Origin of the sequence: Pseudahrensia aquimaris (genome assembly GCF_042676045.1) — a bacterium.
Taxonomy (GTDB): domain Bacteria; phylum Pseudomonadota; class Alphaproteobacteria; order Rhizobiales; family Rhizobiaceae; genus Pseudahrensia; species Pseudahrensia aquimaris.
In genome coordinates, this window is the sequence record NZ_JBHTJV010000003.1 from 515980 (window position 1) to 571501 (window position 55522).

The window sequence follows — 55522 nt, forward strand, 5'->3', positions numbered from 1 at the left end:
TAGACATGAGGATCAGAGAAAATCTGCAGACCCGGCTCTTGCAATTCCATGCGCATCACAACGGACAAGAAGCCGCCGTAAATACCCGAGAAAATTGCGAAAATCAGATAAAGCGTGCCGATGTCCTTGTGGTTGGTCGAATAAAACCAGCGCTTAAAAAAGGACGGCTTGTGCTCGCCGTGATCGTCATGTGTTGCTGCATAGGCCATATGCCGTTTGCTCCCGTTTCGTCTTTGTCAGACTGTTATGCTTAGTCGTTGGACTGCGCTTTGTTGTCCGCGACTTTGATTTTGTCGTTCTGCAATTCGATGCTTGCTTTCAACTCTTGGTTGGCTGCGCCCACATCTTCCGCAGCTCTGGCGAGCCACGCATCATATTGTTCCTGCGATACGACCCGCACACCGATTGGCATGAATGCATGATATTTACCGCAGAGCTCTGAGCACTGGCCGTAGTAGATGCCCTCGCGCAGTGGCTGAAAAAATGTTTCGTTCAAGCGGCCCGGATAGCCGTCCATCTTTTTGCCAAATGCTGGCATTGCCCAGTTGTGAATCACATCGCCCGCCGTCACCAAAACGCGGACTACCTTGCCGACAGGCACCACCACTTCGTTATCCACTGCAAGCAGGTTTGGATAAACCTTAAGATCGGTCTTGCCGAGGTCCGTACGTTCTTTCAGCGCGGCCTCTTTCGAACCGGCAATTTCTTCAGAACCGATTGGGCGGGAATCAAACGACACTTCCTGCTCGCCCTGATATTCATAGTTCCAATACCACTGATATCCGGTCGCCTTGATCGTGATCGATGGCTCTTCGGGTGGATTAAACTGTGATTCAAGCAGCTTGAACGAAGGGATAGCCAGAATAAGCAACACAAGGATCGGGCCAACGGTCCAGATCACTTCGATCGTCGTGTTGTGCGTCACCTTGCTGGGCGTCGGATTTGCTTTAGCGCTGAACTTGACGACCACATACGCGAGCAAGCCCATCACAAACAATGTGATTGGGACGATGACGTAGAGCGTCAACCAGCTGAATGATAGAATATCTTCCATGCCCGACGAGCCTGGCGTTTGATGCCAGATCTGCCAATCAGTTGGCTGCGCTGCTTGTGCAGCCGTTGCCACGAAGGTTGAGAAGAGTGCGGTGGCTCCGAAAAGACGACCGAGTTTAGCCGTTGGATTATGCATCCAATAGTACTCCAGATTTAGCTCCCATGACAGAACGCCGATCGCGGCTGTCATCTTGGAGGCATAACAATCATATCGTTTCGCTTGTCGCAAGACTTTGGAGTGCAATTCCGGTGCGGCAAATTCCTTTTTTGGTCTAATTTTCGCGCCTTTTCACAGGCGATGGGTTGCGTGTGTAAGTTTTGAACTAAAACAGGCATGAGAATCGCCGCAAGGGGCTATGATTAACGGTTTATGAAGCAGCCTGTTGCACTATCGCGTTTCGTTTGGCGACAGCTTAGGTGACATAGTGGTGCCACAAACTTCGCCAAAGCACTTTGACAACAAAGGCTGCGGTTCCGCTCGATGCTACGAAGCGGCACAGTGGTGCCAAGAAACAAACGATTCGGACTAACAATGCGCGTCTTTCAACCGCTCCCTGCCCTTGCGGCCTTTATTTCCAAATCCTTGGCCGCTCTCGCAATCACGCTGTTTGCGGCTTTTGCAGCGCAGGCCCAAAGCGGCAATGTGCAATCGAAGCACGGCGCTTGGTCTGTGATTTGTGACGTTCCTGCTGGCGCTTCCAGCGAGCAGTGTGCCTTGATGCAGAACATTGTAGCGGAAGACCGCAAGGAAGTTGGCCTGTCGGTGGTCGTTTTGAAAACCGCAGACAATCAAGCCCGAATTCTGCGCGTATTGGCACCGCTGGGCGTGATTTTGCCAAATGGTTTGGGCCTGAACATTGATGGTAAAGACTTGGGGCGCGCTTATTTCGTGCGATGCCTGAAGGACGGTTGCTATGCAGAGGTCATTTTAAAAGAGGAATTGATTTCGGCCTTCCAGAACGGTCAGTCGGCAACCTTCATTATTTTTGAAACACCGGAAGAAGGCATCGGCATTCCCGTTGATCTCACTGGATTCAAGGAAGGCTTTGCAAAGCTTCCCTAAGCGGCTTTATTGGGGGGAGCGCAATCAGCCCCCCGTGAGCCCATGACCGAAAACCCCCTATCGCAATTCGACTGCAGCCAAGAAAAGCTAATCTCCCTCGTAGGCAACGCTCTGAGCGGGGTGGATGATGGCGAATTGTTCGTCGAGTATTCCGAATCGGAGAGCCTGCTTTTTGACAACGGCAAGCTGAAAACCGGTTCCTACGATACGCGGCAGGGCTTTGGCCTGCGCGCGGTGAGCGGGGAGACTGCTGGCTATGCCCATGCGGGGGACTTATCAGAAGCCGCATTAAAGCGTGCTGCCGATACAGTTCGCACTGTTACACATGGCCATGGTGGCACGTATGCGGATGCGCCGCTGCGCACCAACAAGACGCTCTATCCTTCGACCAATCCCCTTGCCGAGCCGGGTTTTGAGGCCAAGGTCAAGCTGCTTGAGAAAATCGACGCCTATCTGCGCGATGCCGACGATGCCGTGCGCCAAGTCAGCGTATCGCTGGCGGGTTCGTGGCAAGCGGTCAACATTTTGCGCGCCGACGGTCACGTGGCAAAAGACGTGCGCCCGCTGGTGCGGCTCAATGTTTCCGTTGTCGTGGGCAAAGGTGATAGGCAGGAAACAGGATCGCACGGACTGGGCGGTCGGCATATGTTCGCCGATATTCTCGACGAGGGCACTTGGAAGAATTGCGCCGATGAGGCGCTGCGCCAAGCCAAGGTCAATCTGGAAGCAATCCCCGCCCCTGCCGGAACTTTTGATGTGGTGCTCGGGGCTGGTTGGCCCGGCGTCATGCTTCACGAAGCCGTCGGCCACGGTCTTGAGGGAGATTTCAACAGGAAGGGCACGTCCGCTTTTGCCGGTCTGATGGGCGAGCAAGTGGCGGCCAAAGGCGTGACGGTCGTTGACGATGGAACGATTGGCGGGCGGCGCGGGTCGCTGACCATTGATGACGAAGGCACGCCCACGCAATACACCACGCTGATCGAAGACGGTGTTTTGGTTGGCTATATGCAAGACCGCCAAAACGCACGGCTTATGGGCATGGCAGATACCGGCAATGGCCGTCGCCAGAGCTATTCGCACATTCCAATGCCGCGCATGACCAACACTTACATGTTAGGCGGCGATAAAGAGCCGGATGAAATCATCGCGTCGGTGAAAGATGGTATCTATGCGGTTTCCTTCGGCGGTGGGCAGGTGGACATTACATCGGGCAAATATGTGTTTGGCTGCACGGAGGCTTACCGCATCGAGAACGGCAAAATTGGCGCTCCGCTGAAGGGTGCCATGATGATCGGCAACGGCCCGGCGGATATGAAGCGTGTTTCCATGCTCGGTAACGATATGGCGCTTGATACGGGCGTTGGCATGTGCGGGAAACAGGGCCAAGGCGTGCCGGTTGGCGTCGGCCAGCCAACCACACGCATCGACGGCATTACGATTGGCGGCACCGAAGCCTGAGCGCAGAGCAGAAGAGGAACAGATCATGTTAGAAAAATCGGACCACACGAAATCCATCCAGCGCGACCGCGAAGATCTTGCGTCCGCTATCCGGCTGGCAGCACATTTCGATCTGCACGAAGGCATTTGCAACCATTTCTCGGTGCAGTGCGATGGACCGGACGAGCTGTATTTGATCAACGCCTATGGCTGGCATTGGAGCGAGGTGACGCCGGACCGCTTGTTGCTGATTGACGGCGACGGAAATGTTTTGGACGGCGATGGCGAGGTGGAAGCGTCGGCGCGCAACATTCACATTTCCAGCCACCGCGCCAACCCGCGCCACAAGGCGATCCTCCACGTTCATATGCCCCACGCGACCGCACTTTCAATGTTGAAGGGCGGGCGCCTCCTCATGGCTCATCAAACAGCCTGCCGTTTTCACGGGCGCATCGGTTACGAAGAGGAATTCGGTGGCATTGCCGTCACCGAAGAAGAGGGACAACGCATTGCACAGCAGGCGCGGGACAATTCCCATATCGACTGCATGTTCCTCGCCAATCATGGTGTTGTCTGTTCCGGCCCCTCGGTCGCGCAAGCATTCGATGACCTTTATTATCTTGAACGCGCTGCGCGGCAGCAGATTTTGGCCATGTCGACGGGGCAGGAATTGCTACTCATTCCCGAAGCGACGGTGGAGCTGACCGCCAAGCAATTTCGTGATGATTTCGAAGTCTATGCCAACAAGCACTTCGACGCCTTGAAGAGGCTTGTGGCATGATCGTCTACACGCTGAAATCCTGCGACACCTGCAAGAAGGCGCTGAAATGGCTGGATGCGGAAGGCATCGCCTACGAAAACCGGGATGTGCGGGCTGACGGTATTTCGCCAGACACCATCCGCACCATCGTGTCATCGCTCGGTTGGGAGAAGGCTTTGAACCGACGCAGCACCACGTGGCGCAATCTGCCCCAGTCTCAAAAGGATGCGCTGGACGCTGAAAAAGCTATCGCGTTGATTGAAGACAACGCCACAATCATGAAACGCCCGGTCTTCGTGACCGAGCACGAAATAATGGGCGGATTTGATGACAGCGTCCGCGACTGGTTGAAAAGCTAGGGGCTACGGATAGAGGCGCTGCGTCGCCCAACCGCCCTGACCGTCCGGCGTAAACACGACACGGTCGTGCAGGCGATGGTCTCCGTCCTGCCAAAACTCGATTTCGCTCGGCAGAATACGAAATCCTGACCAGTGCGGCGGACGCGGGATGTTGTCGTCGTCGGGATATTTTTCCTGAAAGTGCTGCACCCGCTCTATCAACGTCTCTCTATCGGCCAGCGGCCGGGATTGGTCTGACGCCCAAGCTCCACGGCGGCTCTGGGGATGGCGAGAGTTGAAATAGGCGGTCGCCTCTTCGTCGGAAACGATTTCAACAGGCCCACGCACCCGAACTTGGCGGCGACGCGATTTCCAATGAAAGCACATTGCAGCCTTCATTGCGCCAAGCACTTCTTTGCCTTTTGTGCCTTCGAAATTGGTGTAAAAAACGAAACCGCGCTCATCCAAGCCTTTGAGCAAAACCATGCGCACGTTTGGCAGGCCATCGGCATCGACAGTAGCCACCGCGACCGCATTTGGATCGTTCGGCTCGCTCTCTTTGGCATCTTCAAGCCATTCGCTGAAAAGCGCGTAGGGTTCTGTTCGTTTTGTAAAGTCCATTTTCAGCCAGCTCCCGCGCCTTATTCACCACATATTTACCTTGCCGCAGCATTCTTTGGCGTGGGCGAAGTGGGTTTCGCGCTGCGATCCTTACTTCGGATCATGGGAAGTGTAAAATGCGTAAGACGGCTAGGTGGGGAAATGGGATGCGGCGCAACAGCGCGATCATCCCGCTGTTTTTCGCAGCCTCGCTTGGTGTTTTGTCCTCTTCCGGCTGTGCCATCAAAGGCACCGACGATCTCGCCGCAGACCTCGTACCCACCGATCAGATCGTAACCAACTCCGTTGCAAGAGCTGCAAAAATCGAAGGGGTTGAGCAATCGGATGCCGATTTGATCAAAGCCACGATTGCAAAAGCCAGCGTTGGGCCGGACCAGACCATAAACTGGAAGAATACCGAGACCGGATCTTCTGGAACGGTTGTTTCGATCAAGGATTTCAAGGGCAATCACGGCCAAGCGTGCCGCGAGTTCAAAACAACCGTCGATACATTTACGGGTATTTCCTACTACAATGGTGAAACCTGCAAGGTTTCCGACGATCAATGGGTGCTTTCCTGGTTCAAACCGGCTGAGTGATCACTTTTTTTTGCATTACAGCGTGGCAATCACGCGCCTTCGCCCCATATATTCATTGAAAATGTGTGCGCTATCCGCACCTCTCATTCAATGCAGGACGACAATATGCGTGATCCCTATTCCGTTCTGGGCGTGAGCAAGACCGCCAGCGAAAAAGATATCAAAAGCGCTTTTCGCAAGCTGGCCAAGAAGTATCACCCGGATCAGAACCCAGATGACCCGAAAGCCAAAGAGCGGTTTTCGGAAATCAACTCGGCTTACGAAATCATCGGTGACAAGACGAAACGAAAGCAGTTTGACCGCGGCGAAATTGATGCCGAAGGCAAAGAGAAGTTCGCCGGATTTGAAGGCTTTGGCGGCGGCGCGAGAGGGGGCGGCAATCCGTTTGGTGGAGCACAGGGCAATTTCGGCGGGGCTGAAGACATACTAAGCCAGCTTTTCGGCGGTGCCGCAGGCCTGGGTGGCCACCCAGGCATGGGCGGCGCGCGTGGTGCAGGCCCACGCCGTCCGCAACCAGCACCGAAAGGCGCAGATAAGAAAATTTCGCTCAGCATTCACCTCAAAGACCTCGCAAAAGGCAAAGCTGCTGTGCGTCTTGGGCCAGACAAAACCGTGCAGATGACCATACCACCGGAAGCAGAAGACGGGCAGGTTATTCGTCTGAAAGGCCAAGGCGAGGAAGGTCCCGGTGGCTCCGGCGACGCACTCATCACTCTAAAAATATCGCGCCATCCCGATTTCGTCCGTGAAGGCGCGAACATTCGTGTTCATGTGCCTGTCGATCTCGAAACGGCGGTTTTGGGCGGAAAAATGCGCGTGCCGACACTGACTGGTGCGGTTGCGCTAACTGTTCCTGCTTGGTCCAACTCTGGTGCGGTATTTCGTGTTCGTGGCAAAGGCTTGCCAAAGCGTGACGGGGAAAACGGTGATATTCTAGCTGTGCTTGCAGTCGATATCGGCGAACAGCCGGACCCGGATTTGATTGCGCTGGTAGAAAGCCGCCGCAAGAAATCTGCTTAACGCAACCGATTGAGCAGCATGTGCGTATCTGTCCATGCGTCTTGGCAGGCCATAGCGGCTGTGCCATAGGGAGCGCGATGCGAGCCGGTGGGCATGCGTGACAACAGGGTAATTCAATGAGCGACAATAGCGGTTTGATGCAAGGCAAGCGTGGGCTTGTCATGGGGGTTGCAAACAACCGTTCCATCGCTTGGGGCATTGCTAAAGCGCTTGCAGATGCGGGTGCGGAAGTTGGATTGACCTACCAAGGCGACGCGCTGAAAAAACGGGTTGAGCCGCTTGCCGAACAACTGAACGGGCAAGTGTTCGGCCATTGCGATGTAACCGATGATTCCACTATGGACGCCGTGTTTGAGGCTGTCACCGAAAAGTGGGGCAAGATCGATTTCTTCGTCCACGCCATCGCCTTCGCCGATAAAGACGAGCTGACAGGCCGCTACGTCGATACCACCGCCGATAATTTCGCCCGCTCAATGCATATCTCCGTCTATTCGCTCACCGCGTTGACCCAGCGTGCCGAGAAACTGATGACTGATGGCGGTTCGATTTTGACGCTCACCTATTACGGCGCGGAAAAAGTGATGCCCCATTACAATGTGATGGGCGTTGCGAAAGCTGCTCTGGAAGCCAGCGTGCGCTATCTCGCTGAAGACCTCGGCAAGGACAATATCCGCGTCAACGCGATTTCCGCAGGTCCGATAAAGACGCTCGCCGCATCCGGCATTGGTGACTTCCGGTACATCTTGAAATGGAATGAGTTGAACTCTCCAATGCGCCGTGTGGTGACGATCGACCAGGTCGGGCAATCCGCACTCTACCTGTTGTCTGACATGGGCGCTGGCGTGACCGGCGAAGTGCACCACGTCGACAGCGGCTACCATGCCGTCGGCATGAAGGCGGTGGACGCACCTGACATTTCCGTAGTGTAATTCCTTCGGGGTAAAAGTGCTGATTACAATGAAACCGAAGGCGGTTCCTGTACGGAACCCAAATTCGGATTTGATCGAAAGCGAAACGCCTTGACCCTTCTTATTATCTACGTCCTGATCGCTACGGGTGTATCTTTTCTGTGTTCCATTCTGGAAGCTGTACTTCTGTCGGTCTCGCCTTCCTATTTGGGCGCGCTGAAGAAACAGAACCCTTCCGTGGGCAATAAAATGGCAGCTTTGCAGAAGGACATTGACCGTCCGCTAGCGGCCATTCTCACCCTCAACACCATTGCCCACACAATCGGGGCTGCGGGAGCCGGAGCGCAGGCGGCGGCGGTGTTTGGCGATGCGTCGCTGACCATTTTTTCCATCATCCTGACGCTGATAATCCTGTTTGCCTCGGAAATTATTCCCAAGACGCTCGGCGCGACCTACTGGAAAAGCCTTGTGCCTTTCGTCACCCGCGTTTTGCCGGTTCTTATTTTCCTGCTGGCGCCGCTCGTGTGGTGTTCGCAATTGCTGTCGAAACTGGTTTCCGGCGGCAAGGCGAAAGGTGTTGTGACGCGCGAAGAGATTGCAGCGCTAGCAGATATTGGACGCGAACAGGGCGTTGTTGGCGAACAGCACAGCCGGATCGTGCGCAATCTGTTGCGGTTTCATAAAGTTACGGTGGAAGACGTGATGACCCCGCGAACGGTCGTTTACGCCCAGCCTGCCAGCACAACCGTGGGCGAGATGGTGGCCCATATGGAAGACCTGCGCTTTTCGCGTATTCCGATTTATGAAGACAGCATCGACAACGTGGTTGGCATCGTTTTGAAGAACGATCTGTTTGCTGCGGCCCTTCGCAGCGAGACGGACAAGCCGCTTTCCGCATTGAAGCGCGATGCTATGCGTGTGCCAGCCGCCACGACCTTGGAAGATTTCTTCGCCATGCTTTTGGAACAGGACGCTCATATCGCCATTGTCGATGATGAATATGGCGGCATGGATGGGGTGGCAACCATGGAGGACGTGGTGGAAACGCTGCTCGGCCTGGAAATCATGGACGAGATGGACGACACCGCCGACATGCAGGCTTTGGCCCGCGAGCGGGCGCGGGAGCGGGCTGAACGGCTTGGATTGAAAGTCGAAGTCCCGGCCAATGACGGCCCTGCCCCGAAAAACTCAGCCGGCTGATCGCAGAACTTTATGGCGCACCCTACTCTCTATTTCGTTCGACACGGCCAGACCGACTGGAACGTCGCTCTAAGGCTGCAAGGGCAACAGGATATCCCGATCAATTCTACTGGCCGTGCGCAAGCCACGCAGAACGGGCGCAGGCTTGCTGGATTGCTGGATGATCCAGCGCGCTTCCGCTACATCGCCAGCCCGCTAGGGCGCACCCGAGAAACGATGAACCTCATCCGGCTCGAACTTGGTCTGCCCGCTCATGGATATGAGACCGACGACCGCATTAAAGAGATCGCGTTCGGGCTGTGGGAAACTTATACCTTCGATGAATTGCGCGTTGATAACGCTGAGGCTGTCGCTGCCCGCGAGGCCGACAAATGGAACTACGCGCCTCCGCTGGGTGAGAGCTATGCCCGGCTGCTGGCGCGGGTGCAGGCATGGCTGCCTTACGTGCGCGAGGACTCAGTGATTGTGTGCCACGGCGGCATTTTGCGAGTGCTGGAACATCATCTCAACGGCACGCCGACCGATGAAGTGGCTCAAATATCAATTCCCCAAGACAACATTTATGTCTGGGACGGCTACAAGGCGCGTTGGCTGGACTAGCAGTTTACTGCAGTGAAACATGAGAGTCTTCGCTTGGTTCTCCGCAGGGTTTCTGACCACTTTGCGGAAGAAGCCTGTGGCGTGGGCTGCTAACACTGCTAAGCTTGCAGGCCAAATACTCCATTTCGATATCCGAGCGATCGCGGACGCAGTGGTGTCCGCGAACACTCAAGCCATCGCGCCAAGAGACTGACTGGTAGTAGACGCATGACTGCGGTCGCGCATTGGATTCAAACACAAAACGTTGCACTTCGAAGGGGCCATGACGTGTTTTCAACGCTACGATAGGGCCTTGCAGTTTCAGTTTCCCCCAATCGGTGATTGGCTTGTAACCCTTGCGCAGTTTCTTGCGAATGTCTCTCTTTTTGGGCTTACCGTTTTTGGGCATCCACAAACCCACATAGAACGAGACAGAATCAAGTCGGGTGACACCATACTTCAACCATTGGCTCTCTGACCCCGACTTGCGGAACCAATGACTTTCACGTCGCTTTACGTCGCGCAAATCGCCATCTTCCATAGCCAGATCAAAGGGGGGACTTGATGTCTTCTTGCGAACAAATTCGGCTTCACCGCTGTTGCTGACGACTTCAGTCTTCACATTTCCGTCGAAGAACCACGGCGTCCCCAGCGCGATGATGGCGATGCAGAGCGTGCCAAATACAAGCCCACGCAACCACCGGGTGCGGCTTGCCTGCGTCTGCTCACGCTTTTGCCGATGTCCATCTCTTCCCCACATGCAAACAGTGTGGGCGAGCGAAATTTCTAACGCCTTAATGCGCAGGTGAATGATCCAACGCAGTGAAGAAAGTGGAAATGCAATTTCCGCTTTCGTCCTGTTGCGTTTTCACCTAAACGGCTGGCTGCGAACAATCCTGAGAGCTTTCCGATGTTTGAAACGCCGAAGCCCGTTTTGGGTAATGATAAGCCTGCCGTTGTTAAATCCTGGGACGAGTGGTCTCCTTTGAAACACGTCATCGTTGGCGTGGCCGATGGTGGCATGATCCCGCCCGGCGAACCGGCACTGGACGCAAAAGTGCCGGAGGATTCCGACATGAAAGGCCAATGGGGGCCGCGCAGCCAAGAAAGCGCTGACAAGGCCAACGAACAACTCGACAATTTCGCCAAGGTGCTGGAAAGCCGCGGCGTGCGCGTCGACCGCCCAACGCCGATTGATTTTTCCGCTCCAGTCTCAACGCCCGATTGGGAAAACCCTTCTTCTTTCGGCTGCATGCCGCCGCGGGATGTGATCCTGACCGTTGGCAAGGAAATGCTGGAAGCGACGATGAGCTATCGTTGCCGGTTCTTTGAATACCTCTGCTACCGCCCGCTGATGCAAAAGTATTTCGAGGACGACCCGCATTTCCGCCACACCGCCGCGCCCAAGCCGCGCATGAGCGACGCTTCTTACCGGCCCGATTATCTCTCCGATCAGATCGGCGTGGAGAAGCGGCTGAAATGGACGGCTGAGAAATTCTTCGTCACCACCGAGGAAGAACCGATGTTCGACGCTGCCGACGTTTTGCGGTTCGGCAAGGATTTGATCGTGCAGCACGGTTTCACGACGAACCTTAAGGGAATTGACTGGCTGCGCCGTCACTACCCTGACCATCGCGTGACCGCTGTGAACTTTCCTGGCGACCCCTACCCGATCCACATCGACGCGACCTTCACGCCGATTCGCCCGGGCCTCATCATCAACAATCCCGAGCGCCGCCTGCCGGACGAGCAGCGGGAATTCTTCCACCGCAACGACTGGGAGATCGTCGATGCGGCGCGCCCTGCCCACAACACGCCGCCGCCGCTTTGCTATTCATCTGTCTGGCTGTCGATGAATGTGCTGATGGTGGACGAAAAGACGGTCTGCGTTGAGGCGTCCGAGGTCAACCAGATGGAGCAGTTCGACAAGATGGGGCTGGAGGTTCTGCCGATCCCCTTCCGCGATGCCTACGCCTTTGGCGGTGCGCTGCACTGCGCGACGACGGACGTATTCCGCGAAGGCGATCTGGTGGACTATTTCCCTAAAGGCTAGTTGTCAGTTTCTGTTTACCAGACGGCATAAAAGACACTCGTCCTTAAAAGGCTCTTTACGGCTCTAGGCCAATCTCTCGAAGCAGTAACTTTGGGGTGGGTGATATGGGCACGATATATAACGCGGCACATTGCAGTGTGAATAAGCTCTGGCTTGGGGTGATTGCATTTGCCTTTGTGCTGGCCGTTTCGCTCACACCAAGCCGTGCAAGCGGTGATCGTTGGAACCCAAGCGATGACGCCGTCTACAAGTCTCTTGCTTGGCAGATGGACCACATGTTCACCCGCACCGATATCGACCTTGCGCAGGGCGAACGGGGGCGGCTTTTCGCTTGGTCTTGGGGTTATCTGGGCCGCGCTGCGCTGCTGATGCAAGAAGCGACGGGCGAGAAGCGGTTTCTTGATCTTGTGCGCGACACCTCCCACCGCCTGCTTGAAAACCGTGACGATACGCTTGGGCTGGTTGATGGCGAGCGCGGTGCGATCGTTCCCTCTTGGCAGGTGAAATACAATTTTGGCGGCAAGTCGAACGAGATCACAGCTGCCGGACTGATTACGCTGCCGATGTGCGAATATGCTTTGAAAACGGGTGATGAGAAAATCGGCCGCGAGGCTGTTAAGAGCCTGAACGCTTTCATCGGCGAACGGCGAGAGGCTCATGGTGGATATTACTTTTGGCATCTGTCACAGAAAATCGTGGAGCCGCTGAACCATTCGCACATTTACGGCGCGGCTTTGGCGACTTGTTCGAAGCTCTCCTATGCGCCGGACACGTTCGCTGAAACGGCCAAGGGTATATACCGCTATTGGCGTCATTTCACGCGGGCGGACGGTGAAGGGTTGTCTTGGGCCTATATGCCTGCGCCTGACTCTCCACTCGATCAGAAGTCCGAGGCTATATGGAAAATGGGCGTCACCATCGAACTGCCCGTCGCGCTGGTGAAGCATGGGTTGATGGCAGATGACGGCATTCTAGACCTCTTGGGCAAGACGGTAACCGGCAATTCTATTGTCCGCGCTGGCGGGGTTCCGCAGTTTATTGGCGAGGGGCTTTTGATCGACATCAGCAAGGGCGAGAAGTTTCACAGGCGCAGCCTTGCAGGGCTAATGTCGCCTGTGGTTTTGCTCGACAATCCGGCGGTGACGGGCGCTTTCTTGAAAATGGTGCGCGATCATCCGAAGCTTTATCCGAACGGCTGGTTTGGCGGATCAAAGTCGATGATGTTCAGCTACGCTTATCTGCGCGCCAATGGCGGATTCGACAACACCAATTAGTCGTCGCCACGAGACGTGCTGAGCGCTTCCAGGGACTTTCGCACGCTTGAAAGCTGTTCGCTCATGTCTCGCGCGGTGGCTTCCAGCTTGGCGATTTGCGCTTGAAGAATTTTCATCTCCTCGTCTTCCACCTCACCGCGCGGCGCGGTGCCGATGCCTTGCAGCAGCCATGTGGGCGATACGCCGAGAACGCCGGCCAGCGAATTGAGACGGTTGGAGCGCGGCTCAAGGGCGTCCGTCTCCCAGCCTTCAATGGTTTTGCGCGTCACGCCGACATTGCGGGCCAAATCGTTGAGCGAAAGCCCTGCCGCCTCCCGCGCCCGCGAAATGCGACCACCGAGCGTATCGCGGTCTTCAGTCTGATTGATGAGCATTTCGGACATGGGGCGTCTCGTGTGGTTTTGGGGCATTGCCACCAAAGCATACTCGCTCACCGCGGCCCAATTCGCTCCATTTGCGTCACCGGGTTTTGAAGGTGCGGCGGTTGAGACAGACACGCGCGTTCGCGCACCCGCGAAGGGCGGGCACGGGCGCAAAATGCGGGAACAAGGCAGAGCTTTTCGCGGGCGGCTGGCCCCGCAGCTGCGGCTGATCAAAAACTTGGTTCGGGCACGGCGCCCGCGAAAAACTCTGCCCGGCCGTCGGCGGATTGCTCCTGCCTTATACGCGATTGCCACCTAACGTGATGAAGGTGCCTTTTCAGCATCCCCCACCAAGGGGTCCCCGGCCCTCCCGTTTCATGAAGGGTTGTGTTGCCCGTGACTGCGCTCCTTCCGCCTGGGCCGTTCACCCAAGTTTTCAGAAAGCCGATCCCTCACGACAACAACAAACGGTTAGCAATGCCGTCGTTCCCATGTGCGAGATGGGGGGATGTTATGGGAGGATTGGGGGAGCGTGGATAAGGTTTTTTTAGTGGATGGCAGCTTGGAGCCCAAGTTGGTCATTCACCGTATGTCGCAGGCTGGGCAATTACAAATCACATGCCATTATAAAAATTGATCAATTCCACTTGTCCGCGAGTAGCCGTTTTATGATATATTTGCTTTAGTCGCTGTCGAATTGTTGAAGGTTTCAAACTGAGTAACTCAGAAATTGAATTGATATTGTTTCCAGATGCCAGCATCCGAACCGTTGTAATTTCTGATCTGGTTAAATTAAAGCGGCTCTCAAGACTTTCCAATTTCCGAGTTTCTAGCTCACCGCATTCAGTGACAATTACGCATACTTTGAATGGCATGTGAAAGTGCCGGAGTTTGGGTGGAATCTGAATTGCTAGCAAGTTCAGCTTTTTTTCACCTTCATTAAACGTGAAAGAACGACTCAAAGACAGATCAGGATCACTACTACAAATCTCTGCAAGATCATCAGATATCTCAGGGGTAATACTTTTTGAGAAAACATTGGTTAAATTGTCGTTTTTTCTCAAAACCCCATCAGTATCGATATTCAAGCATTGTTCACCATGGGGATTGAAAATGAATAATTCAGACTTTGATCCTTTGAAAAAATTTGCAAATTCTCCAATTTTTTCGTGTGCTGTATAGTCCGCTTGAACAATGGATTTTTCCATTGAACTGCTCACTGTTTCAGCAAGTTTGATTTCCTCTTCTGAAATCGGTGGGTGGTTGTTGTCAAAATATAGAGCAGCAGCCCATATTCCGTTCGGTGTTACCAATTTAATTGCAATGGTAAATCCTATATTGTGAGGTAACAAAAAATCAGAGTAGTAAGGTAAATCATGTCTTGATTCTCGGTTGGGAAGAAAATCATCGTCAGTGCCGTAGCCTCTAGTTAGCACAAAAGGATACATTTGCTGTCTTAGGTCGTTCAGATGCCAGCCTTCAGCCACATATTCCTGCAATACTGGAACCATACTTTCAGACACAGCCATCCATAGGCCGCGGTAGTCTGGGTTGGCAGGAACAAGTGCAGCACCATTAGCTCCAAATAAACCACACAATTCTTCGCAAACACCAGGCCAATAGCTAGCATCTTGCACCACTTGCCCTAAAATCGATTCCAAATTTTTTAGTCCGTCCATCTGTCCTCCACCAGCCACACAAAACACCGTCAAACAGCTGATCAACTACCATCTGGTAGTTTAAAAAAAAGTTGCTTGATGTTTGAATGGCAAAAATTTTGGAGCAATCTTGTGAAAACAGCTAAAATATCATCAAACTTTGAAATGCTTTCAAGTCATGTAATTATCGCCTTGATTTTTTTTTCTTCGATAAGTCTGACCTATTTTTCCAACATAGCAACTGCCAATGCTCAATCACAATGCATTAGTGACGTACGGGGTTTTCCATCACGAAATAAAATAGAATCTTCACTGAATAATTGCGGAAGATATGTTGAGATATTTATATACAAAAATGGAAAAAGATATACTTCAATGACTTGTGCAAGTGGACAGCGTTGCGGAACGACTGTTCCAAGAAACGTCGCTAGATCATTTCGGTATTGTGTAAGATACTTGAATGACTACAACAGTTGCAATTAGGTAGATAGGATTTAATAAAAAACATTGATTTTCGTGTTCTTTGCAATTGTTTGCTAACATTCCCGGCCGATATAGAACTTAATGTAAAAGCCTATACTAAAGGGAAAGTCATAAGTAACCCGCTATAAGCCTAATTTTGGTTATTGGTGATTTGCATGTGAGGGATGGGTGGGGTCTGCTACAACGTCCGTTCAATGAGCCATAGTTGAGCCGACAGTCCTGTCGCAAGTCGGATACCGATACAAATCGAAAATAGCAAAATGTCCGCATTGCTGCCCTTTACCCCCGCTCCGAAATCCCCCCATGTGCCGCGCTCCACTCGTAGGGCGCGTTCAGGAATTCGCTTACCGCACCCAGCGTTGCCTCGTCGAACAGCTTTTCCGCGCGGGCGACCTTTAGGACGTCTGGCCATGTGGTCAGGTAGTGCAGGTTCATGCCGTGTTGTTTGAGCGTGGCGGGGGCGTCTTTGAAGATGTCGTAGTAGAAGACGGAGAACGTGTCGGTGACTTCTGCGCCCGCTTCGCGGATGGCTTCGGCGAAGCCGATCTTGGAGCCGCCGTCGGTGGTGAGGTCTTCAACGAACAGAACGCGCTGGCCCTCCTTCAGATCGCCTTCGATGCGCGCGCCGCGGCCAAAGCCCTTCGGCTTTTTACGGATGTAGATCATCGGCAGGCCCATGCGTTCGGCGATGAAGGCAGCATAGGGGATGCCCGCCGTCTCGCCGCCCGCGACCACGTCGAATTTCTCAAAGCCCACATCGCGCATCACCGTGGCGCAGCCGAAATCGGACACGGCGGAGCGGATGCGCGGGTATGAGATCAGCTTGCGGCAGTCGATATAGACGGGCGATTTCAGGCCCGACGTGAAGGTGTAGGGCTCGTCGGCGCGGAAATGAACGGCGCCGATTTCCCACAGCATCCTTGCGGTCAGTTCGGCGATCATCGCCTTGTCGGGAAAAGTGTTTTGAAACATCACGCGTCCTTTACGTGCCAATAGGTGTCAAAGCCGGGGTCGAAGACGGTGACGTCCCCTGCCCCGGTGGGAATGGTTTTGGGGAAGGCCACGGGCCGGTCGGATTTGGCGAGCGTCATCGGCTCGGCGTTGACCGGCAGGCCGTAAAAGGCTGGGCCGTGGCGGCTGGCGAAACCTTCCAGCTTGTCGAGCGCGGCTTCCTCTTCGAAAACGTGGGCGAGCAGGCTCATCGTGTTCACCGATGTGTAGCACCCGGCGCAACCGCAGGCGTTTTCCTTCAGGTCTGTCGGGTGCGGGGCGGAGTCCGTGCCGAGGAAGAAGCGGGTGTCGCCGGAGGTTGCCGCTTGGCGCAGCGCGAGGCGGTGGCTTTCGCGCTTGGCGACCGGCAGGCAGTAATAATGGGGTTTGATGCCGCCCACGAGGATGTGGTTGCGGTTTATAATCAGGTGGTGGGTGGTGATCGTCGCGCCAAGATTGTCGGCGTTGGATTTCACGTAGTCGACGCCATCGGACGTGGTGATGTGCTCCATGACGACGCGCAATTGTGGCACGCGCTTGCGCAGCGGGTCGAGCACACGGTCGATGAACACGGCTTCGCGGTCGAAAATGTCGATGTCGGCGTCGGTCACCTCGCCGTGGACGCAGAGCGGCGTGCCGAGGTCGGCCATGCGCTCCAACACGGGGATGACCTTGTCGAAGTCCTTCACGCCGGAAGCGGAGTTTGTCGTCGCGCCGGCGGGATAGAGTTTCAGCGCCTTCACAAGGCCGGATTTGATGGCAGCGGCGACGTCGTCGGGGTCGGTCGTCTCGGTGAGGTAGAGCGTCATCAGCGGCTCGAACGTCATGCCTTCCGGCAGGGCGGCCAGAATGCGCTCGCGGTAGGCGGCCGCATCGTCACCGCGCACAACGGGCGGCACGAGGTTGGGCATGATGATGGCGCGGGCGAAATGGCGGGCGCTGTCGGCAATCACGCCGCGCAGCATGTCGCCATCGCGCAGATGCAGGTGCCAATCGTCCGGGCGGGGGATGGTGATGGAGGTGGTCACGTCGTCAGGCCTTTTTCACATATTGGGTGAGGATGATGATGTTCTGGCCCTGAATGCGGCCTTCGATTTGCGCGGCATTGTCCGGCACCAGCGATATGCGGCGCACGGTCGTGCCGCGCTTGGCGGTGAAGCCCGCGCCTTTGACCGGCAGGTCTTTGGTCAGCGTCACCGCATCGCCGTTTTGCAGCAGAGCGCCGTTGGAATCGAAATGATCGATTTCGCCCAAGGGCGTGACGGTATCATTTTGCGCCCATCCCAGCGTTTCGGGTTCGAGGTAGATCATGTCGAGCAATTCCCGCGCCCACGCTTCGTCGTTTAGGCGGGTGAGCATCCGCCACGCGGTCACTTGCACGGCGGGCGTCTGGCTCCACGCGGAATCGTTGAGGCAGCGCCAGTGGTTCATATCCAGCGGCGCGGCTTCAGTGATCTGATCGCGGCAGGTTTCGCACACGAGAATGGCGGTGTCGGGCGTGCCGTCGTTTGGTTCGACCGGCAGCACGGAAAGCGCCTGTTTGCCAGCGCACATCTCGCAGCGCGATCTGGCGCGGGTCAGCAGGGATTTGGTGAGCGGCATTGCGGGCCTCACTGTAAAACGTCAAAAGGTGTGTAGGCTCACCAGCCGCCAACTACCAGCCCATAGCCAGTTTTGGACCCCGTTATGCAAGCAGAAATGATCATTCGACCCACCGAACCGCGCGATGTTGGCGAACTTTGCCAGCTGTTGAACGAAATCATCGAGCAGGGCGGAACAACCGCGCGGCGGCAAACAATGAGCGAGACCGAATTTCTGGAACACTATGTCACGAACCCGATATCGATTTCCTGTGTGACGGCGCAGGCGGCTGACGGCACGCTGCTGGGCTTTCAGACCCTGCATCTCTACGACTGGTTGCCATCGGGTTGGGCGGATATCGGCACATTTGCGCGGGTGGGCAGCACGGCAAAAGGCATCGGAACGCGCTTATTCCAATCCACTTTGCAAGCCGCTGCAGACAGGAATATCAGCACCATCAACGCGACCATTCGATCCTATAACATCGGTGGTTTGAAATATTACGGCAAGATGGGATTTGTGGAATACAAGCGTGAGGAAGCGGAGCCGTTGGAAGCCGGTCAGGCGGCTGAAAAAGTGTTCAAAAAGCGCGCGGTTTGACGGGCGATAATTGGCCCCATAGAACAGTCGGAACGATCTTATGTCAGCTTAGAATTTCATGTCGCACAATTCCTTCGGACACCTGTTTCGCTTCACCACATGGGGCGAATCTCACGGCCTTGCATTGGGCTGCGTGGTTGATGGCTGTCCGCCGAATTTGGCGATCAGCGAGGCGGAGATTCAGTCTTATTTGGATAAGCGAAAACCCGGCCAGTCGAAATTCACCACCCAGCGGCGCGAGGCCGATGCGGTGAAGGTGCTCTCCGGCGTGCTGCCGCAGGAGGACGGGACGTTTCTGACCACGGGCATGCCGATTTCGATGATGATCGAAAACACCGACCAGCGCTCGAAAGACTATTCCGACATCGCCAAACGCTACCGCCCCGGCCATGCGGATTTCACCTATGACGCGAAATATGGAATCCGCGATTATCGCGGCGGCGGGCGGTCGTCAGCGCGGGAAACGGCGGCGCGGGTGGCGGCAGGCGCGATTGCGCGAAAGGTCATTGATGGCGTGACGATCAAGGCAGGTCTCGTGCAGATGGGACCGCACAAGATCGACCGCGAGCGGGTGGACTGGGAGACGGTGAACGACAATCCGTTCTTCTGCCCTGACCCTATCATGGCGAAAGAATGGGAAGCCTATCTCGACGGCATCCGCAAGGCGGGCTCCTCCGTGGGCGCGGTGATTGAGGTTGTGGCGTCCGGCGTGCCTGCCGGATGGGGCGCGCCGATCTACGCGAAGTTGGATCAGGATTTGGCCTCGGCCATGATGTCGATCAACGCCGTGAAGGGCGTGGAGATCGGCAACGGGTTTGAAGCCGCCGCGATCACGGGCGAAGAGAATGCCGACGAAATTCGGATGGGCGATGACGGCAAACCGGTGTTTCTGTCGAACAAGTCCGGCGGCGTGCTGGGCGGGATTTCTTCCGGACAGGATGTTGTGGTGCGGTTTGCGGTGAAGCCGACGAGTTCGATACTCACCCCGCGCCAGAGCATTGATTCAGACGGACAGGAAGTGGACGTGATGACCAAGGGGCGGCATGACCCTTGCGTGGGAATCAGGGCCGTGCCGATTGGGGAAGCGATGATGGCCTGTGTGCTGGCCGATCACATGCTGCGGCATCGGGGGCAGAACGGGTGAGCGATTTTACTTGTTGCACACTCTATCCCCCCACCCGGATCGCCTTCGGCTCTCCGGCCTCCCCTCAAGGGGGAGGCAGATGTTTTCAGGAGCCAACCTCCCTCTTGAGGGGAGGCCGAAACTGCGCAGCAGTTTCGGGTGGGGGAAAACGATCGTGAGCATGATTTCAAAACAACAGATCGAGAGCGCGCGAGACTTGCGGGCAAATATGACGGGTGATGAAAAAGCACTCTGGCTCGAGCTGAAGAAGTTCCGTAGGTTGCACGGCGTGCATTTCCGACGCCAAGCCCCTATCGGACCGTACGTCGTGGATTTCGTCACGCACAGCAAACGCTATGTTGTGGAGCTTGACGGCGAGTTTCATGCGAAATCCGATCAGCGCCTCAAAGACCAGCGCCGTGATGCGTTTTTGCACGGCAAAGGCTATCGCGTTAGACACATCACCACTGGCGCATTCATCGAAAATTCAAGCGGCTGCATTGAAACCATCATGCAGGACCTCAATTTAATGGAAAACACCCATGACCACTGACATGGAACGCGTAGCAGACGCCATTCGCGCATTTGAGGCCGGGGAGATCGTTATCGTTATGGACGATGACGACCGCGAGAATGAGGGTGACCTCATTGTTGCTGCCGTGCATTGCACGCCGGAGAAGATGGGGATGTTTATTCGCCATACGTCCGGCATCGTCTGTGCGCCGATGACCGGGGCGGAAGCGCGGCGGTTGAACCTTGCGCCAATGGTGGCGGAGAACGATGCACCGCATTCGACGGCTTTCACCGTTTCGGTCGATTATAAGCACGACACGACGACGGGCATTTCCGCTGCCGAGCGATGCTCCACCGTGCGCGGGTTGGCAAACCCGAATTCCGGCGCGAACGACTTCGTGCGCCCCGGCCACATTTTCCCGCTGGTGGCGCGTGAGGGCGGCGTGCTCATGCGCTCAGGCCATACGGAAGCGGCGGTTGATCTTTGCAACCTCGCGGGCCTCCCGCCGGTGGGTGTGATTTCGGAATTGGTCAACGACGATGGCTCTGTGATGCGTGGGCCGCAGATCAACGAATTTGCCAAGGAAAAGGGCCTGCGCACCGTCACGGTTGCGGACCTCATTGCCTATCGCCAGAGGCAGGAAAAATTGGTGGATCGTGTGAATGAATTTCCCATCGAGACGGAATTCGGTGCGGCTCAGGCGGTGACATACAAAACCCAGTGGGACGCGATGCAGCAGCTTGCGGTCGTCTATGGCGATATCCGCGATGGCAAGGATGTGATGGTGCGGCTGCACATTGAATCCGTCATCGACGATGCGTTCGGCGGCTCCGATGCGCTTAAAAGCCAGCTTCAGCGAATCGCAGAAGAAGGGCGCGGCGTTGTGGTTTATCTGCGCGAAGGCTCGGTCGGCGTGCAGGGTGGCGGCATTCGCAGCAGCGAGACGACTTCTGGCCACCGCGAGCAGCCCGCTTTTGGCGACGATTCGGAAGAGCATGGCGCAGCACAAAGCCGCCAGGAGGAATGGCTTGAAATTGGCCTTGGTGCGCAGATTTTGAAAGATCTTGGTGTTTCGTCAATTCGCCTGTTGGCATCAAAAGAGCGCCACTATGTGGGCCTGTCAGGCTTTGGCATCGAGATCAGCGACACGTTGATTATCGATGGCTAAGCGCGCCACGCTCAGTGCCGGATTTGCATTTTTCTTATCGCTGACGGCATTCGCGCAGGCGCAGACCACGATACCCACGCCTCGGCCTGATACTGCTGAAACGTCCGAGCCAATCGAAGTGGTGCCGGAAGGCCCGGTGGTTGATCAGTCGACCGAGTTGCCCAGACGAACCGATACAGAGGTGAACGGCTGGAAGCTGACACAGGTTGGTGCGCGGGGGCAGGTTTTGTCTTCCGCGGCCATGCCAATCATCATCCAGTGCCGTGATGGTTCGTTTGTCGACCCCGCCTTCCAAGTGTGTTTTGGCGCGGGCGCAGCAGCCAATCTGCCGAGGCCATTCGTGGAAGTTCGGCCCACCGCGCGACCCGATGGCGGAATGCGCGACGGGCGCATTGCACGGTCGGTCGATGCGGGAGACATTTCCGAAGCGTGGTACATCAAGCCGACGCAACGCTACGCTCATGCGATTCTGGGCGATGATGTGGAAGCTGGCGGCCTTGCCGTGCGGACGGCTGACAGCAAGGTGTTTCAAATCGACTTGCCGGAAGAAGAGGTGTTCGAGGACATAACCCCGCGCATCATCGACCTGGACGGCTTGGGCAAAAACCATGTGGTGACACTGCGCAGCCACAAGGACAAAGGCGCGTCCATCGCGGTTTATGGCCTGGTTGATGAGGAACTGATCCTGCTGGCGCAAACGTCTTACATTGGCCGCACAAACCGCTGGCGGAACGTCGCAGGTATTGAGGATTTTGACGGCGATGGGTCGCTGCAGATCGCCGAAGTCGTGACGCCTCACATTGGCGGCACGTTGAATTTTTGGACGTGGAAGAATGGCGCGCTTGTCTTTTCCGGCTCGGCATTTGGCTTTTCCAACCACGAGATCGGTTCGCGCGAACAACGCCTTTCCACCGTCAATGATTTCGATGGCGATGGCGTGTCCGATATCGCGCTGCCCAGCGGCGACCGCAAATCGCTTCGCCTGATGCGCTTTGATGGCACCGCACGGGGGGAAAAGATGCTGCAGGAGATTGCTTCAATCCCCCTGCCCGCGCGAATCGACAAGGCCATCGGCAGCCATTTCAACGGGCGTGGCACGACCATTACGGTGGGGCTGGAAGACGGTTCGGTCTACGTGATCCACCAATGAACGCCTGAATTTGCGAATCGATGTGCATGAATTGGCGTGCGTGGCGCTGACGCGTTGACGTTGCGCGGGGTCTGCAGCACAGTTTTGCCCATGACCACACATCTTTATACGCACGATATTTTCGCCGAGCACCTGACACCGGACGGCCACCCGGAGCGGCCGGACCGCATCCGTTCGGTCGCGCAGGCTTTGGCGGACGAAGCATTCGACCCGCTGGTGCGGTTTGAAACCTCTGTGGCAGACGAGGCGACTTTCCTCTACGCGCACCCGGAAGAATATGTCGAAGCGCTGCGCGAGCAATCGCCTGAAGACGGCCGCGTTCGTCTCGACCCAGACACGGTGATGAGCCCGAAGACTTGGGAATGTGTGCGCCATGCCGTTGGCGGCGGATTGGCCTGCGTGGACGATGTTTTCGCGGGTAAGGCGGACAATGCTTTCCTTGCTGCGCGACCCCCGGGGCATCACGCCGAAAAAACCACGGCAATGGGCTTTTGCCTCATCAACACTGCTGCCGTGATGGCACGCCACGCGCAGAAGGCCTATGGCGTGGAGAGAGTTGCGATTGTTGATTTTGATGTTCACCACGGCAACGGTACGCAGGACATTTTCTTTGACGATCCAAGCGTCTTTTATGCCTCAACCCACCAGATACCGCTTTATCCCGGCTCCGGCAAGAAGGACGAGACGGGCGCAGGCAACATCTGCAACGCGCCGCTCGACCCCGGCACGGATGGCATGGGTTTTCGCGAAGCGTTCCGCGAGCGGGTGTTGAAAGAGCTGGACGCTTTCCAGCCAGAGTTTGTAATCATTTCCGCTGGTTTCGACGCCCATCACCGCGACCCGCTCGCCAACATAAATCTGGTCGAAGACGATTTTGACTGGGCGACCGGCAAGTTGATGGATGCTTCATCGCGCCACGCAGACAACCGTCTGGTCAGCCTGCTGGAAGGCGGCTATGACCTGCAAGGCTTGGCACAATCTTGCGCCACCCACGTTGCCCGCTTGATGCGCGGCTGAGCTTTTATCGAACAACGGATACCAAGATGGCTGACGACAGCACGACCACAAACGACATTGCCAAGCTGACCTTTGAACAGGCACTCGATCAGTTGGAACAGATCGTCAATTCGCTGGAGCGTGGCGACGTTTCGCTAGACGAATCCATCAAGACCTATGAGCGCGGCGAAGCGTTGAAGAAGCATTGCGCAACGCTGCTGCAAGCCGCCGAAGACAAAGTGGAGAAAATCCGCATCGGCGCAGACGGCACCGCCAAGGGCAGCGAACCGCTCGACGGTTAACCCTTTCCGAGCTTTTGCACCAAATCTGCACAAACCGAGGCAATTTGCGCAAATTCTGCAGCCAATTGCGCGTGATTTAGCCTATCAGATCCCTATATTGAGGCCGTCAGGTAACGGATATGAGCACCCATTGAAGAGTGCGACTTCTCCACATGTTGACGAGTGTCCAATTAAATGGACATAATAAACTGTCCGAATAATTGGACGCGCGATGTTCGCGAAGGGAGCAAGACCATGAGACCGGAAACACCACTGCTGGATACCGTCCAGATACCGGCGGACCTTCGCAAGCTCACCGACGATCAACTGCCGCAATTAGCGCAAGAACTGCGCACCGAGATGATTGACGCCGTTTCCGTAACTGGCGGCCATTTGGGTGCTGGCCTCGGCGTGGTTGAGCTGACCATCGCGCTACACCACACATTCAACACACCGCACGACCGCATCATCTGGGATGTGGGCCACCAGTGTTATCCGCACAAAATTCTCACAGGCCGCCGCGACCGCATCCGCACGTTGCGCAAGCAAGACGGCCTATCCGGCTTCACCAAACGTTCTGAAAGCGAATACGACCCGTTCGGTGCGGCCCACTCCTCAACCTCCATTTCCGCAGGCCTCGGCATGGCGGAAGGCTCGCGCCTGCAGGGGGTGAAGCGCGATGTAGTATCCATCATTGGCGATGGTTCCATTACGGCCGGTATGGCCTATGAAGCGATGAACAATGCGGGGGCGATGGATGCGCGGCAAATCGTTATCCTGAACGACAACGATATGTCGATTGCTCCGCCCACGGGCGCGATGAGCCATTATCTGGCGCGTCTTGTCTCCGGCAAGACCTATCGGGGCTTGCGCGAAACCGCGAAGCAACTGAACGAAAAACTGCCGAAATTCCTGGCGGACAAAGCGCGCAAGACCGAAGAATATGCCCGTTCCTTCTGGACCGGTGGCACGATGTTCGAGGAATTGGGCTTCTACTATGTCGGCCCCATCGACGGCCACAACCTTTCCGCCCTGCTGCCGATTTTGCGCAATGTACGCGACAGTGAGCAAGGCCCGATCCTCATTCATGTGCGCACGGAAAAGGGCAAAGGCTACGAGCCTGCTGAAAGCTCGGCCGACAAGATGCACGGCGTGTCCAAGTTCAACGTCATCACCGGCGAGCAGTCCAAACCAACGCCCAACGCGCCAAGCTATACCAAAGTGTTCGGCCAGACGCTTGCCCAAGAGGGCGAGCACGACGACCGCATAGTCGGCATCACGGCAGCCATGCCGAACGGCACGGGCATCGATATTTTTGGCGAGGCATTTCCCGACCGGATTTACGATGTCGGCATTGCAGAGCAACACGCGGTCACATTTGCCGCTGGTTTGGCGACAGAAGGGCTGAAGCCGTTCTGCGCGATCTATTCGACTTTCTTGCAACGTGGCTACGATCAAGTGGTCCACGATGTGTCTATCCAGAACCTGCCCGTTCGCTTTCCTATTGACCGTGCGGGTTTCGTCGGCGCCGATGGAGCGACCCATGCGGGCTCGTTCGATGTGGCTTATTTGGGTTGCCTGCCTGGCTTCACCATTATGGCCGCTTCCGACGAAGCCGAGCTGAAGCATATGGTGCGCACCGCTGCCGAGTTTGACGAAGGCCCGATTGCCTTCCGCTACCCACGCGGTGAAGGCGTGGGCGTTGATATGCCAGAGCGCGGCGAGGTGCTCGAAATCGGCAAGGGCCGTATCGTGCGCCAAGGCACCAAGATCGCCATTCTCTCTTTCGGCTCGCGGTTGGCAGACAGCCTGTTGGCTGCAGAAGAGCTTCAACGCCTTGGCCTTTCCACCACAGTTGCCGATGCACGCTTCGCCAAGCCGCTGGACACTGACCTTGTGGAGCGTTTGGCGCGGGAACACGAAGTGTTGATAACCGTCGAAGAAGGCTCGGTTGGTGGCTTCAGCAGCTATGTGCTGCACCATTTGGCAACCTGCGGCGCTTTGGACGCTGGATTGAAGGTGCGTCCGATGGTTATGCCTGATGAATATATTGACCAAATGAGCCCGGATGCGATGATAGAACGTGCGGGGCTCGATAGCCGCGCGATCCTCGCCACCGCCGTTGCTGCGCTGGGCATGGAGGTTCCCGTCGCGGCCAACTCGTAAACGCAGGGAGCCGAAAACGGGTTATGAAAAATTTTCGCATTGTCCTTTGGGCTGCAATCGCAGTGCTGGGCGGGTTTCTTGCCTGGTCCACGCTGCAACAACAGTTCTTTGAAGAAGGCACGGGCGCACGCCTCGCTGGGGTTCAGATTGGCGGCCCGTTTGAGGCTGTTCGCACCGACGGCCAGACGGTCACTCAAGAAGACCTCAAGGGCCGTCCGCACGTCATCTTTTTCGGTTTCACCCATTGCCCGGACGTATGCCCCACCACGCTTTACGAAGCTGGCCGTTGGCTTAAAGACCTTGGCCCGGATGGCGACAAGCTGGATGTCTATTTTGTTACCGTGGATCCCGAGCGTGACACGCGGGAACTAATGGCGAGCTATCTTACCTCATTCGACAGCCGCATTTCCGGCATCACCGGCACGCCTGAGCAAATCCAAACCATGCTGAAAGCCTGGCGCGCCTTCGCGCAGAAGGATGGCGACGGCGATGATTATAACGTCAACCACACAGCAACGACCTATATGATGGACGCGAACGGCGAGTTCTTTGGCACAATTGGCTATGGCGAAAACCATGAGACGGCTGTAGCGAAGCTGAAGCGTCTGCTGGAGGCTTCGTGAGCTTGATCGGTAAGTTCGTTCTCGCCACCAGCCTCGGCGGGCTGACATCTGGCGGCGCGTTTCTTTGGACGCAGTTTGGTGGAGCGGTTTACACGGCCTATCTCACCGGGGCTTTGATGAACTGTTTTTAAGATCACTTCGGTTGATCTTGGCGGCGCTGCCTGCCACACGCTTTTTATGACCCCATCCCGCATTCGCCTCGACCAACACCTCGCCGCACTCGGCCACGCTCCCAGCCGCTCGCGCGCACGCGATATGGTGCAACGTGGCTGCGTTCGCGTTGATGGCGAATTGGCTGCAAAGCATGGCATGATGGTGAACAGCGACTGCGCACTGGTGATCGACGATCCGGCACAAGGCTATGTCTCGCGCTCTGCGTTGAAACTTGTGGCGGGGCTTGATCTGTGCGGTCTGGATTTAACCAACGCTCGCGCCGTCGACCTGGGCGCATCGACCGGCGGGTTTACGCAAGTGTTGCTGGAACGTGGCGCGGCCCATGTGGTCGCTGTTGATGTCGGTCACGATCAACTGGACGCTTCCATTCGTACCGACAAACGCGTCACCGTGTTTGAAGGGCTGAACGCGCGGGAACTGTCGCTCGATCATTTGGGCCAAGCGCCCGATTGCGTGGTGAGCGATTTGAGTTTCATTTCGCTCACGCTGGGCGCGGAGCCTGCGCTGCGGCTGGCGGCTTCCGGTGCCCATTGTGTGCTGCTGGTCAAGCCGCAATTCGAAGTGGGGCGCGATGGCATCGGCAAAGGTGGGCTGGTTACAGACACCGCACTTGTAGAGCGCACCAACGAGCGGCTGCGGGGCTGGCTTGAGGGTTTGGATGGCTGGAGCGTTACGCACTTTGCGCCGTCGCCCATTAAGGGTGGCGATGGCAATACAGAGTTTTTGATGTGCGGGGCGAAGGCATGAAAATCGATATCCGCGATGTGGGGGCGCTGGGCGATGGTGTGGGCGAACACAATGGCCTTTCGGTCTTCGTACCCTACACGCTGGCGGGGGAAAGTGTGGTGGCTGAGGGCACGCCGCCGCATTTGGCGCTCGCTTCGGTTGAGAAAGCATCTGCGGAGAGGGTTGAGCCCCCCTGCCCGCACTTCGGCACATGCGGTGGCTGCGCAGTGCAGCACTGGGAGCGCGCGCCCTATCTGGAATGGAAGCGAGGCTTGCTTGCCAACGCGTTGGCCGCTGCCGGATTGGACGCGAAGGTTGCGCCGTGCGTGCCGTGCGATGCGGGCAGCCGCCGCCGCGCGACTTTCAGCGCCCGGCGCACGGATGACGGGCTGGTGTTCGGATTTCACGAATGGCAGGACGAAGCGATTGTGCAGCTTTCCCAATGCCCGGTTCTGCATCCTGCGATTTCGAGCAAAATGGAAGCGATTGCCAAACTATGCCCTGTGCTGATGCGTGGGCGGGAGATTGTGCAAGTGCTTGTCACCCAATGCGACAACGGGCTTGATCTCGCCTTCACGCTGGAACAAATGCCGTCGGACGCAATGGAGGCGGATTTCGTTCGCGCCTTTTCCCGCTCGCAGTTCCTGCGCGCATCCGCCAACGGCGCGATTTTAGTGGAACGCGAGAAACCCATCGTTTCCTTTGGTGCGGTTCAGGTGGCGATTGCGCCGGGCACGTTCTTGCAGACGGTGCCGGAGGTTGAAGCTGTGATGGCGCGTGATGTTGCCAAGCATCTGGCAAAATCAAAGCGCATTGTTGATTTGTTTTCCGGCTCCGGCACGTTTGCTCTCAGGCTTGCACAAAAGGCGCGGGTGCATGCGGTGGAAAGCGACGGGCTTGCTCTTGAAGCGCTTGCGACTGGCGCGGGCGGCGAAGGGCTGAAGCCCGTGACCACCGAAGAACGCGATCTGTTTGAGGCACCATTGACGGTGAAAGAACTCAACCGGTTCGACGGCATCTGCCTCGACCCGCCCCGCGCGGGGGCTGCCGAGCAGGTGGCGAATATTGCCAAGTCGGACGTCAAGCGGGTGGCCTATGTCTCGTGCAGTCCTGCGTCGCTGGCGCGGGATCTGAAGGTTCTGGTGCGCGGTGGCTATCAGATCGACAGCGCAACGCCCTACGACCAGTTTCTTTGGTCGCCCCATGTGGAGGCGGTTGTGACGCTCTCGCGTCCTAAGTCGAAAGCCCAGCGCCCGATTTTCGGACGCAAGGTTTAGGCGGACTTCAACAACTCTCCCGCAGACAAAAGCGGCTTTGCCCCACCTTCGACGATGCGTCGCAGACTGGCGGTTTCCGGCGTCAGGTTGGAGGCTGCAAACCGGGCGATGGCACCACGGTCGGCTTGTTCAGCTTCGCCTGAGTGAAGCGCCGAAGCTGCCAGATAGGTCGCGCCTGCGGCGAGACCGAAGAGGCGCAGATAGGGCGTTGCGCCCGCGAGTGCGGATGCTTTGTCGCCATTTTCAAGACAAGCCAGCAAGTGCTCGGTGGTCGCTTCCATATCGTCGAGCGCGGCGGCCAGACCATCGGCCACGCCGTCAAGATCGGGCCGGTTTGAACCACGCACGGCTTCGGCGATGTCTTTCAACTCGGCGATATAGCCGCGCACCGCATCACCGCCCTCGAGCGGCAATTTGCGGGTAACGAGGTCAATTGCCTGAATGCCGTTCGTGCCTTCGTAAATCGGGGCGATGCGTGCGTCGCGGAGGTATTGCGCCGCGCCAGTCTCTTCGACATAGCCCATGCCGCCGTGAACTTGGATGCCAATAGAGGCAACGTCGACGCCCACATCGGTGGAGAACGCTTTGGCGATGGGCGTCAGGAGGGCTGCGCGGTTGCCCCAGAAGGCATGGTCGCTATCGGGCGCTTCCTGCCGGTCGATGGCGAAGGCGCAATTGTAGGAGATTGCGCGGGTGGCGTTGGTGAGTGCGCGCATGGTCAGCAGATTGCGCTGCACGTCCGGGTGGTGGACGATGGGGGCCATGCCCTCGCCGTCATAACCCTCGGCGCGGCCCTGTTTGCGGTCGTTGGCATAGGCGATGGCTTTTTGGGTCGCCGCTTCTGCCACGGCGACGCCCTGGATGCCGACGAGCAGACGGGCGTTGTTCATCATCGTGAACATGCAGGCGAGGCCACGGTTTTCTTCGCCGACCATCCAGCCGATGGCTCCGGCCTCGTCGCCGAATTTACCGTCGCCGTAAATCATCGTGCAGGTGGGCGAAGCGTGGATACCCATCTTGTGCTCAACGCCGTTGCAGAACACATCGTTGCGCGCACCAAGCGAGCCGTCTTCATTGACCAGAACCTTCGGCACGAGGAACAGCGAAATGCCGCGCTGGCCGGCAGGCGCGTCTGGCAGACGGGCAAGAACCAGATGGACGATGTTGTCCGTCATGTCGTGCTCGCCATATGTGATGTAGATCTTCTGACCGAAAATGCGGTAGCTGCCGTCGCCCACGGGTTCGGCGCGGGATTTCAGGCCATTCAGGTCCGAGCCGGATTGCGGCTCGGTCAGGTTCATCGTGCCGGTCCACTCGCCGGAGACGAGCTTTTCCAGGTAGATGGATTTCAACGCGTCCGATGCGTGGAGGTTGATCGCCTCGATGGCACCAATCGTCAGCGTCGGGCCGATGCCGAAGGCGAGCGAGCCGGAATTCCACATCTCGAAGGCGGCGGTTTGCAGTGCCATCGGCAGGTTCTGGCCGCCATAGGCTTCCGGGCCGGTCAGCGCGTTCCAGCCGCCCTCGCACCAATCTTTGTAGAGCTGCCCCCAACCTTCCGGCATGGTCACGACACCATCCTTGAGCGGCGTGCCTTGTTCGTCGCCGATCTTCGAGAGCGGGGCAATCGCGTCGGTGGCGAATTTACCGGCTTCTTCGAGGATCGCGTCGAGGAGGTCTTCGGAAAGATCGCCCGTCTTGCGTGCGTCCATGGCTTTGCCCAATCCGGTGACGGTTTTCAGCGTGTGGGCGATTTCTGATACGGGGGCGCGGTACATGGCGTTTCCTCTTGGTCGGCTGACGGATAGCTCCAAAGCCTTGGTAAAGGCAGGCGCGGCGCTTTTCAACGCGACAATGCGAACGGGTGGCTTGCTGTTGGCTCGGTTTTGGCCTGTATAGGCGGCCATGGTTGATTGTGTTCCCATAGAAAAAGGCTTGCGCCGCGCTGAGGACATTCTGCGCGAGGGCGGCTTGGTGGCCGTGCCGACCGAGACTGTCTACGGCCTCGCCGCGCGAGCCGATGATACAGCCGCCGTGGCGCGAATTTATGCGGCGAAGGGCAGACCCCCGCACAATCCGCTGATCGTGCATGTGGATGGGCGGGATATGGCAGTGCGTTACGCGGATGTTTCGCCGCTGGCCGAGCGGATGATGGACGCATTCTGGCCCGGGCCGCTGACGCTGGTTTTGCCGCTGCGCGAAAGTGCAGGGCTTGCACCTGCTGTAACCGCAGGGCTGGCGACACTGGCGCTGCGCCAGCCGAAAGGTGTGATGGCTGATCTTGCGGGGTTGCTCGGCGTTCCCATAGCAGCGCCCAGTGCGAACACTTCCGGGAGGCTCAGCCCAACCACGGCCTCTCATGTGGTTGATGATTTGGGAGACGCGGTAGATCTGGTGCTTGATGGCGGGGCCTGTGACGTCGGGCTGGAATCGACGATCTTGAAGGTGGATGGCGATGAACTGATTCTGTTGCGTGAAGGCGGGGCGACTATAGAGGCGATTGAAGCCGTGTTCGGCGGCGAAGTCTTGCGGCCGCAGGGCGAGGCAAAGATTGAAGCGCCGGGGCAATTGCTGGCGCACTACGCGCCGCGCAAACCGTTGCGGCTGAACGCCGACCGTGCAGACCCCGACGAGGGATGGCTGGTGCTTGGCGCTGCCCCGGATCATGCTGGGCCGATGCAGAACCTGTCGCCCAGCGGCAATTTGCAGGAGGCAGCGCACAACCTTTTCGCTATGCTGAAGGCATTGGATGAAGGCCCTGCACGGCGGCTTGCGGTGCAACCGATTCCAACCGAAGGCTTGGGCGCTGCCATCAACGACAGGCTCGCCCGCGCGGCACACGGATCGAATCTGAGCGAAGGAGAAGAAGTGTGAGGGCGTCAGTGACATTGGACGAGACAATTGCCGAACGCTTCGCGGCCATCGTCGGCCCGCGCTATGCGCTGCGCGATGGCAAGGAAATCGAGCCTTACATCACCGATGCGCGGTCACGTTATGAAACCACCTCCCCGCTCGTGCTGCGGCCCGGCAGTGTGGAAGAAGTCTCCGCGATTTTAAAACTGGCCACCGAGACCAAAACGCCCGTGGTGCCACAGGGAGGAAACACGGGGCTTGTGGGCGGCGGAATTCCGTTGGTGGGCCAAGCTAATGCGGTGATGATTTCGCTGGGGCGCATGAACCGGATTGTGGATGTCGATGCGGCGTCGAACACGATGTTGGTGGAAGCGGGTGCTATTTTGGAGACGATCCAGAAAGCCGCCGACGATGCGGATCGGCTGTTCCCGCTTTCGCTCGGCTCGCAAGGCTCTTGCCAGATCGGCGGCAATATCGGCTCCAACGCGGGCGGCACAGGTGTGCTGGCCTATGGCAATACCCGCGATCTGGTGATGGGTCTGGAGGTTGTGCTGCCCACCGGCGAAGTGCTGAACGGCCTGTCGCGGCTGCGCAAGGACAATACGGGTTACGACCTTCGCAATCTGTTTGTGGGCGCGGAAGGGACGCTGGGCATCGTCACCAAGGCTGTGTTGAAACTGTTCCCGAAACCTGCGGGAACGGCGGTTGCATATGTGGGCGTGAAGACGCCGGATAATGCGCTCGATCTGCTGAACCGCGCGAAGGGCGCGGCAGGTTCCGGCCTCACGGGGTTTGAGTTCATCAGCGAGACGGCAATGGATTTCACCATCCGACACGCCGCCAACCCAACGCAACCCCCGCTAGCCGACCCGCATCCATGGACGATTTTGATCGAGGTGTCTTCTGGTCGTTCTGAGGCGGAGGCGAATGAGATCTTGGAGAGCATATTGGGCGATGCATTGGAAAGCGTCGTGATTGATGATGCCGTGGTCGCGCAGTCGCTTGCCCAACAAAAAGCGTTCTGGCAATTGCGCGAGGACATGTCCTGGGCGCAAAAGCCTGAAGGCGCGTCGATCAAGCACGATATTTCCGTGCCTGTCGGTTCTGTGCCTGCTTTCATCGAAAAAGCCGATGCTGCGGTGCTGGCGATTGTGCCGGAAGCGCGGATCGTGAATTTCGGTCATATGGGCGATGGCAATCTGCACTACAACATCTCGCAGCCTGTGGGATGGGATCCGCACGATTTCTTCGCCCATGAAGATGCGATCCATAATGCGATCTATAAAATTGTCGGCACGTTTGAAGGCTCCATCTCCGCCGAACATGGAATCGGGCAAATGAAGCGGGACAAGCTGGCGGTGATCAAAGACCCGGTTTCGCTGGCACTGATGAAGCGCATCAAGCGCGAGATCGATCCGGCGGGCATCATGAACCCCGGCAAAGTGCTGCAAACATAGAGCGTTCACGGCAATTTGGCTTTGCTAAATGTCTATGCGGGCGCGGCGCAACTGCGCTGGGTTGCTCTTCGCAACCTGGTGCGAACTGCTTAACACTCGCGCAACCTTACCAGCTTCTTACACACACCAAGGTTTCGCTAACCCTCTCAAACGTCAACATTTCTTAACCGCGAATTTTAAGCGGATGGGGAATCCTCACCCCTATATTCGGTTGCAAGGCAGGGACAAAAGAAGCCCGCCGCATAAGAGGTATCAGGCGCAAGATCTGGCCCTCAGGAGTTAACAGTGAGGACTTTCCGATGGGGAACATCGCATCAACTGGCGCAAGCCAGATCAAACCCGTGTGGGCAGACGAGGCTATGCGCCTTGACCCGTATAAGATGCCGCAACAAGTCAGTTATGGCCGCGCAGTAGACGATATTTCAGTCACCCTCGACAACAAAGGCGCCGTTATGAAGCGCTCGTTGACGTGTGGCCTGCCGCTTTCCATCGCCCTGCCCGCCCGCGCCTTTGTCGGCGTTGCGGCCCGTGCGTATGAACATGAAGACGGCACGATGACCATGACATTGGAATTGCTGCACAAAGACAGCGACCTGTCGGTTCCATTGTGCGTGTCGGATGATGTGGAAGAAACTGCTTGCGATTGGCATTCATGGGCCCGCGCTTTGGGCGTTCCGATGGTGATGATTGACGCGCAGGGCGCTCAAACCATCGTCAAAGATGCAGGCATCCTGACCGAGCACACGCCGCAGCCGCGTCGCCGCCGCATCTCGTCGCTGAAGCACCGCCCAAACTTCCTGCGCCGTCGCAAGACCGGCGTGGTGGGTGAAGTGCGCAAGCTGGAAGCGCGCGAGATTATCGCTCGCACCTAAACGACGATTGCCGCCATCAATCCGGCAAACAATATCCAGCCGAATTGGCCGTTGGACTTGAAAAGGCGCAGGCAATTGTCTGCGTCTTCGATATCCAATTGTATCAACTGCCAGATCATGTGAGCTCCGCCGACAGCCAAACCGGCATAGGCGGGCCAGCCCGTATAGGCTTGAGAAAATGCGAGCGCAAACAGCGCAAGCGCGGCTGAATAAAGAACGACCAGTGCCAATTTGGTCTTGTCACCAAACAGAAGCGCTGTGGATTTTATGCCGATCAGCGCGTCATCCTCAGCGTCTTGGTGGGCATAGATTGTATCGTAACCTATCACCCAGCAAATGCTGCCCGCATACAGCGCCAAAGCTGGCAGGTGGATTTCGTCGAATATGACCGCCCAGCCCATCAGCGCACCCCAAGAAAACGATAAGCCCAGCACAAATTGCGGCCAGTTGGTGAAGCGTTTGGCAAAGGGATAGAGCGCCACAACCACCAAAGATGCCAGCGCCAAAACGCCTGCGAACGTGTTGAGGTAGCCCTTGAACGTCGTCAGATAAAGCAATGCGCCAGCGCCCACGGCCATTTGCGCTGCGATAAACAACTTAGCGTTGGTTCTGCTGACCCGACCGGACGGCATGGGCCGCGATGCGGTGCGGGCAACTTGGGCATCCAATTCGTGATCAACGAGATCGTTGTAGGTGCAGCCCGCGCCGCGCATTGCGATGGCTCCCAGAAGAAAAGCCGCAAACGCTCCACCCAAAGGTAGGACATAGTCGCTCCAGGAGGCGGCGATATCGGGACTTCCCATCAAGGCGCCAATGGCAAGGGCCAGTGCCCACCAGCACGGCCACATGAGAAGCCATGAACCGATGGGACGATCCCACCGCGCCAACTGGGCATAGGGCCAAACGCTTTGCGGCAGCAGGCGGTAGACCCACGTGTTGGGCACCGCATCAGCAACCTTGCCGTGCAGGCTGTCCGGTTTAAGGCTTTCGCTCGGCGCGTTCAATGCTGGCTCCTTGCCGGCTTTCTCTCATGCGCCAGCGTGTCATTTCGAAAGAATTGGTCTTTCCGGCCCCCTTGGTCAAGGCAAGTTGAGCTTTGTAGCCAAGGGTGGGGCGAAGTGTCGTGGACAATTGAGGTTTTTGACCCCGAAAATGCCGCAGGCAGGCGCATCTCCGTGATAGGGTCGCGCCCAATTGTTGTTGGTTCGAAAGCATGCCCATGAACATCCTGCTGATCGGCTCCGGTGGCCGCGAACATGCGCTGGCTTGGAAGCTTGCCCAATCTCCGCTTCTGGAAAAACTTTTCATCTCGCCCGGAAATGGTGGCATGGACCCATTGGGCGAGATCGTCACGCTGGAAGTGACCAATCATCAGGCTGTGATCGATTTCTGCCGCTTGATGGCTGTTGCCTTTGTGGTGATCGGACCGGAAGCACCATTGGTGGATGGGCTGGCGGATAGCTTGCGGGCAGCGGATATTGACGCGTTCGGACCGTCCGCTGCCGCAGCGCAACTGGAAGGTTCCAAAAATTTTACCAAGGCGCTCTGTGCCAAGATGGATATTCCAACCGCCGCCTACGGTCATTTTACCGATGCAGCAGCCGCCCATGCCTATATCGACGCGCAAGGCGCGCCGATTGTGATCAAGGCAGATGGCTTGGCGGCTGGCAAAGGCGTGACCGTTGCCATGACGCTGGAAGAGGCGCATGCGGCAATCGATGACTGCTTCGACGGCGCGTTTGGCGATGCGGGTGCGGAAGTGGTTGTGGAGGAGTTTCTCGAAGGGGAAGAGGCTTCGATGTTCTTCCTGTGTGATGGCAAAACCGCCCTACCCTTTGGCACGGCACAAGACCACAAGCGCGTGGGTGATGGCGATACCGGCGCGAACACCGGCGGCATGGGCGCCTATTCGCCCGCGCCCGTGCTGGACGATGACATGCAGCAGCGCGTGATGCGCGAAATCGTGGAACCTACGCTTAGAGGCATGGCGCAGGCGGGTTCGCCGTTTTCCGGCGTCTTGTATGCGGGGCTTATGATCGACGCCAGCGGGCCGAAGCTGATCGAATACAATGTGCGGTTTGGCGATCCCGAATGTCAGGTTTTGATGGTGCGGCTGGAGAGCGATTTGCTGCCGCTGCTGCTGGCCAGCGCGAAGGGCGATCTTTCCGGTGCAAAGGCCGTGTGGAGCGACGAGGTTGCGCTCACCGTGGTCATGGCCGCAAAGGGTTATCCCGGCGCGTATGAAAAAGGCACGATCATCACCGCGCTCGACGCGCTCTATGATGACCAGATCGAGGTTTTTCATGCGGGCACGGAATTGCGCGGCAAGCATTTGTATGCCGTTGGCGGACGGGTTTTGTGCGTGGTGGCTCGGGCGGAGACAGTAAAGGAAGCGCAAAAACTGGCTTATTATGCGGTGGAAGAGGTCAACTGGCCGGAAGGCTTTTGGCGCACAGACATAGGCTGGCGGGCGATTGCGCGGGAGGAAAGCTGAATGGACGCGCCCAACGACGATCTGCTGATTGAACGCCATGGCCGCGTTCTGGTCGTCTCAATCAACCGCCCACACAGGCGCAACGCTGTCGACCGGGCCACAGGCGACGCGCTCTATGCCGCTTTTAACGATTTTGAGGCCGATGATGGGGTGGATGTTGCCGTTCTCACCGGCACGGAGGGTGCATTTTGCGCCGGGTTTGATCTCATATCGCTGGCCGAATCCGGCTCTTCCGCGCGGGTGGAAGATGGTGGCGAGGGTGATCTGGGGCCAATGGGGCCAACGCGCATGGTGCTTTCAAAGCCCGTGATCGCGGCAATCGAAGGCCACGCGGTCGCTGGCGGTATGGAGCTGGCGCTGTGGTGCGATTTGCGTGTGATGGCGGCCGACGCAACCTTCGGCATCTATTGCCGCCGCTTCGGTGTGCCGCTGGTGGACGGCGGCACGTTCCGGCTGGCGCGCCTGATTGGCGAGAGCCGTGCGATGGATTTGGTGCTGACGGGGCGGCCTGTCGATGCTGCGGAAGCCGAGCGTATTGGGCTGGCAAACCGTGTTGTCCCGTCCGGCACGGCGCTGGATGCGGCTTTGGCGCTGGCGACGAGTCTCACGAAGTTCCCGCAGACCTGCATGCGCAACGATCGCCTGTCCATGCTGCAACAATGGGGCATGAGCCATGATGAAGCGCTGCGGAACGAATACCGTTTGGGACTTGAGACAATGGATACGGGCGAAACGCTGGACGGAGCGAAACGCTTTTCCGGCGGCGAAGGACGCGGGGGGAAGTTTTAGCCCCTACTCCGCCGCCTGCTGCTGGTCGGTATAACCCTTCAATTCGCCGTTGATGACGTAGCGCAAAATTTCGACGACCTCTTCGCTGGTTTTGGTCACGGCAAGTGCTGCCGCATCGACCTCTTTGAGCGCATGGGCGTGTTCGTCCTGATGCATGATGATCGTCGGCTTGTTGAGCGCGGCGGCATAGCCAGCGTCGAACGCCGCGTTCCACTGTTTGTATTTCTCGCCGAAACGAACCACCACAATGTCCGCGCCTTCAATCAAGGTGCGGGTGCGGATGGCGTTCATCTGCGCGCCCTTGTGGTCGTGCCAGAACTTGTTCGGCTCCGCGCCGAGGATCGCGACGCCACAATCGTCAGAGGCTTCGTGATGGGTGACGGGCGCTGCAAAAGCGACCGGCAGGTTGGCGGCTTTTGCACCCGCTTCGATCTGCTCGCGCCAATCGGTGTGGATTTCGCCCGAGAGATAGATGGTCCAGGTTTTCATTGGGATTATCCTTCGATTTTGGAGAAGTCTGCCACCGCGCCCGTGGCGTCGCGGATGCGACGCATGAGGGCGAGACGGTTGGCGCGGATGGTGGCGTCTTCGGCGTTGACCATGACCTTTTCGAAGAAATTATCAACCGGCTCGCGCAGCTGGGACAGCGCGGTCATTGCAGCGGAATAGTCTTCGTTTTCAATGGCCTGAGCGGCATCGCTCTCAGCTTGATTCACGGCATTGAAAAGAGCTTTTTCTTCCGCTTCTTCAAGTTTTGATTCAAGCACTTCATCCGCAATGTGAGTGCCCTTCTTCTCCTCCGCCGCAAGAATGTTGGCGGCGCGTTTCGTGCCGGCGAGCAGGTTCTTGCCGTCGTCGGTGGCGAGGAAAGAACCAAGCGCTTCGACGCGGCGGGTGATGGCGAGAATGTCGTCATTCACGACTTCCCCACCTCCCCCTTGAGGGGAGGTCGAAGGCGCGGCAGCGGCTTCGGGTGGGGGGCCGGATTGGGCATCAGTGTTCGCATCTGCACTCGCACCCCCACCCCGATCAGCTTCGCTTCTCGGACCTCCCCGCGAGGGGGAGGTGGGCTGGGAGATCACGGCGTCGATGAGGTCGTGCCGAGCGCCGGAATCGCGGAGGTAGTTTTTCAGGCGGTCGTGGAAGAAGGAAAGGAGGTCGGCAACAACTTCATCCATTTTTGAAAAATCTTCATCAAACATAAGGCCGCGCGTTTCGCTGATAAGGTACGAGAACACTCTATCAGTGTGAGATTCTGGAACACCGGCATCATAGAGTTCTTGGAGCTTTCCTACTTGCTCAGCGGTCTTCACATCCAAAATATCTCCCCAAATCCATACGTAATGATTTTCTAAAATATCGAGTAGCTCAACGCTCAATCCATTTTGCGCAATCAACCGAATAACCCCCAAAGCTGCACGCCTCAGCGCATAGGGGTCTTTTGAACCCGTTGGCTTTTCATCAATCGCCCAGAAACCGACAAGCGTATCCAACTTATCGGCCAGCGCGACTGTCACGCTCACAGGATCGGTCGGCACGTCGTCGCTTGGACCCAGCGGCGAATAGTGTTCTTCGCAGGCCAAGGCCACACTTTCCGACTCCTCTGCTTTCAGCGCATAGCGCTTTCCCATACCGCCTTGGAGTTCGGGGAATTCGTAGACCATCTGGCTGTTGAGATCGGCCTTGCAGATTTCGGCGGCGCGTTTCGCCTGCTCGACGTCTGCGCCGACGATGGGCGCGAGTTCTTCGGCCAGCGCAACGATGCGCCTTACGCGGTCGCCCTGGCTGCCAAGTTTGGCGTGGAAGGTGACGGTGTCGAGCTTCTCCAGCCAAGGGGTGAAGCCCTCAGTCGCCACCGTCTGCAAATCGGTTTCCCAGAAGAATTTCGCATCGCTCAACCGCGCGTTGACGACCTTGGCGTTGCCAAGCGCGATTTCCTTGCCGCCGTCGCTGGCCTCAATGGCGGCGACCAGCAGGAATTTGTTCGACAGCTTCTTTTGTGCACCGGCTCCGCCTTGGCCACTCTTCCCATCGCGCAGCACGAAACACTTCTGGTTTTCCTTAATCGTCAGGCGGATGACTTCCGGCGGGATGTCGAGGAATTCCGTGCCGAATTCGCCCATGATCGCCACGGGCCATTCGACCAGATTGCCGACCTCTTCCAGCAAGCCCTCGTCTTCCACCAATTCCAAGCCCTGCGCGAAGGCGAGGTTGTTGGCGTCGGCTTTGATGATTTCCTTGCGGCGGTCGGCGTCGAGGATCACCTTCGCCTTTTCCAGCGCCGCGATGTAATCGTCGAAGCGGCGCACCTTAATGGCGTCCGGCGCGTGGAAGCGGTGGCCGTAGGTGATGTTGCCGCTCTTGATGCCGCTGATTTCAAAATCCACCACGACGGGTTCTTCCGTCTCTGGCCCGAACGTGCAGACGATGGATTGCAGCGGACGCACCCATTTCAGCGCGCCAGCCTCGCGCGAGGCTTTGCCCCAGCGCATAGATTTGGGCCAAGGGAAATTGCGGATGATTTCCGGCATGATCGAAGCGATTATCTCTTCCGCCGCCCTGCCCGGTTTTTCGATCACGGCGACGTAAAAATCGCCCTTTTTTGAATCACTTCGCACCTGCGCTTGATCAATTGATTCAAGCCCCGCGCCGCGCAAAAAACCTTCGATGGCCTTTTCCGGCGCATCGGTGCGCGGGCCTTTGCGCTCTTCTTTGACGTCCTTGGAACGGGCGGTCAGGCCGCGAATATCGAGGGTCAGACGGCGCGGCGTCCAGTATTCCCGCGCGCCCTCATAGGTCAGCCCCGCATCGACCAGTGCATCCGTGACGGCCTTGCGCAAATCGCCCGCCGCTTTGCGCTGCATGCGGGCAGGGATTTCTTCGGAGCGAAGTTCGAGGAGGAGATCAGGCATCGTGTTTTTGGCCCCGCATGCTTTTTGCGTTTGCACGTCCTCGCTGCGCTGCGGGCGATGCGGGGCGGGCAGAAATTTCTTCGGAGCGAAGTTCGGGGAGGAGATCAGGCATGGCTTAATTGGACCGCGAAATAGGATTGCAGCCTCTTACCAACCCGCTCAGGCAAAGTCAGCCTTCAGCACACAAAAAAGGGCACCTCCTCTTGGAGAGATGCCCTTTGCGGTTCGTGGGAAACCGGCTTTAGCTTGATGGCAGAAGCACGCGGTTGATAACGTGGATGACGCCGTTGGATGCTTTCACATCGGCCTGAATGACGCGGGCATTGTCTACGCGCACGCGGCCGAAACGCTTGCGCACGCGGATCGTGCGGTCGCCACGGGCTTTCAGCGTGCGAATGTGGGTGGATTTACGCGGCACATCACGGGCGAGAACGCGGCCGGGAATGACGTGGTATTTCAAAATCGCCGCCAGCTTGTGGCGGTTTTTCGGCTTCAGCAGATCCTGCACGGTGCCTTTTGGCAGGCGGGCAAATGCAGCATCCGTGGGCGCAAAGACCGTGATGCCGCGCGTGTGGCCGAGTGTTCCGACAAGGCCAGCGGCTTTGGCGGCGGCGAGCAGCGTGTTGAACTTGCCGGTCGATGCGGCGGTTTTCACGATATTGGCTGAATGAGCCGAAAGCGTTGTGGCCGCAGTGATCGCCACTGCAGTTGCCAGCGCCTTGAAGGTGAGTTTGGTCATTGGTCCATCCCTTTTCGATTTTATTAGCGTCATTGTCCTCCCGAACGCTTGTGTTCGGAATGGGCAAGTTACGCGGTCAAAATCGGAAAGGTTTCAGACCCGCTCTCTAGGCTGGCTTGTGGCTGCCGTCGCAGAAGGGTGCGTTGCCGGTTTCTTTGCAGGTGCAGAAGAACTTCCGACCATCGGCTTCGGCGGTCCATTTCATGGGCGAGAATTCGCCACCCTGATGGGAGCCGTCGCAGAATGGTTGCTTCGACGACTGGCCACACGTGCACCAAAAATAGCTTTTGCCAGCTTCCACTTCGACAGGAATGGAGGCGTCTCCAGCTCTTTTGGGTTTGGTCATGTTTCAGGCTCCTTAGGCTGCGGATTGTTTGGCGTCTGGCTGCGCCCCGCCTGCCTCTGTCTGCAGGAATGCTTCGCCGCAGGCTTTGGACAGGTCGCGCACGAGGCCGATATAGCGCTGGCGGTCGGTGACTGAAATGACGCCGCGGGCATCCAGCAGATTGAAGATGTGGCTGGCTTTGATGCACTGGTCGTAGGCTGGCAAGGCCATGACGATGGCGCGGTCTTTCTTGGGATCAACAGGATCAGCGGCCAGAATACGCCGGCACTCGGCTTCGGCGTCTTTGAAGTGCTGCAGCAGCGTTTCGGTGTCGGCGATGTCGAAATTCCAGCGCGAATACTGACGCTCGGCTTCTTGGAAAACCTCGCCATAGGAGACGCGGTCTTCGCCCTCGCCGCCGTTGAAATTCAGATCATAAACGTCATCGACGTCCTGCACGTACATGGCGAGGCGCTCCAGCCCGTAGGTCAATTCGCCCGATACGGGTGAACATTCCTGTCCGCAGACTTGCTGAAAGTATGTGAACTGCGACACTTCCATGCCATCGCACCAGACTTCCCAACCGAGGCCCCAAGCTCCGAGGGTCGGGCTTTCCCAGTCGTCTTCCACGAAGCGAATGTCATGCAGCATCGGGTCGATGCCGATTGCGGCTAGCGATCCGAGGTAGAGTTCTTGCAGGTCTGGCGGCGATGGTTTGAGCAGCACTTGGTATTGGTAATAGTGCTGCAAGCGGTTGGGGTTTTCGCCATAGCGACCATCCGTCGGACGGCGGCTTGGCTGAACGTAAGCCGCTTTCCAAGGGCGGGGGCCGAGCGCGCGCAGGGTTGTTGCCGGGTGGAACGTGCCTGCGCCCACTTCCATGTCATAGGGCTGCAAAATCACACAGCCGTGCTTGGCCCAATAATCGTGGAGCGTCAGAATGAGGCCCTGAAAGGAATTTTTGGGGTCGTGGGTCATTGCCGTTTTTGCAGTTCGGGCTGAGTGAAGATGGCCGACAGGTGCCACGGCGCAGGCGGATTCGTCAATGTGTGACGGATGGCACATCGCTTAGCAGCGGCAGGCATTAGTCTCAACTCATCGGCAAGGGTATCAATCGCCCCTCGAACACCTGCGCTGATCGTTCTTATGAGTGTCACACCCCGACATTCGCAAGAGGGAACGAGGGAGAACGTCCTTTTTACGTTCTCCCTCCATTCTCTTTCCCAACAAAATCACTTTTTCGGACGGTATTTCCCGGTCTCGGGATCAACTTCCAGTTCGGGCATTTGCTTAGGGTCTTCCGAGCGCAAGCGTTCTTCGCGCTTGAGGGCATCCATGTGCTTCTTGAAAGACTGGTAGGCGACGTAGGCCACTCCACCAATTGCCGCGACCGCGATCAACTGCACCATTTCAGTTTCCTCATAATCCGTATCGCGCCCAAAGCGCTTTTTCTTCCGCAAGCTCAGCGACACGGTCTACAGCGGCTGTGACGAGGCTTTCCTTGTCGAGCATGATACCATTGCCGGAGCGACGGCCAAAGAGGCCCTTTTTGACTTCCATCACTTGCAGTTCGACCTTGTCGCCATAGCGCTGGCGCAAAGTCGAGCGGATGTCGCCGATTTCATCGACAAGACCGAGCTTTTTGCCCGCCATTCCCGTCCAGAATGCGCCAGTAAAAAGCGTATCGTCTTCTTGCAGCTTAGAACCTCGGCTGTCCCGTACGAGGTCAATAAAAACAGCGTGAATTTCAAGCTGAAGCTGTTTTAGTCGGTCGATATCCGCTTTTTTCGCTGGCAGGAACGGATCGAGCACCGATTTGTTCTGACCGGCAGTGTATACGCGCCGTTCGACGCCCAATTTGTCGATGGCTTCCACAAAGCCGAAGCTGGATGAAATGACACCGATGGAACCAACGATGCTGGACGGGTCGACCGTAATATCGTCGCCAGCGCAGGCGATCATATATCCACCGGATGCAGCAACATCTTCAACGAAGACGTGAACTTTCTTGCCCTTTTCCTTCGCCAAATCACGGATGCGCTTGTAGATCAGCCGCGATTGCACGGGCGACCCCCCCGGCGAATTGACCACGATAGCGACAGCAGGTGCTTTTTTGACGGAGAACGCTCGCTCAAGGGGTTCTGCCACACCGGCCATCGAGAGCGTGGGGCGTAGGCTTGAGCCGCCAGCTGCGATCATACCGTTCATGCGCACGACCGGAATCGTGACCGATTTGCCCGGCATCATTTTCTTAAACAGGTTTGCCACGATTGCCCTTTTCTCGTTCGCGTCTTTGCGATTTTCGTTGAGTGGTAAATGTGGGTTTGGCGAAGCATAAATCAACGGTGCTGCGACGCTAAGCCTGCATCGACACGAAACCCTGTCCTGCAAACACCGCATCTGCTGTTTGCGTAAACGTTCCATCCGCTTGGTGCAAAATGATTGGCGGCAGCAGTTGCAACGGTGCTGCGCTCGCCTTTTGAGCGCATACGAGAATGCGCTTGGCGGCTGCCACTTGCTTCGATTGCACAGGCTTGATGGCTATTGCCCCGAACCGGCCCTGCATCGCTTGCAGCACCTCCGGCAAGTTGACCGGGCGCAAGATGAAGGTGATGACGCCCTTGGATTTGAGCATTGTGTTTGCGCTGATGATCCATTTCGTCAGACCGCCCTCCTCCATCTGATGGGCAGCCGCACGTTTCGGGTCTGGCGAGGCGCGGTGATCGGCGGTGTTGTAGGGAGGATTGGCAACAATGCGGTCATAGCAGCCGTGGGTCCGGTCGCTGGCCTTCTTCATCTGGGCGGTATCGGTGACGTCAGCCCGCACCAGCCTCATTCGAGCAGCGAGATGGTCGTTGAACGGGTCCATCATCGCGCCATAAATCAATTGCGTCATCTCAATGTCGCGCTCAATCAAGTCAACCTGGCAGGCAGGGCATCGATTCAGCACCGCCATACCAACTGCGCCGTTTCCCGCGCCATAGTCAGCCACCAGTCCTACTTGATCAGATGGCACGGTCGCCGCCAACAAAAGCGCGTCCATTCCGGGGCGATGAGCGGTTTTTGACTGTTGGTGAACGCGGAAAGTGTTGCTGTGAAGGCCAGCCACGGTCATTTCACCGGGATCCGACATTGCCTAGACCGGCCGCACGAGCTTTTCGGGCAATTCATCGCCCAGTCCGTTTTCTTTCAGCAGGCGGCGGGCGTTGTGAATTTCGTCTGTACCAACCATCACCCGCTTGGCCAAAATTCCGACCGAGCCTTCCAGAATGGACATATGCTGATCGGCAACAAAATGCATGATCCCTTCGTCGTTCAGCAAAGACTGAACGAAGGAAATCGTGACGGGATTATTGGTGCGCAACAATTCTTCCATGCCCCTGTCTAGCGCTTGAAACGGCACAAAGGAACCGCACAATCGCCCTATCACGGGCAATGACGAAAAATTCATGTTGAAGGCCTACAAAGTGCAGCAAGCGCGGCGCTATGGCCCCTTGTGAACGGCGTTTGCGCTCCATACTGTCCCAGCAAATCGATGTAATAGGCAGTTTTGATATGGGCGTTGTCGTTCCCCTGAGCGGAAACCGAGAGCCGAAGGCGAGCGTCAAGCCGCTGGTGGATTTGACCAAGGCGGACATGGACCGGGTAAATCGGCTCATCCTGTCGAAAACCGGCTCCGACGTGCAAATGATCCCGGAAGTCGCCAAACATCTAATAGACTCCGGCGGCAAGCGCCTTCGCCCAATGCTGACGCTGGCAGCCGCGCGGATGTGTGGCTACGAAGGCGATCATCACATCACGCTCGCGGCTTCGGTTGAATTTATGCACACCGCAACGCTGTTGCACGACGATGTGGTGGACGAGTCCGGCATGCGGCGCGGCAAGCAGGCAGCACGCATGGTCTGGGGCAACCAAGCAAGCGTGCTGGTGGGCGACTTTCTGCTTGGTCAAGCGTTTCGCATGATGGTTGATGCCGGCTCAATGGAAGCGCTTGATGTGCTTTCCACCGCGGCAACTGTTATCGCAGAAGGCGAAGTCATGCAGCTTTCTGCGGCCCAGAGCATGCAGACGACCGAAGATGATTACCTCGCGGTTATTCGCGCTAAGACGGCAGCACTGTTTTCCGCGGCGACAGAAGTTGGCCCCATTCTGGCTGAATCGGACAAGTCCGTTCGCGATGCATTCCGCTCCTACGGCACAAATCTCGGCCTTGCCTTCCAACTGATTGACGATGCCCTCGACTATGGCGGCTCGAAATCCGATCTTGGCAAAGACATCGGCGACGATTTTTTCGAGGGCAAAATTACCCTGCCTGTTCTGCTCGCATGGCGGCGCGGAAATGAAGAAGAGCGTGATTTCTGGCGCAAGGCGATGGAAAGCGACTCTGCTGACGAAGAAGCACTGCAGCATGCGATCGCGCTCATTCAAAAGCATGGCGCATTGGGCGACACGATTGCCCGCGCTCGACACTACGGCGAAATGGCCCGCGATGCGTTGGCTCCCCTGCCCGAAGGTGAAATTAAGCAGGCGCTTCTTGATGTGGTGGAATTCTGCGTTAGCCGTGTAAGCTAGGTCCAACGCTGGGCGAATCGCTTTCAGGCGTTCGCTTTTGGGCAATTGGGGTTGCCTTCAAGCTGCCTTGTTTATTGGCCCTGATGAGGCAACACTTCGGGGCAATGAAAGCGATGATGTTGACGCTTTGAAAACATTCAGGGCGCTAACATCGGCGGCAAGTTTTTATGAAACGGGCGTGAGGGTTTAGGCAATCCAAGCACCGGGGGCTAAGGAGCATTTTATGACACAGCAGAATTTCGCAACCGCGCTGGCGCGGTTGGCAAAGACTTCGGCAGCTCTTGCTCTGCTTGGCGCCGCCTCGATGACCGCAGTTCAGGCTGAAACGAAGAGCGAAGAGCCGCAGATTGAAGTGGGCCGCTCTCTTTCGGGCAATTATCTGGCAGCGCGCATTGCCAACACCGACAAAGACACAGAATCCGCCTCTCAGTTCTTTCGTGGCGCAATGGCGCTGGACCCCGACAATGTGGAATTGAAGCAACGCGCTTTCCAAACCTTTATCGCCAATGGCAATTTCGATGAAGGCGTGTCGCTGGGCAAGCAATTGACGCAAGCCAATATGGCACCTGAAATGGCGTCCATTATTCTTGCCGTTGATCGCATCCGGGCCAAAGAGTGGACTGCGGCTGAACGTGAACTCAGCAAAGATTGGCGTTCAGCGCTGGATCGCTTGTTGGCCGGTCTTGTTCTGGGTTGGGCACAGGCAGGAGACAACCGTCCGGAAGAGGCTTTGGCAACAGTCGATGCCCTGACAGGTCCGGCTTGGTTTGACCTGTTCGTGGACTATCACGGCGGCCTGATCGCGCTTCATTCTGGCGACAGCAATGGCGCGATCCAGCGTCTGACCAAGGCTTTCGACAATCGGGCTGCGGGTCGCGCAGCGACGGTCACTTATATGCGCGTGGTGCAAGCGCTGGCTGTTGCTCATTGGAAAGCGGGCAACCGCGAAAAAGCAAAGGAAATGGCTGACCACGCCATTGCCGCGCAGCCGCAAAACCCAGTGTTTGAAGAAATGCACGCCCGCGTTGTCAGCGGCCAAGGCTTGAACAATCCGTTCACCTCAGCCCAACGCGGCGCAGCAGAAGTGTTTTTGAACCTTGGCACGGCGATCAACCGCGATGGCGGCGAGGATTTTGCCCGCGTCTACCTGCAGCTCGCCAATGTGCTGGCCAGCAAAGACGAGACGATTATGATCCAGCTTGCCGATCTCTACGATCAGCAAAACCTGATGCTGCGTGCTAACGCGCTGTTTGCAAAAATTCCGCCGGAATCTCCCTACTTCCGCACGGCGCAGTTGGAGGTGGCCATCAACCTCGACGCACTGGACCGTTTCGACGAAGCGCAGAGCATTCTCGATAGCCTGATCAAGACCGCACCCGATGATCTGACCACCCATCTGGCTTATGGCGCAGTGCTGGCGCGGCACGAGAAATTTGCCGAAGCCATTCCGGTTTACACGAGCCTGATTGAGCGTTTGGAACAGCCTGAGCGGTATCACTGGTCGCTGTTTTATCGCCAAGGCATCGCCTATGAGCGCACGAAGCAGTGGGAGAAAGCTGAAGTTGCTTTCAACAAGGCGCTGGAGCTTTATCCCGATGAGCCAAATGTTCTGAACTATCTCGGCTATTCGTGGATCGATATGGGCATCAACCTGGAAAAAGGGTTGGAACTGGTTCAACGAGCCGTCGATATCCGCCCAAACGATGGATACATCGTCGATTCACTTGGCTGGGCCTATTATCGCCTCGGCGACTATGACAAAGCCGTTGAGCATCTTGAGCGCGCCGTCTCGCTGCGTCCGGGCGATCCGACTATCAACGACCATTTGGGCGATGCCTATTGGATGGCGGATCGCAAACTGGAAGCCACGTTCCAGTGGCGGCAGGCATTGGCGCTGGAGCCACCATCCGAAGAAGAAGCAAAGGCAATTCTCGACAAGCTGGAAAACGGCTTCAAGGAGCCTTCTCCGCGCCTTGCCAAGCCCGAAGAGACGAAACCTGACAACGGCTAGATCAGCCCCGCTCGTGCCGAACGGCAATCGGTGAGACGATGGTTTTGCGCGTTGACGCCTATGCGAAAGTAAACCTCGCGCTGCACATCTTGGGCCAGCGGAGCGATGGCTATCATCTGCTCGACAGTATCGTCACCTTCGCTCGCTATGGCGACACGCTTACGATCGCGCCAAGCAGCAACGAAATCTCACTGGAGCTGCATGGGCCCGAGGCCGACAACCTGAAAGCGGATGCTGACAATCTGGTGATGCGTGCTGCAAAGGCGCTGGCAGGAGAGCGCAACAATTTAGGTGCGCGGCTGACGCTCACCAAGCGTTTGCCCGTCTCCTCTGGCATAGGCGGAGGCTCTGCCGATGCTGCGGCTGCCTTGCGCGGGTTGAACGAGTTCTGGGCGCTAAATCTTCCCCAGGAAAAGCTGGCAGCCATTGCGCTGGAATTGGGTGCAGACGTTCCCATGTGCCTCGCCAGCACGCCTTTGCGCGCTCGGGGAATTGGCGAAGACATTACGCCCCTCGCTTTGCCTTCCAAGAATATGGTTTTGGTCAATCCACGAATTTCGGTTTCGACACCGGCTGTGTTCTCGGCCCTAGCCATCAAGGAGAACCCTGCCATAGCAGATACGCTCTCACGGCCTCTGTGGGAGAGCATCGCAGACACAACACGCAATGACCTGCAAAACCCTGCAATCGCGCTGGTGCCCGAAATTTCGCAATGTCTGGAGACGTTAAGCGCGGCACCAGGTTGTCGTTTCGCCAGAATGTCCGGTTCCGGTGCCACCTGTTTTGGGATATTTGACGAGGATGAAGCCGCAAATGCGGCCAAAGAAGCGATTGCAGTCAAGCACCCCCAGTGGTGGGTTGTGGCGACGCAAACCGTTTCTTGAACCAACACTCAAAAGGCCAGTTTTATGAGCCGCATTGACGACACCCAGCCCTTCATCGCGATCAACATCGCCGTGCTCACCGTATCCGACACGCGCACGCTTGCAGACGACCGCTCAGGCGACACCTTGGTGGCGCGCATTGAAGAGGCAGGCCACAGCGTTGCCGCGCGGGCAATTGAGAAAGACGACGTGGATGCACTGCAAAGCCGCGTGGGGACTTGGGCGCTTGATAAAGATATCGACGTTATCATCACCACCGGTGGCACGGGCTTTACCGGGCGCGACGTAACGCCCGACGCGCTGGAACCGCTGTTTGACAAGCGTATGGACGGGTTTTCCATTGCCTTTCACATGCTCAGCCATTCGAAGATCGGCTCTTCCACCATCCAGTCTCGCGCGACTGCTGGGCTGATCGGCACAACCTTTGTTTTCTGCCTGCCCGGCTCGCCCGGCGCCTGCAAAGACGCTTGGGACGGCATTTTGAAAATGCAACTCGATTACCGCCATAAGCCCTGCAACTTCATCGAGATTATGCCGAGGCTCGATGAGCACTTGAAGCGCGGCAGTAGCTAGCATTCCACAAACTTATTTTTGTTCTTGATTTGTTCCAATTATCGCAATAGGAATATATGCAAGACAGGAATCGCAGCCCAGCAGCCGCGCAACGTGGAGTGAAACATGACCAATATTCTTGATACGATCCACGATGCCGACCGCTTTGCCTTTGTGAAAGGCGGCAGCGCGGCAAAAAGCGAACGCGTTGTGGCCCGCTCTGGCATGCGCGTGGAAGATGTTCGCCGCCGCGGACGGGGCGCTGGGATTAATCCAAGCGGTCGTTTTGAGCCGATGAGCCGCCACGTTTTTGACGATGGCTGGCAGACGTTGGACGAACTGCCCCCATTCAAAACGGAAGTGACCAGCGAAACGCCGCGCACGATCATTACGCGAAACGATTCTCCAGATTTGCCTTTTGATCGTTCGATCAACCCCTATCGCGGTTGCGAACATGGCTGCGTCTACTGCTTCGCCCGCCCGACGCATTCCTATATGGGGCTTTCGGCAGGGCTGGATTTCGAGAGCAAATTGTTTGCCAAGCAAGACGCTGCAAAGTTGCTGCGCAAGGAATTGGCAAATCCAAACTACAAGGCGAAATCCATGGCTTTGGGGACGAACACCGACCCCTATCAGCCGATTGAAAAGACATGGAGGGTAACGCGTTCGATCCTGGAAGTGCTTGAGGAAACCAATCATCCAGTGGGAATCGTCACCAAGTCTGCCCTTGTGACCCGCGATATCGATATTCTTTCGCGCATGGCCGAGAAGGGTTTGGCGCGGGTGGCCATTTCGGTGACCTCGCTTGATCGCCGCCTCTCACGGGCGATGGAGCCACGCGCGGCAACACCGTCTCTGCGGCTGGATACGATACGGCAATTGAGCGAAGCGGGTATTCCTGTCTCTGTGATGCTCGCGCCATTGGCGCCAGCGCTGAACGACCACGAGATGGAGCGGATTTTGGATGCGGCCCATGCCAACGGCGCACGGGATGCCGGATACATCCTACTACGCCTGCCACACGAGGTGAGCGGCTTGTTCAAGGAATGGTTGCTGCGTCACTATCCCGACAAATACACCCATGTTCTGTCCGTGCTCCGGTCGATGCGTGGCGGAAAGGACTATGACGCCGAATTTGGCACCCGACTGCGCGGCCAGGGCCCCTACGCTTGGCAGTTGGGTCGCCGATTTGAAATCGCCACGAAGAAACTGGGTATGGGACAAATCAGAAGCGGCTTGCGCACCGATTTGTTTCAGCCACCTGAAGTTGCGGGGCAGCAATTGTCTCTCTTCTAAACCGTATTTCTCTCTTTAATGGGTGTTGCAGTTGGAATGATTTCCATCAGCATCATCCATCCCGAATTCGCTGCGTTAGCACAGACCCGCTTTCCCCAACTCGTTCCAGGGCTCTGTTTGTTTGAGTTTGCGCGCAGCGATTTTTTCCGATGCTCAACACCCCGTGGGCACGGAAAACCCTTGCGGAGAATCGGCCGGAGCGAAAGGATGCGACCCCATGCGCACCCTTCCCGCCGATTCTCCGCAGCTTTTTTCGCCCACAGGCGGAGCCGGACCAACATTTGACCATGAGCAGATCTGGGCCGACCAAGGTTTGATCGTCTGCGGTTGTGATGAGGCGGGACGCGGGCCATTGGCAGGCTCTGTTACCGCAGCCGCTGTGGTTTTGGATGTCACCAATATCCCCGACGGTCTCGACGATTCCAAAAAGCTCTCCGAAAAACGCCGCGAAGCCTTGTTTCACGAAATCATGGTCCACCACGCGGTTGCAGCCATTTGCCTAAACGCAGCCACCATTGACGCCATGAACATCCGTGCAGCCTCGCTCAAGGCCATGGAAATGGCAGTGGCGGCGCTGCCCTTGATGGTTGAGCACAGTTTGATTGATGGCAATGCGGTGCCAGATGGCCTGAAAGGCCGCGCAACGGCTTTGGTAAAGGGCGACTCACGCAGCCTGTCCATCGCGGCTGCATCCATCGTCGCAAAAGTGCTGCGAGATAGGCAGATGGTTCATGCGGACAGTCTCTTTCCGCAATACGGTTTTGCCGGACACAAGGGTTATCCTTCGGCGGCACACCGGGAATTGGTGGCTCAAATCGGCCCCTGCCCGCTGCACCGCAAAACCTTCGCGCCTGTCCGCAAAGCGCTTGAGGCGCGACGGGGCAACAAAAAACCCGACTGAAATAAACCAGCCGGGCTTTTGAAAATCGATTGATAGACGACTGATCAGTTCATACGGGCTTTCACTTCAGCCAAACTCTTCTTGAGAAGATCGCCGGAAGTTGCTCCGGACATCTTCTTGCCGATCAGAGCCTCGGCAGCCTCGACTGCAACATCAACCGCTGCCGCCTTAACTTCGGCCACCGCACCAGCTTCCGCCTGAGCGATTTTCTGCTCTGCCAGCATCGTGCGCCGTTCAACATATTCAGCTGTTTTGCGCTCTGCGTCCGCTTTCATGGCCTCAGCTTCGCGTTTGGCTGCTGTGACAATACCTTCAGCTTCCGCTTCGGCCTCTTTGCGTTTGCGCTGATACTCGGCCAGCAACTGCTGAGCCTCTTCGCGCAGACGACGGGCCTCTTCCAGATCCGTGCGGATTTTGTCAGCACGGCCATCGAGGCCCTTGGTGATCATTGCCGGCACTTTGAGGTAGGCAATCAAACAGAAAAACAAGATCAGAGCGATGAAGGCCCAAAAGGTCGAATCCATGCCGGTTCTCCTAGCGCTTCACGCCGGAAACCGCTGATGCGATTTCGGCTTTGGTGGTTTTTCCGCCCATAATTTCAGACAACAACGCAGCTGTCGTGTCTTCGGCGATTTTTCCCACTTCGCCCATGGCTTTGGCCTTTGTCGCAGAAATGCGCTTTTCGGCTTCGGCTACTCTGGCAGCCATTTCGGCTTCCACACCAGCGCGGGTCGTTTCAACTTCGCTCTTGGCAGAGTCACGAGCGTCCTGCGCAATCGCGTGGGCCTTTGATTTGGCTTCCGCGAGTTCCTGCTCATAGGCGGCGTGGGCCGCATTGGATTCCTCTTTGAGGCGGTTGGCCTCATCAAGATCCTGCGCAATACGGTCGCTGCGCACTTCCAAAATGGAGGAAATTCGCGGCAACGCCACTTTGGCCATAAGGTAGTAGAAAAGGCCAAAGGTTAGCGCCAGCCACAAGAGCTGGGATGGATATGTTTCGGTTTGGAGCGGCGGGAATTGTTGCTGCGAAGCGTCCGCTTGTCCAACCTCTGTATTGGTCGTCGCCATGAGAAAACCTGTGCTTTTAAAAGCCTTACCGTTTCTGAAAGGTCGGTGTCGGTGCGCGCACTTTGGCGCGCACCGACGAAACCAAAATCAGGTGAACAGCAGCAGGAGTGCGACGAGCAGCGAGAAGATGCCCAGAGCTTCCGTCACGGCGAAGCCAAAGATAAGGCGGCCAAACTGACCGTCAGCGGCTGACGGGTTGCGCAGTGCGCCGGAGAGGTATGAGCCAAACATGTTGCCCAGGCCAATGCCCACGCCGCCCATGCCGAGGCATGCGATGCCTGCACCGATAGCTTTTGCTGCTTCAACTTCCATAATGTGTTCCTTCGTTGGTCGAAATGGATGAGTTCAGGTGAATTGTCTCTCTCTAGAGCGGACGCCCTAGTGAGAAGGATGGATCGCGTCGTTGATGTACATGCACGTCAAGATCGCGAAAACGTATGCCTGGAGGAAAGAAACCAGGAATTCGAGGCCGGTGAGTGCCACCGTGAAGAGCAGCGGCAAGATAGCGCCGACGATGCCGCCAATGCCCAGCGCGCTCAAGCTGACAACAAAGCCAGCGAACACTTTGAGCGTAATGTGACCGGCCAGCATGTTAGCGAACAGACGCACAGACAGGCTGAGCGGACGGGAAAGGAAAGAGATAACTTCGATAAGCACAACGATCGGGATCAGATATCCCGGCACGCCGGACGGCACAAAAAGCTTTAGGAAGACTAGTCCATTGCGGTAGAAGCCGTAGACCACCACAACGGTCATAACGAGCATTGCCAGCGCGAAGGTCACGATGATGTGGGATGTAAATGTAAAGAAGTAAGGCACCATGCCAAAGAAGTTGGCGATGAGTATGAAAACGAACAGCGAAAAGACGAAAGGAAAGAACTTCATTCCCTCTTTGCCGGCGCTTGATCGCAGCATATCCGCGATAAATTCGTAGATCATTTCCGAAATTGACTGCGCACGGCCGGGAATAAGCCCACGGCCTGATGTGGTCATGATCAGAAACGCTGAGGAGAAGGCAACGGTCGCCACCATGAACAAAGCCGAGTTGGTGAACGAGATATCCAGCCCGCCGATTTCCAGCGGCAGGATCTTGGAAATGTTAAACTGGCTGATCGGATCGTTTGCCAAGGGTGCCTCGTCGTATCTCTGGTCAACAGCCGAGCGGGATCGCCCAGCGTCTAAGTCGGCGTTCGTTTGGCACAAAACAGGTCCACATCACAAGACGTAACCTGTCGCATACCCGCGAAATGCAGTGAATTTTCACTGCCGTCATCCAGACAGCGATTGGGAATGCCTTTTGGCCACCCTACCCCGCATCGTCTTCGGCGTCCTTATGGCCACGCAATGGTGATTCTGCAACCTTCCCCACGGCCCTTAAAACATTGACGATTCCGGCGGCGAAGCCAAGCAGGAGAAAGATGAGAAGACCAAAGGGTGAAACCCCGAAAAACGCGTCGATCCCATAGCCGATCAATGCACCCACCACAATGGCTGCGATGAACTCTGAACTGAGACGAAAGGCTTGCGCCATTTGGGCTTTGTCGGCCTGCGGCGCTTCATTTTCAGTCTGCGCGCGCTCGCTTTTGCTGCGGCCAATGCGTTCTTCGAGGCGCTTTAGACGCGCGTCGAGATCGCCGTCAGATTTTAGATCATTGCTCATTGAAAAGGCTCGCTTACGCCACACAGCAAGGCAACATGCCCAACGCAGCGACCGTAGGAACGGCGCAAGCTCAAGTCAATTTGTGCGTTGGCCTAGCTCCAACCGCCGTTGCGGGTGCGGTAGAAAATGTGACGGCCGATCTTTGTGAGGCGCTTCATGCTTTTGCGCCAGCGCGGCCACACATAATCAGCGTGGTAGTGTGTGGAAGAGCCAACGGACCTCAACCAAGTGCGTCCGAAGACGGCATCATCGGAAACAGACTGAGCCATTTTCCAGTGCTTTCGTGATCTGACCTTATCGCGAATGCCATCGCAGGTGAACGAGAACTGGCAGGCGTTGCGCATGTGTTTGTTTTGATAAACCACACCGCAAATAGTGTTTGGATAAGAAGGGTTTTTCACCCGGTTCAAGATAACCTGCGCAACCGCTTGCTGGCCTTTTTTCGGTTCGCCGCGGGCTTCAAAATAGATGCCGATTGCAAGACAGCGGCGTTGTGCCGCGGAGCTGGAATTACGCGGGAGAGGATTTGCTGCCCATTTGTGGTCGTAGCGGCCAAGCCGGATCAGCGATGCACGCTTCGGTGCTACTTTTGGGCGCCATGTCGGGACCACTGCTGCAATTGTCGGCGCATCCTGATTCAACAGTGTGTCGAAAGGCGCGGTGTCGATTTGTTGCTGTTGCGTGGGCGCGTAAGCGGTCGTTATGAGTGTGGCCGCATCTACGGCTGCAAGCTTGCGATCTTTATAAGCTGGCGGCTTGCCGGTGGTTTCGACGCTCACCTCTCCTCGAGCGATGGCGATGGCCAGTTCCCGCTCGGATTGTTTGCGCTCAGCCAATATCGCAGCACGACGTTTTTCGACCTGCGCTTGGGCCAGCTCACTGGCGCGCTCTTCTTTCTTTTCCCAACGGGCAAAGGTGTTCGAGGCCGAATCTTCTGTCTGCACAGGCAGTGCGAATGGAATGTCCTGCGTAAGCGCAATGTCGGGGGCTTTATCGACCGCTACGGGCAGGATTTTGGGAACTTCCGCTACCTCTTTGTCGCCAAAGCGATGGGCAGCGATTTTGACAAGCCGGTCGCCCTTTAGAGCGCGGTTGATCTTCGGCGCCTTGATAGAGCTTGCGGAAACGACAGGGCCGGTCAGCAAAACGCGTTTGGTGTTTATCAGCGCTTTTGAAAAAGGTTCGCGAGCGGATTCCGGTGCAGCAATCAATCTTGCGCTGATCGGTTCGTCGTGCAACCGCGCAAGCCACCGTTGGCCTTGCGGCAGTTCCGGTCGGCTTTTCTCGGCAACATCCTGCAAAGCGACGGGCGACGCGTTCAGCGCCAAAGCAGCAACCGCAATCGTGCTGGATAGGGACAAGGTAAGCAAACCACGCGAAA

At 57.0% G+C, this 55522-nt stretch carries 60 protein-coding genes (2 of these 60 running past the window's edge); 34 read left to right on the top strand and 26 right to left on the bottom strand.

Features of this window, described 5'->3' with window-relative positions:
• Positions 1–209 carry the beginning of a cytochrome c oxidase subunit I gene (gene ctaD, locus ACFQ14_RS05965; RefSeq protein ID WP_377211787.1) on the bottom strand. Its footprint begins 1402 nt before the window's first position, so only the first 209 of its 1611 coding nucleotides appear in the window; the start codon lies at positions 207–209; the stop codon falls past the left edge of the window.
• 41 nt (positions 210–250) lie between these two features.
• Positions 251–1189: a cytochrome c oxidase subunit II gene (gene coxB, locus ACFQ14_RS05970; RefSeq protein WP_377212082.1), complete on the bottom strand. Its 939-nt coding sequence runs from the start codon at positions 1187–1189 to the stop codon at positions 251–253.
• A gap of 396 nt (positions 1190–1585) precedes the next feature.
• On the opposite strand from coxB, the gene ACFQ14_RS05975 reads away from it, so the two are divergent.
• The 4 genes from ACFQ14_RS05975 to ACFQ14_RS05990 are packed head-to-tail and all read left to right on the top strand — an operon-like array spanning position 1586 to position 4672.
• Positions 1586–2116: an invasion associated locus B family protein gene (locus tag ACFQ14_RS05975; protein WP_377211788.1), complete on the top strand. Its 531-nt coding sequence runs from the start codon at positions 1586–1588 to the stop codon at positions 2114–2116.
• A gap of 42 nt (positions 2117–2158) precedes the next feature.
• Positions 2159–3574 carry a metalloprotease TldD gene (gene tldD, locus ACFQ14_RS05980; RefSeq protein WP_377211789.1) on the top strand — a complete coding sequence of 472 codons (1416 nt, stop codon included), beginning with the start codon at positions 2159–2161 and terminating at the stop codon, positions 3572–3574.
• A gap of 25 nt (positions 3575–3599) precedes the next feature.
• Entirely contained in the window at positions 3600–4334 is a 735-nt protein-coding gene (locus ACFQ14_RS05985; protein ID WP_377211790.1) for an aldolase, read from the top strand.
• Positions 4331–4672: a Spx/MgsR family RNA polymerase-binding regulatory protein gene (locus tag ACFQ14_RS05990; protein ID WP_377211791.1), complete on the top strand. Its 342-nt coding sequence runs from the start codon at positions 4331–4333 to the stop codon at positions 4670–4672. The genes ACFQ14_RS05985 and ACFQ14_RS05990 overlap by 4 nt, the downstream gene beginning before the upstream one ends.
• Positions 4673–4675: 3 nt before the next feature.
• Here the strand turns inward: ACFQ14_RS05990 and pdxH are convergent, their stop codons facing one another.
• Positions 4676–5272 carry a pyridoxamine 5'-phosphate oxidase gene (gene pdxH / locus ACFQ14_RS05995; RefSeq protein WP_377211792.1) on the bottom strand — a complete coding sequence of 199 codons (597 nt, stop codon included), beginning with the start codon at positions 5270–5272 and terminating at the stop codon, positions 4676–4678.
• A 146-nt stretch (positions 5273–5418) separates the two neighbouring features.
• Between pdxH and ACFQ14_RS06000 the strand changes: the two genes are divergently transcribed.
• The 5 genes from ACFQ14_RS06000 (at position 5419) to ACFQ14_RS06020 (ending at position 9578) form a co-directional block, all read left to right on the top strand.
• Positions 5419–5850 (top strand): RT0821/Lpp0805 family surface protein, encoded by a 432-nt coding sequence (locus ACFQ14_RS06000; protein WP_377211793.1) that lies wholly within the window; start codon positions 5419–5421, stop codon positions 5848–5850.
• Between the two features lie 105 nt (positions 5851–5955).
• Positions 5956–6870, top strand: coding sequence for a DnaJ C-terminal domain-containing protein (locus ACFQ14_RS06005; RefSeq protein ID WP_377211794.1), 915 nt, complete (start codon positions 5956–5958; stop codon positions 6868–6870).
• Between the two features lie 116 nt (positions 6871–6986).
• Positions 6987–7799 (top strand): enoyl-ACP reductase FabI, encoded by an 813-nt coding sequence (gene fabI / locus ACFQ14_RS06010; protein ID WP_377211795.1) that lies wholly within the window; start codon positions 6987–6989, stop codon positions 7797–7799.
• 90 nt (positions 7800–7889) lie between these two features.
• Positions 7890–8978: a CNNM domain-containing protein gene (locus ACFQ14_RS06015; protein WP_377211796.1), complete on the top strand. Its 1089-nt coding sequence runs from the start codon at positions 7890–7892 to the stop codon at positions 8976–8978.
• A 12-nt stretch (positions 8979–8990) separates the two neighbouring features.
• On the top strand, positions 8991–9578 hold the full coding sequence (locus ACFQ14_RS06020) for a histidine phosphatase family protein (protein WP_377211797.1): 588 nt from the start codon (positions 8991–8993) through the stop codon (positions 9576–9578).
• Between the two features lie 4 nt (positions 9579–9582).
• Here the strand turns inward: ACFQ14_RS06020 and ACFQ14_RS06025 are convergent, their stop codons facing one another.
• A complete protein-coding gene (locus tag ACFQ14_RS06025) occupies positions 9583–10254 on the bottom strand; it encodes a hypothetical protein (RefSeq protein ID WP_377211798.1) in 672 nt (223 codons plus the stop codon).
• Positions 10255–10467: 213 nt separating this feature from the next.
• On the opposite strand from ACFQ14_RS06025, the gene ACFQ14_RS06030 reads away from it, so the two are divergent.
• Together ACFQ14_RS06030 and ACFQ14_RS06035 are read left to right on the top strand one after the other, a co-directional pair.
• The gene (locus tag ACFQ14_RS06030; protein ID WP_377211799.1) at positions 10468–11610 is read left to right on the top strand and encodes a serine/threonine protein kinase; all 1143 of its coding nucleotides are present in this window, start codon (positions 10468–10470) and stop codon (positions 11608–11610) included.
• A 137-nt stretch (positions 11611–11747) separates the two neighbouring features.
• Entirely contained in the window at positions 11748–12884 is a 1137-nt protein-coding gene (locus ACFQ14_RS06035) for a hypothetical protein (protein ID WP_377211800.1), read from the top strand.
• On the opposite strand, the gene ACFQ14_RS06040 is transcribed toward ACFQ14_RS06035, so the two are convergent.
• The 5 genes from ACFQ14_RS06040 to ACFQ14_RS06060 all read right to left on the bottom strand — a co-directional run bounded on the left by ACFQ14_RS06040 (position 12881) and on the right by ACFQ14_RS06060 (position 17979).
• Positions 12881–13267: a helix-turn-helix domain-containing protein gene (locus tag ACFQ14_RS06040; protein WP_377211801.1), complete on the bottom strand. Its 387-nt coding sequence runs from the start codon at positions 13265–13267 to the stop codon at positions 12881–12883. The genes ACFQ14_RS06035 and ACFQ14_RS06040 overlap by 4 nt on opposite strands.
• A gap of 593 nt (positions 13268–13860) precedes the next feature.
• The gene (locus tag ACFQ14_RS06045; RefSeq protein WP_377211802.1) at positions 13861–14925 is read right to left on the bottom strand and encodes a helix-turn-helix transcriptional regulator; all 1065 of its coding nucleotides are present in this window, start codon (positions 14923–14925) and stop codon (positions 13861–13863) included.
• A gap of 741 nt (positions 14926–15666) precedes the next feature.
• Positions 15667–16359 (bottom strand): orotate phosphoribosyltransferase, encoded by a 693-nt coding sequence (locus tag ACFQ14_RS06050; RefSeq protein WP_377211803.1) that lies wholly within the window; start codon positions 16357–16359, stop codon positions 15667–15669.
• The gene (pyrC, locus tag ACFQ14_RS06055) at positions 16359–17405 is read right to left on the bottom strand and encodes a dihydroorotase (protein WP_377211804.1); all 1047 of its coding nucleotides are present in this window, start codon (positions 17403–17405) and stop codon (positions 16359–16361) included. The genes ACFQ14_RS06050 and pyrC overlap by 1 nt, the downstream gene beginning before the upstream one ends.
• 4 nt (positions 17406–17409) lie before the next feature.
• Positions 17410–17979, bottom strand: coding sequence for a PhnA domain-containing protein (locus tag ACFQ14_RS06060; protein ID WP_377211805.1), 570 nt, complete (start codon positions 17977–17979; stop codon positions 17410–17412).
• Positions 17980–18063: 84 nt separating this feature from the next.
• On the opposite strand from ACFQ14_RS06060, the gene ACFQ14_RS06065 reads away from it, so the two are divergent.
• The 12 genes from ACFQ14_RS06065 (at position 18064) to ACFQ14_RS06120 (ending at position 28756) form a co-directional block, all read left to right on the top strand.
• Entirely contained in the window at positions 18064–18558 is a 495-nt protein-coding gene (locus tag ACFQ14_RS06065) for a GNAT family N-acetyltransferase (protein ID WP_377211806.1), read from the top strand.
• A gap of 58 nt (positions 18559–18616) precedes the next feature.
• Positions 18617–19702, top strand: coding sequence for a chorismate synthase (gene aroC / locus ACFQ14_RS06070; protein WP_377211807.1), 1086 nt, complete (start codon positions 18617–18619; stop codon positions 19700–19702).
• A 79-nt stretch (positions 19703–19781) separates the two neighbouring features.
• A complete protein-coding gene (locus tag ACFQ14_RS06075) occupies positions 19782–20234 on the top strand; it encodes an endonuclease domain-containing protein (RefSeq protein WP_377211808.1) in 453 nt (150 codons plus the stop codon).
• Complete coding sequence (gene ribB / locus ACFQ14_RS06080) at positions 20224–21363, top strand: 3,4-dihydroxy-2-butanone-4-phosphate synthase (RefSeq protein ID WP_377211809.1); 1140 nt, start codon at positions 20224–20226, stop codon at positions 21361–21363. Before ACFQ14_RS06075 ends, ribB begins: the two co-directional genes overlap by 11 nt.
• Positions 21356–22513, top strand: a complete 1158-nt coding sequence (locus tag ACFQ14_RS06085; protein WP_377211810.1) for a hypothetical protein — start codon at positions 21356–21358, stop codon at positions 22511–22513. Before ribB ends, ACFQ14_RS06085 begins: the two co-directional genes overlap by 8 nt.
• Positions 22514–22603: 90 nt before the next feature.
• Complete coding sequence (locus tag ACFQ14_RS06090) at positions 22604–23530, top strand: histone deacetylase family protein (protein ID WP_377211811.1); 927 nt, start codon at positions 22604–22606, stop codon at positions 23528–23530.
• A 26-nt stretch (positions 23531–23556) separates the two neighbouring features.
• Positions 23557–23811: an exodeoxyribonuclease VII small subunit gene (locus ACFQ14_RS06095; RefSeq protein ID WP_377211812.1), complete on the top strand. Its 255-nt coding sequence runs from the start codon at positions 23557–23559 to the stop codon at positions 23809–23811.
• 234 nt (positions 23812–24045) lie between these two features.
• The gene (dxs, locus tag ACFQ14_RS06100; protein WP_377211813.1) at positions 24046–25956 is read left to right on the top strand and encodes a 1-deoxy-D-xylulose-5-phosphate synthase; all 1911 of its coding nucleotides are present in this window, start codon (positions 24046–24048) and stop codon (positions 25954–25956) included.
• A gap of 23 nt (positions 25957–25979) precedes the next feature.
• Entirely contained in the window at positions 25980–26579 is a 600-nt protein-coding gene (locus ACFQ14_RS06105; RefSeq protein WP_377211814.1) for an SCO family protein, read from the top strand.
• On the top strand, positions 26576–26710 hold the full coding sequence (locus ACFQ14_RS06110) for a hypothetical protein (RefSeq protein ID WP_377211815.1): 135 nt from the start codon (positions 26576–26578) through the stop codon (positions 26708–26710). Before ACFQ14_RS06105 ends, ACFQ14_RS06110 begins: the two co-directional genes overlap by 4 nt.
• 46 nt (positions 26711–26756) lie before the next feature.
• Positions 26757–27500: a TlyA family RNA methyltransferase gene (locus ACFQ14_RS06115; RefSeq protein WP_377211816.1), complete on the top strand. Its 744-nt coding sequence runs from the start codon at positions 26757–26759 to the stop codon at positions 27498–27500.
• Entirely contained in the window at positions 27497–28756 is a 1260-nt protein-coding gene (locus ACFQ14_RS06120; protein WP_377211817.1) for a class I SAM-dependent RNA methyltransferase, read from the top strand. The genes ACFQ14_RS06115 and ACFQ14_RS06120 overlap by 4 nt, the downstream gene beginning before the upstream one ends.
• On the opposite strand, the gene ACFQ14_RS06125 is transcribed toward ACFQ14_RS06120, so the two are convergent.
• Entirely contained in the window at positions 28753–30534 is a 1782-nt protein-coding gene (locus ACFQ14_RS06125; RefSeq protein WP_377212083.1) for an acyl-CoA dehydrogenase, read from the bottom strand. The genes ACFQ14_RS06120 and ACFQ14_RS06125 overlap by 4 nt on opposite strands.
• A gap of 127 nt (positions 30535–30661) precedes the next feature.
• Here ACFQ14_RS06125 and ACFQ14_RS06130 point away from each other — a divergent pair, with 127 nt between their 5' ends.
• The 3 genes from ACFQ14_RS06130 to ACFQ14_RS06140 all read left to right on the top strand — a co-directional run bounded on the left by ACFQ14_RS06130 (position 30662) and on the right by ACFQ14_RS06140 (position 33938).
• Positions 30662–31630, top strand: a complete 969-nt coding sequence (locus ACFQ14_RS06130) for an L-threonylcarbamoyladenylate synthase (RefSeq protein WP_377211818.1) — start codon at positions 30662–30664, stop codon at positions 31628–31630.
• Positions 31627–33066, top strand: a complete 1440-nt coding sequence (locus tag ACFQ14_RS06135) for an FAD-binding oxidoreductase (protein WP_377211819.1) — start codon at positions 31627–31629, stop codon at positions 33064–33066. Before ACFQ14_RS06130 ends, ACFQ14_RS06135 begins: the two co-directional genes overlap by 4 nt.
• Before the next feature lie 299 nt (positions 33067–33365).
• Positions 33366–33938 (top strand): DUF6101 family protein, encoded by a 573-nt coding sequence (locus tag ACFQ14_RS06140; RefSeq protein WP_377211820.1) that lies wholly within the window; start codon positions 33366–33368, stop codon positions 33936–33938.
• Here ACFQ14_RS06140 and ubiA read toward each other — a convergent pair.
• Entirely contained in the window at positions 33935–34942 is a 1008-nt protein-coding gene (gene ubiA / locus ACFQ14_RS06145; protein ID WP_377211821.1) for a 4-hydroxybenzoate octaprenyltransferase, read from the bottom strand. The two genes, ACFQ14_RS06140 and ubiA, sit on opposite strands and share 4 nt — an antisense overlap.
• Positions 34943–35157: 215 nt before the next feature.
• On the opposite strand from ubiA, the gene purD reads away from it, so the two are divergent.
• Together purD and ACFQ14_RS06155 are read left to right on the top strand one after the other, a co-directional pair.
• Positions 35158–36432 (top strand): phosphoribosylamine--glycine ligase, encoded by a 1275-nt coding sequence (purD, locus tag ACFQ14_RS06150; protein WP_377212084.1) that lies wholly within the window; start codon positions 35158–35160, stop codon positions 36430–36432.
• Positions 36433–37221, top strand: a complete 789-nt coding sequence (locus ACFQ14_RS06155) for a crotonase/enoyl-CoA hydratase family protein (protein ID WP_377211822.1) — start codon at positions 36433–36435, stop codon at positions 37219–37221. It abuts the gene before it with no gap.
• Positions 37222–37224: 3 nt separating this feature from the next.
• On the opposite strand, the gene ACFQ14_RS06160 is transcribed toward ACFQ14_RS06155, so the two are convergent.
• From ACFQ14_RS06160 to ACFQ14_RS06200, 9 genes are all read right to left on the bottom strand, one after another.
• Entirely contained in the window at positions 37225–37710 is a 486-nt protein-coding gene (locus ACFQ14_RS06160) for a YtoQ family protein (protein ID WP_377211823.1), read from the bottom strand.
• A gap of 5 nt (positions 37711–37715) precedes the next feature.
• Complete coding sequence (glyS, locus tag ACFQ14_RS06165; protein WP_377211824.1) at positions 37716–40133, bottom strand: glycine--tRNA ligase subunit beta; 2418 nt, start codon at positions 40131–40133, stop codon at positions 37716–37718.
• 241 nt (positions 40134–40374) lie between these two features.
• Positions 40375–40872, bottom strand: a complete 498-nt coding sequence (locus ACFQ14_RS06170; protein ID WP_377211825.1) for a fasciclin domain-containing protein — start codon at positions 40870–40872, stop codon at positions 40375–40377.
• 106 nt (positions 40873–40978) lie between these two features.
• The gene (locus ACFQ14_RS06175) at positions 40979–41218 is read right to left on the bottom strand and encodes a CDGSH iron-sulfur domain-containing protein (protein ID WP_377211826.1); all 240 of its coding nucleotides are present in this window, start codon (positions 41216–41218) and stop codon (positions 40979–40981) included.
• Positions 41219–41230: 12 nt separating this feature from the next.
• Positions 41231–42175 carry a glycine--tRNA ligase subunit alpha gene (locus ACFQ14_RS06180; RefSeq protein WP_377211827.1) on the bottom strand — a complete coding sequence of 315 codons (945 nt, stop codon included), beginning with the start codon at positions 42173–42175 and terminating at the stop codon, positions 41231–41233.
• A gap of 254 nt (positions 42176–42429) precedes the next feature.
• Positions 42430–42606: a hypothetical protein gene (locus ACFQ14_RS06185; RefSeq protein WP_377211828.1), complete on the bottom strand. Its 177-nt coding sequence runs from the start codon at positions 42604–42606 to the stop codon at positions 42430–42432.
• 10 nt (positions 42607–42616) lie between these two features.
• Positions 42617–43444: a S49 family peptidase gene (locus tag ACFQ14_RS06190; protein ID WP_377212085.1), complete on the bottom strand. Its 828-nt coding sequence runs from the start codon at positions 43442–43444 to the stop codon at positions 42617–42619.
• 109 nt (positions 43445–43553) lie between these two features.
• A complete protein-coding gene (locus tag ACFQ14_RS06195) occupies positions 43554–44306 on the bottom strand; it encodes a tRNA1(Val) (adenine(37)-N6)-methyltransferase (protein WP_377211829.1) in 753 nt (250 codons plus the stop codon).
• Between the two features lie 27 nt (positions 44307–44333).
• The gene (locus ACFQ14_RS06200) at positions 44334–44648 is read right to left on the bottom strand and encodes a putative signal transducing protein (RefSeq protein ID WP_377211830.1); all 315 of its coding nucleotides are present in this window, start codon (positions 44646–44648) and stop codon (positions 44334–44336) included.
• Between the two features lie 104 nt (positions 44649–44752).
• Between ACFQ14_RS06200 and ACFQ14_RS06205 the strand changes: the two genes are divergently transcribed.
• From ACFQ14_RS06205 to ACFQ14_RS06230, 6 genes are all read left to right on the top strand, one after another.
• Complete coding sequence (locus ACFQ14_RS06205; RefSeq protein ID WP_377211831.1) at positions 44753–45769, top strand: polyprenyl synthetase family protein; 1017 nt, start codon at positions 44753–44755, stop codon at positions 45767–45769.
• A gap of 223 nt (positions 45770–45992) precedes the next feature.
• Positions 45993–47780: a tetratricopeptide repeat protein gene (locus ACFQ14_RS06210; protein WP_377211832.1), complete on the top strand. Its 1788-nt coding sequence runs from the start codon at positions 45993–45995 to the stop codon at positions 47778–47780.
• Between the two features lie 38 nt (positions 47781–47818).
• Positions 47819–48664 carry a 4-(cytidine 5'-diphospho)-2-C-methyl-D-erythritol kinase gene (locus ACFQ14_RS06215; protein WP_377211833.1) on the top strand — a complete coding sequence of 282 codons (846 nt, stop codon included), beginning with the start codon at positions 47819–47821 and terminating at the stop codon, positions 48662–48664.
• 24 nt (positions 48665–48688) lie between these two features.
• Positions 48689–49237, top strand: a complete 549-nt coding sequence (moaB, locus tag ACFQ14_RS06220; RefSeq protein WP_377211834.1) for a molybdenum cofactor biosynthesis protein B — start codon at positions 48689–48691, stop codon at positions 49235–49237.
• 105 nt (positions 49238–49342) lie between these two features.
• On the top strand, positions 49343–50512 hold the full coding sequence (locus ACFQ14_RS06225) for a PA0069 family radical SAM protein (RefSeq protein WP_377211835.1): 1170 nt from the start codon (positions 49343–49345) through the stop codon (positions 50510–50512).
• 217 nt (positions 50513–50729) lie between these two features.
• Positions 50730–51413, top strand: coding sequence for a ribonuclease HII (locus ACFQ14_RS06230; protein WP_377211836.1), 684 nt, complete (start codon positions 50730–50732; stop codon positions 51411–51413).
• Positions 51414–51457: 44 nt separating this feature from the next.
• On the opposite strand, the gene ACFQ14_RS06235 is transcribed toward ACFQ14_RS06230, so the two are convergent.
• The 6 genes from ACFQ14_RS06235 to ACFQ14_RS06260 all read right to left on the bottom strand — a co-directional run.
• Entirely contained in the window at positions 51458–51937 is a 480-nt protein-coding gene (locus tag ACFQ14_RS06235) for a F0F1 ATP synthase subunit B (protein ID WP_377211837.1), read from the bottom strand.
• Positions 51938–51947: 10 nt separating this feature from the next.
• A complete protein-coding gene (locus tag ACFQ14_RS06240; RefSeq protein ID WP_377211838.1) occupies positions 51948–52481 on the bottom strand; it encodes a F0F1 ATP synthase subunit B in 534 nt (177 codons plus the stop codon).
• Positions 52482–52568: 87 nt separating this feature from the next.
• Positions 52569–52793: a F0F1 ATP synthase subunit C gene (locus ACFQ14_RS06245; RefSeq protein WP_377211839.1), complete on the bottom strand. Its 225-nt coding sequence runs from the start codon at positions 52791–52793 to the stop codon at positions 52569–52571.
• 66 nt (positions 52794–52859) lie between these two features.
• Complete coding sequence (locus ACFQ14_RS06250) at positions 52860–53609, bottom strand: F0F1 ATP synthase subunit A (protein ID WP_377211840.1); 750 nt, start codon at positions 53607–53609, stop codon at positions 52860–52862.
• A 178-nt stretch (positions 53610–53787) separates the two neighbouring features.
• Positions 53788–54141, bottom strand: a complete 354-nt coding sequence (locus ACFQ14_RS06255; RefSeq protein ID WP_377211841.1) for an AtpZ/AtpI family protein — start codon at positions 54139–54141, stop codon at positions 53788–53790.
• Positions 54142–54233: 92 nt separating this feature from the next.
• On the bottom strand, positions 54234–55522 hold the 3' portion of the coding sequence (locus ACFQ14_RS06260) for a cell wall hydrolase (protein ID WP_377211842.1). The gene runs 31 nt beyond the window's last position; the window shows 1289 of its 1320 coding nt (coding positions 32–1320); its start codon lies beyond the right edge, outside the window; it ends in the stop codon at positions 54234–54236.

Excerpts from the sequence above, each read along its gene's own strand:
- tldD (WP_377211789.1), top strand. The coding sequence starts at position 2,159 with ATGACCGAAAACCCCCTATCGCAATTCGACTGCAGCCAAGAAAAGCTA.
- ACFQ14_RS06075 (WP_377211808.1), top strand. The coding sequence starts at position 19,782 with ATGTTTTCAGGAGCCAACCTCCCTCTTGAGGGGAGGCCGAAACTGCGC.
- ACFQ14_RS06065 (WP_377211806.1), top strand. The coding sequence starts at position 18,064 with ATGCAAGCAGAAATGATCATTCGACCCACCGAACCGCGCGATGTTGGC.
- ACFQ14_RS06255 (WP_377211841.1), bottom strand. The coding sequence starts at position 54,141 with ATGAGCAATGATCTAAAATCTGACGGCGATCTCGACGCGCGTCTAAAG.
- ACFQ14_RS06085 (WP_377211810.1), top strand. The coding sequence starts at position 21,356 with ATGGCTAAGCGCGCCACGCTCAGTGCCGGATTTGCATTTTTCTTATCG.
- ACFQ14_RS06235 (WP_377211837.1), bottom strand. The coding sequence starts at position 51,937 with ATGGATTCGACCTTTTGGGCCTTCATCGCTCTGATCTTGTTTTTCTGT.
- ACFQ14_RS06050 (WP_377211803.1), bottom strand. The coding sequence starts at position 16,359 with ATGTTTCAAAACACTTTTCCCGACAAGGCGATGATCGCCGAACTGACC.
- ACFQ14_RS06020 (WP_377211797.1), top strand. The coding sequence starts at position 8,991 with ATGGCGCACCCTACTCTCTATTTCGTTCGACACGGCCAGACCGACTGG.
- ACFQ14_RS06125 (WP_377212083.1), bottom strand. The coding sequence starts at position 30,534 with ATGTACCGCGCCCCCGTATCAGAAATCGCCCACACGCTGAAAACCGTC.
- ACFQ14_RS06130 (WP_377211818.1), top strand. The coding sequence starts at position 30,662 with ATGGTTGATTGTGTTCCCATAGAAAAAGGCTTGCGCCGCGCTGAGGAC.
- ACFQ14_RS06040 (WP_377211801.1), bottom strand. The coding sequence starts at position 13,267 with ATGTCCGAAATGCTCATCAATCAGACTGAAGACCGCGATACGCTCGGT.
- ACFQ14_RS06205 (WP_377211831.1), top strand. The coding sequence starts at position 44,753 with ATGGGCGTTGTCGTTCCCCTGAGCGGAAACCGAGAGCCGAAGGCGAGC.
- ACFQ14_RS06180 (WP_377211827.1), bottom strand. The coding sequence starts at position 42,175 with ATGACCCACGACCCCAAAAATTCCTTTCAGGGCCTCATTCTGACGCTC.
- ACFQ14_RS06005 (WP_377211794.1), top strand. The coding sequence starts at position 5,956 with ATGCGTGATCCCTATTCCGTTCTGGGCGTGAGCAAGACCGCCAGCGAA.
- ACFQ14_RS06060 (WP_377211805.1), bottom strand. The coding sequence starts at position 17,979 with ATGCCGCTCACCAAATCCCTGCTGACCCGCGCCAGATCGCGCTGCGAG.
- ACFQ14_RS06095 (WP_377211812.1), top strand. The coding sequence starts at position 23,557 with ATGGCTGACGACAGCACGACCACAAACGACATTGCCAAGCTGACCTTT.
- ACFQ14_RS06120 (WP_377211817.1), top strand. The coding sequence starts at position 27,497 with ATGAAAATCGATATCCGCGATGTGGGGGCGCTGGGCGATGGTGTGGGC.
- ACFQ14_RS06030 (WP_377211799.1), top strand. The coding sequence starts at position 10,468 with ATGTTTGAAACGCCGAAGCCCGTTTTGGGTAATGATAAGCCTGCCGTT.
- ACFQ14_RS06155 (WP_377211822.1), top strand. The coding sequence starts at position 36,433 with ATGGACGCGCCCAACGACGATCTGCTGATTGAACGCCATGGCCGCGTT.
- ACFQ14_RS06160 (WP_377211823.1), bottom strand. The coding sequence starts at position 37,710 with ATGAAAACCTGGACCATCTATCTCTCGGGCGAAATCCACACCGATTGG.
- purD (WP_377212084.1), top strand. The coding sequence starts at position 35,158 with ATGAACATCCTGCTGATCGGCTCCGGTGGCCGCGAACATGCGCTGGCT.
- glyS (WP_377211824.1), bottom strand. The coding sequence starts at position 40,133 with ATGCCTGATCTCCTCCTCGAACTTCGCTCCGAAGAAATCCCTGCCCGC.
- ACFQ14_RS06000 (WP_377211793.1), top strand. The coding sequence starts at position 5,419 with ATGCGGCGCAACAGCGCGATCATCCCGCTGTTTTTCGCAGCCTCGCTT.
- ACFQ14_RS06140 (WP_377211820.1), top strand. The coding sequence starts at position 33,366 with ATGGGGAACATCGCATCAACTGGCGCAAGCCAGATCAAACCCGTGTGG.
- ribB (WP_377211809.1), top strand. The coding sequence starts at position 20,224 with ATGACCACTGACATGGAACGCGTAGCAGACGCCATTCGCGCATTTGAG.
- ACFQ14_RS06105 (WP_377211814.1), top strand. The coding sequence starts at position 25,980 with ATGAAAAATTTTCGCATTGTCCTTTGGGCTGCAATCGCAGTGCTGGGC.
- ACFQ14_RS05985 (WP_377211790.1), top strand. The coding sequence starts at position 3,600 with ATGTTAGAAAAATCGGACCACACGAAATCCATCCAGCGCGACCGCGAA.
- dxs (WP_377211813.1), top strand. The coding sequence starts at position 24,046 with ATGAGACCGGAAACACCACTGCTGGATACCGTCCAGATACCGGCGGAC.
- ACFQ14_RS06245 (WP_377211839.1), bottom strand. The coding sequence starts at position 52,793 with ATGGAAGTTGAAGCAGCAAAAGCTATCGGTGCAGGCATCGCATGCCTC.
- ACFQ14_RS05975 (WP_377211788.1), top strand. The coding sequence starts at position 1,586 with ATGCGCGTCTTTCAACCGCTCCCTGCCCTTGCGGCCTTTATTTCCAAA.
- pdxH (WP_377211792.1), bottom strand. The coding sequence starts at position 5,272 with ATGGACTTTACAAAACGAACAGAACCCTACGCGCTTTTCAGCGAATGG.
- moaB (WP_377211834.1), top strand. The coding sequence starts at position 48,689 with ATGAGCCGCATTGACGACACCCAGCCCTTCATCGCGATCAACATCGCC.
- ACFQ14_RS06175 (WP_377211826.1), bottom strand. The coding sequence starts at position 41,218 with ATGACCAAACCCAAAAGAGCTGGAGACGCCTCCATTCCTGTCGAAGTG.
- ACFQ14_RS06210 (WP_377211832.1), top strand. The coding sequence starts at position 45,993 with ATGACACAGCAGAATTTCGCAACCGCGCTGGCGCGGTTGGCAAAGACT.
- ACFQ14_RS06090 (WP_377211811.1), top strand. The coding sequence starts at position 22,604 with ATGACCACACATCTTTATACGCACGATATTTTCGCCGAGCACCTGACA.
- ACFQ14_RS06225 (WP_377211835.1), top strand. The coding sequence starts at position 49,343 with ATGACCAATATTCTTGATACGATCCACGATGCCGACCGCTTTGCCTTT.
- ACFQ14_RS06200 (WP_377211830.1), bottom strand. The coding sequence starts at position 44,648 with ATGAATTTTTCGTCATTGCCCGTGATAGGGCGATTGTGCGGTTCCTTT.
- ACFQ14_RS05990 (WP_377211791.1), top strand. The coding sequence starts at position 4,331 with ATGATCGTCTACACGCTGAAATCCTGCGACACCTGCAAGAAGGCGCTG.
- ACFQ14_RS06190 (WP_377212085.1), bottom strand. The coding sequence starts at position 43,444 with ATGATGCCGGGCAAATCGGTCACGATTCCGGTCGTGCGCATGAACGGT.
- coxB (WP_377212082.1), bottom strand. The coding sequence starts at position 1,189 with ATGCATAATCCAACGGCTAAACTCGGTCGTCTTTTCGGAGCCACCGCA.
- ACFQ14_RS06170 (WP_377211825.1), bottom strand. The coding sequence starts at position 40,872 with ATGACCAAACTCACCTTCAAGGCGCTGGCAACTGCAGTGGCGATCACT.
- ACFQ14_RS06115 (WP_377211816.1), top strand. The coding sequence starts at position 26,757 with ATGACCCCATCCCGCATTCGCCTCGACCAACACCTCGCCGCACTCGGC.
- aroC (WP_377211807.1), top strand. The coding sequence starts at position 18,617 with ATGTCGCACAATTCCTTCGGACACCTGTTTCGCTTCACCACATGGGGC.
- ACFQ14_RS06185 (WP_377211828.1), bottom strand. The coding sequence starts at position 42,606 with ATGGTGCAGTTGATCGCGGTCGCGGCAATTGGTGGAGTGGCCTACGTC.
- fabI (WP_377211795.1), top strand. The coding sequence starts at position 6,987 with ATGAGCGACAATAGCGGTTTGATGCAAGGCAAGCGTGGGCTTGTCATG.
- ACFQ14_RS06045 (WP_377211802.1), bottom strand. The coding sequence starts at position 14,925 with ATGGACGGACTAAAAAATTTGGAATCGATTTTAGGGCAAGTGGTGCAA.
- ACFQ14_RS06230 (WP_377211836.1), top strand. The coding sequence starts at position 50,730 with ATGCGCACCCTTCCCGCCGATTCTCCGCAGCTTTTTTCGCCCACAGGC.
- ACFQ14_RS06215 (WP_377211833.1), top strand. The coding sequence starts at position 47,819 with ATGGTTTTGCGCGTTGACGCCTATGCGAAAGTAAACCTCGCGCTGCAC.
- ACFQ14_RS06240 (WP_377211838.1), bottom strand. The coding sequence starts at position 52,481 with ATGGCGACGACCAATACAGAGGTTGGACAAGCGGACGCTTCGCAGCAA.